A 57671-nucleotide genomic window follows, 5' to 3' on the forward strand; every position below is an offset into this window, starting at 1 on the left:
GGTTATACCAATGCTAGCGACTAAAATAAAATATTGTGTATTAGCAGCCGTATAAGAATGTATACCAAGTGATGAGGGTCCCAAAACACGTGCAATATAGGGCATTGTTAATAGTGGGAGGAACAGTGAAAAAAGTTGATAACTGGCATTATAAAAGTAACTACGCTTTAAACCATTCACGCATTTCACCTGCTTATCTCTGTAAATTTGTTTTAATACTATATCATCAAACAGCGACTAAATTACTATGAAAAATTGAGCGTAGAAGAAACATAAGTAATCGTAATGTGTTATTTTGACAGAAGTAGTTATTACATATTAAAAGGACCATCAGTCTATCGATTTGATAGATTGATGGTCCTTTTAACGTGTTCTGAAATCATATTTTAAAATTTTAGGCAAACAGCATAATGATAACGACGGCAAATGGAAAGATGAAGATACTTTCTGTTAAAACACGGGTTGAAAATTCAACATCCATATTATTTTGTTCAGCTAGCATTGGTAGGACCGTTAACATAGGTGTGACTGATTGAATTAACAATGTTTTGATAAATAAATCGGGTAGATTGACCCAACCAAGCAACTGATTGATCCATAAAACAAGAGACATCATTAATGGTGCCATGATAAACTTTCCAAATTGCGCAATAAGATCGATTTTTTCTATTTTCATAGCGGCCATTTTTGTTCGTGCTAGTTGTAACCCAAGGAAAATTAATGAAAGTGGCGTCACAATGTTAGCAATGTAGCTGAATGACTGATACAAAAAACCGTGGACGGGTAATTTTATATTAATGAAGAAACAGATAATACCAACGATAAATCCCCACATTGGTGGTGTGAATAAACTTAGGATACGTCGCCAGGTGGTTTGATAATTAGCGATTGATTCGGGATTATCCTTGTAGATCAATTTGACACCAATTCCCCATGTTGTAATCGTATTCGCCACAAAATAGGCTAAAAAGTATGGCAAGCTTTTATTACCAAACAGCGCAATGTTCAAAGGTAGACCAACAAACAAAGTGTTTGCGTTAACAAAAGCATTGGTGAATAGGCTTTTTCGATCCTTTTGTAAATGCAGTGAACGACCGATAGGGATAGCAATCAAAAAGCAAAGGCCAATTGATATCATTGATAGGATGAAACCAATCAACAACGTATTGAAATTTTGTTTAGTAATATAGTTTTGTGAAGAAATAAATACTGAAATGGGTAGTGCTACATTCACAACAATTGTTGAGACATCGTTAATGAAGTATTGACTGACGATTCTCGATTTACCAATTAAGAAGCCGATAATAATAACAGTAATAATAATCAAGACACTATTTAGTGAAATGAAAAAAGTTGATAGCATATAGATTGAGCTCCTTAATAATTAGTTTTATATCAAAGTTTTTGATAATTAATAGCCGCAAAACCATCTTACACCCATTTATCCTGTATTTCAGATAAAGTAGTTATGTGGCATAACTAATTGGTAAATAAACGATTATATAGTAAAAGTGGCTGATTTATTTAAAAATCAGTCGGCTTGTTTATTTGCGCTCGCCTTATATGTTATTCATTGTAGGTCTGATATATAATGAGGTGAATTAATGAGGATGTTGGGAGGGAATCGATGGCCATTTTAGATTTGCAAAAAGTCGGGTTTGAGGTAGACGGTAAGGAATTACTAAAAGACATTACATTACAAGTACAAGCAGGTGATTGGCTGACGATTGAAGGACCTTCAGGATCTGGTAAAAGCCTATTACTAAAATTAATTGCTAGTTTATTAACGCCAACTACAGGAAACATCTATTTTAATGGTCAGAACCAAACCACATTTAATAAAGTTGATTACCGAAAGCAAATATCGTATTGTTTTCAGCAACCTAGTTTATTTGGTCAAACGGTGAAGGATAACCTGTTATTTCCATTTGCTATCAGAAATATTGCGTTTGATGAGCAACGGGCGATAACAGCTTTAGATAATGTCGATTTGCCCAAAGAATTTTTAGAGAAAGAAATCAAAACCTTATCAGGTGGTCAAAAACAACGGGTAGCGCTCATTCGTAATTTGTTATTTCCACCAAAAATTTTGTTACTTGATGAAATAACAACGGGATTAGATGCACAAACAAAAGATATTGTGAATCACTTACTTGTTGGGTATCAGAATGAAGGAATGACGATGTTATCTGTTACGCATGATGAGCGTGAAATTTCAGAAGCAGATCATCTTATTAGAATTGTGTCAGGAAGGATGGCGGAGAGTCATGAATAGTGATTTACTAGTAAGTCCAACGGCACTAATGTTTGCGATCATTTTGGTGGTTATTGCGTTACTTATTAACTTACGTGAAAAAATTGGTCTTGAAAAGGATATGTTGATTGGCGTATTCCGAGCCGTTGTGCAATTAGTCGTTGTAGGTTATGTCTTAACTTATGTGATTAAAATTAATCAATATTGGCTAACCTTATTGATGATTTTAATCATTATATTTAATGCGGCTGCTAATGCCCGTAAACGTGCGCATAACATGCCATACGGTTTTTGGATCAGCTTATTTGCCATCAGTATTTCAACGGGTGTGACTTTGGTGTTACTTATTCTAACTGGGGTCATTAAATTCATTCCAAGTCAAATGGTGCCTATTTCAGGCATGATTGCAAGTAACGTGATGATTGCTATCGGATTAGCCTACCGAAGTATGTATGAAAATTTTAATGATCAGCGGCAGGCGGTTTTAGAGAAATTAGCATTGGGCGCAACTGCCAAACAGGCGTCGATTGAAATTGTGCGTCGCGCAATCAGAACGAGTTTATCACCAACAATTGATTCGGCAAAAACGGTTGGACTTGTTAGCCTGCCAGGGATGATGTCAGGATTGATTTTTGCTGGTGTCGACCCGACAAAAGCAATTATGTACCAAATTATGGTAACGTTTATGCTTTTAGCTTCAACAAGTATTGGTAGTGTTATTGCTTGTTACCTAATGTATCCACAATACTATAATAAAGATTTACAATTACTATAAAAGAATATTGCTCATTTAAAGGGCTGTCGTTAATCTATATAGACGACAGCCCTTTCGCTTACAATTAATAAACAATTTTATATTTAATGATATAAAAATAAAGTGCAAATATTCACAATATTTGCATGTTTGATATATAATAATATTAGGCAATGGTTATGTTATGAAGCATATGTGCAAGAGGGAGGCCATATGATGAGACATCTTGGGAAACTGATTAGTATATTTGTGATTGCAGCTATTGCGGTACTTTTTCAGTTTGGTCTGCAACAACCGCAGTGGGCCCAATTGTTGATTTCATTAACAGGGTTAGTGCTTGCCATTTCAATGTTTATCGAGATGGTTAAAACATTAATGTCTGGAAAATATGGGGTTGATTTACTGGCGATTACAGCAATTATTGCAACCCTGGCTGTTGGTGAGTATTGGTCAGCAATGATTATTTTATTGATGTTAGTTGGTGGTGATACTCTTGAAGATTACGCTGCCAAAAAGGCAAATTCAGAACTAAAGGCTCTATTGGAAAATTCCCCACAATATGCCCATCGAATCGAGAATGGTCATCCAGTTGAGATAGGTGTTGAAGATGTGAATATTGGCGATAAGTTATTAGTAAAACCCAAAGAACAAGTACCGGTTGATGGTCATATTTTACGTGGTAGTACAATGTTTGATGAATCCTCATTGACAGGAGAATCTGTGCCAGTTCAAAAAGATGTTGGTGATGAAATATTATCAGGATCGATTAACGGGGATGATGCCATTACAATGTATGCTGATAAGTCGAGTAATGATAGTCAGTACCAGCGTTTAATTGCATTAGTGCGAGAATCAGAAGCACAACCAGCCCATTTTGTTCGTCTGGCTGATCGTTATGCAGTCCCCTTCACCTTGATTGCTTATGTTATTGCGGGTATCGCATGGTACGTGGCGCAAGACCCAATCCGCTTTGCTGAAGTGTTGGTCGTTGCTTCACCATGTCCATTGATTTTAGCAGCACCAGTTGCGATGGTATCAGGAATGAGTCGTTCATCCCGTAATGGAATTGTTGTTGAGACCGGGGATGTTCTAGAAAAATTGGCGCAGGCGAAGACCTTTGCCTTTGATAAAACAGGGACGATTACGCAAGGCGTCTTGCAAGTTAACCAAGTTCTAGTGGCAGAGGGTAATGGTAAAGATGAATTACTTCGTTTAGCAGCGAGTTTGGAACAGAATTCTAGTCACATTTTAGCCAGGTCACTAGTTAATTATGTACGTGCACAGGGGTTGACACTTGAAATGCTGGATGATGTAAAGGAAGTGACTGGGAACGGGTTAATCGCTAAGTATCAAGGATATACTGTGAAAGTTGGTAAGCGAAGTTTCGTTGCCGAAGATGTGCCAACGAAAGTGCAGGGGCAAACAGCTATCTACGTTAGTCTCGATGATCATTATTTCGGGCACATTACTTTTAATGATCAAATTCGTCCAGAAGCAGCCAAAACCATGCAAGCTTTGTTAAAGCGGCAGGCACATATTTTGATGTTGACCGGTGATAAAAAAGAGACAGCACAGAAAATAGCATCTCAAGCAGGCATTAAAGATGTACATGCAGAGTTGTTACCTGATGAAAAAATTCGATTTATTCAAGATACACCAGAAAATGAAAAACCAATTGTTATGGTTGGCGATGGTGTTAATGATGCACCAGCATTAGCGATAGCAGATGTTGGGATTGCTATGGGGGCCCATGGTGCGACAGCAGCGAGCGAGACAGCCACAGTTGTTATTTTAAAGGACGATCTCTCACGGGTTGCCAAGTCAGTAGAAGTTGCTGCTGATACAATGAAAGTTGCCCGACAGGCAGTATTAATTGGTATTGTTATTTGTACAGTACTCATGTTAATTGCTAGTTTTGGTTTCTTGCCACCACTGTTTGGCGCATTACTGCAGGAAGTTGTGGATACAGTGTCTATCTTATGGGCATTGAAGGCACGTTAAGGACATTTTAAAAACAGAGAGCGTTTAAAAATCGGTAATTCTCCAATTCTAATTGGTAATTGCCGATTTTTTTATATGAATTATAGACTACTTTAAATCATGAGTGTGATAATAATAAAGACCCTAATTTTCTCATTTAATGTGAATTTTAGGTTACGATTACCAGAAAACAGTGCAGTAGTAAAGGTTTCGTGGTATTATAATTAGATTAGAAACTAAGGATAGGAGTTGTCTAAATGCTAGCGACATTGGTAAAATCTCGAGATGTGTTAACAACACTCAGTGAAAATGCAACACTTCAAGATGCATTAGATATCTTTGATCATTCCGGATTTCGGGCTATTCCTATTTTGGATGAAAGTGGACAATTGTTTCGCGGGGCTATTTATAAGCTACATATATATCACCACATTATTGAAGGCGGTACTTTGGATGTGCCGGTTACCAGTTATATGCGGAATATGACAAAATTTGTACGTGTGGAAGCAACCTTTTATGAAGCATTTTTTACGCTAAAAGATTTGCCATTTGTTTCAGTATTGGATAAAGATAACCATTTTATGGGCATTCTGACACATAGTCGTATGATGAGATTATTAGCGGATTCTTGGGCAACGAATAAGGGTCGGTATAGTTTAACGTTAGTATCAGACGGTGAGCGTGGTAGCCTGGAAAAGGCAGCCCATATCATTTCACGATATACAACGATTTCATCAGCAATGACTTTGGATCCAGATAGAAATCCACGGACAACCCGGCTTTTGTTTACATTGCCAGATACGGTTAGTGAAGGATCGTTATCAAAAATCATCAAAATTTTATCTAGAAAAGGCTACCACTTGGAGTCATTAGAGGATCTATCACAGTCATCATATATGTGATGAGTTACGATTATAGCGGTCGGCAAATTTGCCTGACCGCTTTTTGTATAGAGGGGAATATATGTTAATTGACATGCATAGTCATAGTGATGGTGACGTTACTTTTATCGAAGAACAGCAACGGGCACACATTGCCACTATTTTAAATGCAACGACGAGTGCGGAATTTCATTTTAATGAAATGTATGCGGATAGCCACCAGTTACTAAGTTATGGCATTCATCCATGGGAAACACAACGACAGCGGGTGGATGAGCAGTTATTGTCGCAAGTGGCAATTATTGGCGAGATTGGATTGGATACTGTATGGACGGATGTCCCATTGGCAGTGCAACGACCAGTTTTTTTGCAACAACTGCATATGGCGAATGACCTTCATCGCCCGGTTATTTTACATACAAAAGGTTGTGAATCCGAAATTTTAAGTGATATTAATGAATTGCCTGATTTGACAGTGTTAGTACACTGGTATTCATCCGCAAAGTTACAAGCAGCATACATTGCGCGTCTGAACAGTTATTTTTCAATTGGACCAGATGTTCTAACTGATGAAGTGGTACAAACTTTTGCGCAGAAAGTGCCACTATCGCAGTTATTTATTGAATCAGATGGGTTGGAGAGCTTTCAGTGGGCTTTAAAAAGAGATGTTCATGTTAATGAATATGCAGGAATGCTAAAACAGGTTTATCAGAAAGTGGCCGATTTGCGAGCAATGTCAGTGACACAGCTAGAAATGCAAATCGAAAAAAATTGGCACCATTTGTTTAGTTAGTTATGATGGTTGTCTAGACGTTGGGAAATAACTAGCCGTTATAAACTGAAAAGGGAGAACAATCTACCTAAATCAAATAGATAGATTGTTCTCCCTTAAACGCGTTCCAAAATTCTGAAGCCTCAATGTAACGCAATTTACGCCATTCCTGTCCTGCGCTTTGCTACGGACAAAAATGACGAAAATTACGTTACACACCGGCTTCAAAACGACTTTTGTCTTGCTCTCTTAAACGTGTTTCAAAAGACTCAAGCCATACTGTAACGCTCTCTAGTTAAAAGGTGTTGTCACAGGAGAGTATAGCTTTTCTAAGGCGCCATCACCATTTAATGAATTAAAGTATGTTTCAAAGGCTGCCCAACGATGTGGATACATGGTTTGGATTGCTTGAATATCGTAGGGGTTACCCAAACTAGAAATGACTAGCTGCGTAAATTCTGCAAATCCTTCATCATTGTTAGAAGAACCATAATCAGAGACAGCATCGGCGTCGGCTTTAACAGCATCTGTCCAGGCTTGTGTGTGTGAATAATCGTCTGAATTAGCATCATTAAACGATAAACTGTGGCCAAGTTCGTGGGCACCGGTCATCGCAATTTGACCATTTTGTGGTAAGAAATTCATACGAATAGCCATCATATCTTTGCTGGTGTTAAAGGTGTTTGCACCATTATTTGTTTGGAAAACGTTGGTAATGTATTGCCTAAATTCATATGGAATAACGGCGTAAGCTTTCGCAACTTGTTCTGCTTCATCAGCTTGTGTTGTATAAACATTAATTGTTTGTTGTGGCTGTCTTGTGAGTGAATTATTTAACGTTACAGCTGTCCGGTAACCTTTTACACTACCGTCCGTAGCATATTCAGAATAGGTTGTTTTTTTAGATTTAGATAATTTATAGGTTGTGGAATAACCAGTTGCATCGGCATTAACGCCACGATTGACTTCTGGTGAGCCATCATTACTTAATACTTTGCGCAATGCAGTCGCTTGATTGCTGGCGGATTCGCTAAAAAATTCATCAGTAGCAATCCCTTTCAATACACCACGCATGTGTGCTGAGCGAGAAGAAGTTGCAGACGTATAGTTGAATAGACCAGTCTGTTCATCCTGGCTTAATGACTTAAAACCATCAGTTGTAAATACTCTGGCAACATTGTCCATTGTTTGAGGATCTAGTTCCCAATAAGCTGTCTTATTATGATTAGCGGAAGAAATAACTGAAGTTTGACTACCATCTTGAGCTAAATAGTGACCAGTATCAGCATTTTTGATTAAGTAGACGTTTTTTTGACCATTAACTTTGCTAGCAGGAACGGATTGTAATTCCCATTGATTATCTGTAACGGTTTTATCGTCCGTTGTTTCAGAGAAACCAATTTTGCTATAACCATTACCAGTCAACAACTGGTGGTTATTGTTATTAGTCAATTGATAATGGCCTGAAGTGATGTAGTTTCCTGTCCATAAAGATTGTGAATCTGCACTAGGTTGATTGGTGATAGTAGGAGAATTTGATTCATTACTTAGGTATTGATTGGATTGATAGTTTTTTAAATAGAAGTTTGAAGCTAGTAAATGTGTGTTGGCTAATCCTGTTGGATCGAGTAAATTTACTAATTGTGAATTAGCGTTCGAGTCTGCTTGCACCGTGGCGGCGTTTAAATATGTCAGTCCTGAATTAAGCACGATACCACCAGATATCAAACTTATTGTAATCCCTGAATATATGAATATTTTTTTGCTAAATAAGTGCATGAAAAATCCGCCTTTTTATATCATTTGAACTCAATGGGTTTTATTGTAAAATATTTTATTCACAAATGCTAATCACGAAAAACGTTAAATCGTTACTTTTTTAGGGTATTGTAAGTTACAAAAACCGTGACAATGCGATTTAAAAGTTACAAAAAAATTACAAAATAATTTGTGGATTTGCCAAAATAAGTAAATGTATTCTTGAAAGGTGTAATATTAGCGGGCTAATTTATTAGAGAATATAATAATAAACAAGGAGGAGTACGAGAAAAAGGAGGGAATTAAAATGGGACGTTTAGATGACAAAGTTGCAATGATTACAGGTGCCGCACGTGGACAAGGTGCGCCTGAAGCAGAATTATTTGTGAAGGAAGGCGCAAAAGTCGTCATTACTGATATGCTTGAAAATGAAATTAAACAAGTGGCAGACACATTAAACGCACAATTTGGGGATGTTGCCTGAGGCTTTAAACAGAATGTTTAAAATTAAAAACTTAGAACGTATTAAATAAAGTGTGTTTCAAGAGGAACATAGTTAAAGGCCGTCAATCTAACAAAATGGTCAGATTGGCGGCCTTGTTATATATACAATGCGTTGTTTGTTGTGGCTTTCTATGATTAATCAAATGAAATCAAATCATGGGGTGCCATAAAACGGCTACGCATTAAAATGTCAGCTAGTTCTTCAGGTGATTCTGGATTTTCTTTGTCGATCCAGTGCCGAACAATATTTAAAATGCTGTTAATTGCAATTTCTTTAGTGTAATCGATGGGGATTGCAGCGGAAAAATGGCCAGCATTTTTTTCGAGTTGCATAGTAAAAAGATGATCAACAACGTCTTTTATCTGTGAAAAAAATTGGGGATCACCATTTGCTGAAAATAATGCATGCATGGTTTCACGTTCACCATCTACATATTCAAGTGCTTGATTAAATACACGATAAGTTGCCCCAGACCTATCATGGGTTGAATCATTACTTAATGGTTCTTTGAGATTATCTTTCAAAGCATTTGTAATGTTCATGATCAATTCGTCTTCTATTTTCGATAGTAATTCATATTTATCCGTATAATGTACGTAAAATGTACCACGACTAACCTGGGCATCGCGTGTGATGTCAGATACCGTGATATTAGTAAAGCCCTTTGATTCAATCAACTGGATAAAAGACTTTTTGATATTTTGTTGTGTTCTTGCGTTACGTTCTGCTTGTCTCATAATTTATGCTCCATTTATTAAACAACGTGTTAAAAATTGTCTATTGCACTAACTCCCTAATAGCATTAATATAATGCACATAGATAAATTATTCAACAAGTTGTTCAATAATTTTTTCAGGAGGAGAGTGTACAATGCTAAAGTCAGAGTGGCAGTGGCTAAAAGGTCATAAATTTTATATGTTAGTCATTTTTGTATTGTTTTTTGTACCATCTATATATGCAGTTACCTTTTTAGGATCATTGTGGAATCCTTATGGCGAAGTGAGTAAGTTACCAGTAGCAGTGGTTAACAAAGATCAGACAGTTACTTACCAGGGTAAGAAGCTAGAGGTTGGTCATGATTTAAAAAATGAATTAGAGAAATCTGATGCGATGAATTTTAAATTTCCATCAGAAAAGGCTGCTAAAAAAGGATTGGCAGATGGTAAATACTATACTGTCATTACTATTCCAAAGAATTTTTCAGCAAATGCAACGACATTATTAGACAAAAAACCAAAGCAAATGAAGCTAAAATATGAAACAAGTTCTGGTCATAGTTTCATTGCGGGTAAATTATCTGAATCAGGTGCAAAACAAATTGGTAATCAAATTTCTGGGAAAGTTACTAAGATATATACCAAGACGATTTTTAAAGAAATGCAACGGGCAGGCGCTGGTATGACAAAGGCAGGCGCAGCCAATAAAAAGCTGGCAGATGGTGCCAATACCTTAAAATCAGGTAGTGATCAAGTTACTACTAATCTTGAAAAATTAGCAGCTAGTTCATTAACTTTTGAAGATGGTGCCCAAACATTAACTCAGGGATTAGGACAATATACGACTGCAGTTGGTACAGCTAGTGATGGTAGTGCACAATTAGCCAATGGGTTGAATCAGATGAATCAGCAAGCACCAACACTGATTAATGGTATTAATCAATTAAGTCAGGGTACACAACAATATACTGCTGCAGTTGGTACAGCAGCAAATGGTAGCCAGACATTGTCAACAGGATTAAATCAGTTAAATCAGCAAATACCGACTTTTGCTAATGGAGTCACGAAGCTTAATGATGGCTTATCACAGTTGAATAAAGAAATGGTTGATAATGATGTGAAGGGCAACTTGACGAAAGTACAAAAAGAAGTTGCGGCATTATCTAGCGTTGTGGATGACACGAAAACAGCATTACCAGATAATCAAACCATTAACAATCAATTCAACACACTACAATCGGATTTAAAGGCTTTGGCAAAGGCTAATGCAGCTGATAAGGATGCACTTTCAAACAACGTGAATGCCGCTATGCAAGAAGCAGGGATTAACATTACTGCAGCACAAAAGGCAAAATTTGTGCAAGCATTGGCAAGCAAACAAAGTGACACCCAAACTGCCCAAGTATTAGCGACAATGACTGAACATGCAGCAGCGCTACAATCAAATGTGACGCAATTGGAACAGGTTGCACAGAAACATCAAGCAACTTTGACAGAGTTAGCACAAACGGCTAATAATACAGATTTGCATCAAGTCAACAATCAATTAATTGAAATGGAAAAGTTGCCTGACGCTGTTTCACAGTTAGCGGCTGGTTCGCAACAACTTAATGATAAAGTGCCCACTGTGCAAAAAGCAGTCGGACAGTTAGCTGGTGGTGCCCAAACATTAAGTAGTGGTTTGCAAACGCTGCAGGGAAAGTCAGCAACGTTAAATAATGGTGTTGCAACATTACAATCTGGTGCTCAAACATTAAGTGGTGGTGTTAGTCAACTTTCTAGCGGGGCGCAAACATTAAACAATGGTTTGCAGACTCTATCTGGTATGAGTGGTCAGTTAAATAGTGGGGCTAATCAACTTGTTAGTGGTGCTGGACAAATTAGCAACGGTTCTGGGCAATTAGCTAGTGCAGCCAAACAAATGGGACCAGCATTATCAGAAATGAATGCTGGTAATACTACGCTTGCCACACAATTAAGCAAAGCTGGTAAACAAGCAGATCAATTAAAGGGTACAAAGGGCACGCTCAAACAGATGGCAACACCAACGACGGTATCTCATACAGAGAAGGATCGAGTACCTAATAATGGAACCGGTATGATTCCATATATGTTCTCTGTTGGTATGTTTGTTGGGATGATGGCACTTAACCTTATGCTGGATATGGTTTCTCCACGAGGGAAAGTATCGTCACTAGGCGCTTGGTTTGGGTCAAAGATGTTAATTCTCTTTGGCATTGCTACGATGACAGCACTGACACTTTATGCGTTAAGTGACTGGGTACTTGGCATGAATCCTGTTAACTCGGGACAGACATTACTATTTATGCTATTGACCAGCTATGTTGATGCAGCATTAGTTACAGCCATTTATATGTGGTTTGGCAAGGCAGGAGCGTTTGTTTCGATGGTGCTACTAGTCTTACAACTTAGTGTCGCAGCTGGAACCTACCCAATAGAACTTTCAAATAAGTTCTATCAGTGGTTGCACCCACTTGTACCCATGACTTATACAGTAAGTGGGTTACGTGAGACAATCATGATTGGTGGTTCGATAGCAACAGAAGTGATGGTATTGGCTAGTGTGGGTATTGTGTCGATTTTGGCAATGTTCATCTACTTTGTTGTTCATTTGCATAATTTTCGTGTCCTTAAAGGTATGCAAGCAGATTAATTAGGATAAAGATTTTTAGTTTGATTTTAGAGCCGGTCAGAAAAGTTTATGGACTTTTCTGACCGGCTCTATTTTTCAATAAAAATAGTACAATTAATAAGCTTGTTATATAAATCACATTGATATAAAAAAACAGTATATTTGCATAATAATAGATTGACAGTATAATTAATTGTGTAGATTTGTATAATCTATATTTTGGTTGACAGATGAATTATGAATGGGGGAAATGATGACCAATAAATTAACAACACAAGCAGGACAGCCATGGGCTAATAATCAACACAGTTTAACAGCAGGAGAACGGGGTCCGGTCCTGATGCAGGACTACCAATTATTGGAAAAGTTAGCGCATTTTGATCGCGAACGTATCCCTGAGCGTGTCGTCCACGCAAAAGGTGCTGGTGCTAAAGGTGTATTTAAATTAACCCATGATATGAGTCAATTTACTAAAGCCAATTTGTTCAATGGGGAGAACAAAGAGACACCACTTGCTGTTCGCTTTTCATCCGTAGCGGGTGAATCTGGGTACCCAGATACCATTCGTGATGTACATGGCTTCTCAGTGAAATTTTATACAGAAGAAGGCAATTACGATATTGTTGGTAACAACACACCAGTCTTTTTTATCAATGACCCATTAAAGTTTCCGGATTTTATTCATTCACAAAAACGCGATCCGCGAACTCATAAACGTGATGTCAACATGCAGTTTGACTTCTGGGCACATTCACCAGAATCAATTCACCAAGTGACCTATTTAATGGGTGATCGTGGTAATCCAACCAGCTTTCGTACGATGAATGGATATGGGAGTCACACATACAAGTGGGTTAATGCTGAGGGTGAACAATTTTGGGTGAAATATCACTTTATTAGTAACCAAGGTGTGTCAAATATGTCTAATGAGCTTGCCGCTAAATTAGCGAGTGAAGATACTGACTATCTGCAGAATGAAATGTTTAATGCCATTGAGGATGGTGACTACCCTTCATGGACACTTTCGGTACAGATTATTCCTTATCAAGAAGGTCTTGATTATAAGTACGATATTTTTGATGTAACGAAAACAGTGTCGCACAAGGATTACCCACTTCACGAAGTTGGAGTCATGACATTGAATGCTAATCCTGATAATTACTTTGAAGACGTTGAGGAAATTGCTTTTTCTCCTGCCAACTTAGTACCAGGTATTGAGCCTTCAATGGATAAATTGTTGCAAGGACGTTTGTTCTCATACAAGGATGCAGCTCGGTATCGTTTAGGTGCTAATTTTGAGCAATTAAAGGCTAATCGCCCTCGTAATGAGGTTCATAATTATGCACGTGATGGATTTATGGCGCAAAACCAAAATGGTAGTGTTAATTACGAACCAAATAGTCAGGGTGGTCCGGTTGAGGATCCGCATACATCAATAACAGGTGATATGTTCCAAGGCATGACGGGTGCATTTGAACCTTATGATACTGATTATTATTCAGCAGCTGGTCGTTTGTATAACATTATGTCTGAAGATGAGAAACAACGTCTAATAGAGACATTTAAGAGTAACCTAGGTACAATCGATAGTCTTGAGAATAAGCAGTTGATGGTACAACAAATGGCTCGCGCTGATACGGATTATGGTAAACGTGTGGCTGAAGCCATTGGTGTTAACATTGATGATATAGATATTTAATTTATTTTAATCATAGTATGGGTTTCAGTTTTCTGGAGCACGTTTAAGGGTATTAATCTTCAAATTGGTGGATTGATGCCCTTTTTAAGGCTTAATTAGTCTATGAATGGACAACATATAGACACTCCTGATACAATTGTCTGCTAGGATAGTCTGATAGATAATTGTATTGATATAAAAAAGGAAGCGTACTTAATGGAAGTTAGTATATGGGTTTGGATTGGTTTTTTTCTATTCGTTATTGCGATGTTGGCATTAGATTTAGGTGTTTTGAACAAGAAAGAAGAAGTGCCAACATTTAAGAAATCTCTTTTGCAGACAGCAATGTGGATTGTGTTAGCTTTTATTTTTGCAGCAGGTATTTGGTATTTCGAGGGAAGTGGCCATGCCATCGACTTTGTTACTGGTTATTTGCTAGAAGAATCGCTAAGTATGGATAATTTATTTATCTTTATCTTAGTTTTTGGATTCTTTGGTATTGAGGCACGTTACCAGCATAGAGTGTTGTTCTGGGGAATATTTGGGGCAATTGTCATGCGGGTGCTCTTTATTCTTGGTGGTGCAGCATTATTGCACAAGTTTGAATGGTTAATGTACCTTTTTGGCATTTTCTTAGTTTATACCGGAATAAATATGCTGTTTGATAAAGGTAAGGATAAAGATTTAAATGATAGCAAAATGATTCAAGGTTTGCGAAAAATCCTACCAGTTAAAGATGATGTTAGCAAACCACATTTTATGGTGAAAGAAAATGGTAAATGGTTTGTGACACCCTTTCTAATTGCTTTAATTTTTATTGAATTTTCAGATATTTTATTTGCAGTTGATTCAATACCAGCTGTATTGGCAGTTACGCAAGATACGTTTATTGTTGTGACATCAAATATTTTTGCAGTTTTGGGACTAAGATCATTATTCTTTGCGCTATCAAAACTATTACCAATGTTTCGGTACATCAAATATGCTTTGGCACTCATTTTGGCCTTTATTGGTGCGAAAATGTTGATTAATGAAGCAGGCAAGATGATGGACTGGCAGTTTGAGATAACAAATATTGCTTCACTCATCGTAATTGTGAGTTTGCTTGCAATTGCAATTGTTGCATCAATTGCACGAACCCGCTGGGAAGATGCTCACGGGACACAAATGAAATAATCGATAAAAAGCGTATCTTTCCAGGTACGCTTTTTATAATTTCTCATTAATAGAATATATATGACAGGTAGCGTAAAATAATAGTAGATATCGTTGTTAAAAATCTAGTAATCATGTGCATGATAAAAGCTTGAGCTTTGGGGGCGTAAAGTGAATCGGGAACAGAAGATAAAAATTGGGGCTGCTTTGGCATTATTAGCAGGGGGAATTGGCTACTTTTCGCGGCAATTAATTGTACACGCAAATGGGAAGACTTTACAACATAAGCATGCAAAAGACTATGGGATGTCATATTTTAAATACCAGCATGCTGCTGCAAGTGATTTAGCACAATTAATTCGTAGTGGTGAGGTAACCAGTCAACAACTAATTAAGCATGCAGTTGCGCGGATCAGAGCAGACAATCCACAATTAAATGCGGTCATTAGTTTACGTGAATCCGCTGCTTTGCGAGAAGCAGATAAATTGGTAGATACTGGTCAGCCTTTCTATGGTGTGCCTATTTTAATAAAGGGATTAGGACAACAACTTAAGGGAGAATCTAATACTAGAGGTCTGAAAAATTTAAAGAAACAGAAAGCGACAGAAACGAGTGATTTCGTAAAGCAGTTACAAGCACTTGGATTCATTATTATTGGTCAGACAAATTATCCGGAATTAGGTTTGATTAACATCACTGCTTCAAAGTTAAACGGTGTGGCGCATAATCCTTGGCGGTTAAATCGTAATACCGGTGGTTCGTCAGGAGGAGCAGTTGCTAGTGTCGCTGCAGATTTTGTACCCATAGCGACAGGAAATGATGCAGGGGGATCTTTGCGTATTCCAGCATCATTTACTGGTGTGATTGGTTTAAAACCGACGCAAGGTGCTATCATAGGGGATGATACAGCTCCTTCATCGGTTAACTTTGCTAATGCACGATATATTTCTGATTTACAAACTTATTTCATGGGGATGAAGAATGTAGAATACCCTGAGCTGATAAAAGATGCACCGGTTGACTTGAAACAGATGACAATTGCCTATTCTGTAAAGTCCCCAGTGGGAACTAAAGTTAGCAAAGATGCTGTTAGAGCAGTTAAACAAGCAGTTAGGTTCTTACGGGATCAAGGTTATACTGTGGTAAAGAAAGATGCACCGGTTGATGGTGAAAAGTTGATGAAAATGTACTATACAGCATCAACCGCAACAGGCACTGACGCGAATAAAAAAATTGCAGCTGAAACTGGGAAACCAATGAAGTTTCGTGATGTTTCGCCAATGACATGGGCCCTCTATCAGGCAGACAAAAAACAGACAAAAGAGAGTGATCAATTTGTTGCTGATGAGATGGCTGAAGTTAACCGACAGATGACGGCATTCCATAAAGACTATCCAATTTATTTAACACCAACAACTGCGACAGTGGCACCTAAGAATAGTGATCCAGCTTATTTACCAAAATATGTTAAGCGACTAAAGCATATTCAAAAATTAAGCCATGAGGATCAGATTCAATTAATTTACGATGCGTGGCTACATGGTTTATCGAAAACACCATTCACACAATTAGCCAATATATCTGGCGAACCGGCGCTAAGCTTACCAACATATGTTACAAAGCGTGGCTTGCCAATAGGTGTGCAAGTGCAGGCGGCTAAGGGACATGATCAAATGTTGTTACAATTAGGGAAAGTATTTCAAGATAGTGGTCAGTTGCAATCACTTGATGACTACCAAGCTCAAAAATAAAAGACTTAGGACTATTAAATCAGGGTAATTTGGTTTAGAATTTATAATCATTAAGAAAATAAATAATGCACAAGGGTGGGGACTAATTGGTCTCGACCCATTTCGTGCGTTAGTGACGTAAAAAGTGAGGCAAAAGAAAAATGAAAATGATTGTTGGCTTGGGAAATATTGGCAAAGAATATGATCAAACACGCCACAATGTTGGGTTTATGACAGTGGATGCATTGGCAGATAAGTACCAAGCCACATTTAAACAAGATGGCGCCCATCATGCTTTTGTAGCTGATGTACGCATCAATAATGAAAAGGTCTTGTTAGTTAAACCAACCACGTATATGAATGATTCAGGGCAGGCAGTGCGTCCACTAGTTGATTATTACAAGTTAGACCTAGCGGACCTACTCGTTGTGCAGGATGATATGGATATGGACCTTGGCCGATTACGTTTACGACAGAAGGGCTCTGCTGGGGGTCATAATGGGATCAAAAGCATTGCTAATCAATTAAGTACACAAAAATTTAATCGTTTGAAATTTGGTATTGGCCATCCAGCACATGTTCATCAAGCAGTTGTCGATTATGTATTAGGACGATTTGGAAAGGACGAACAGCCTGACTTGCTGGCGGGATTAGATAAAGCAGTCGAAATTTTTGAAAACTTTGCTGCTGGTAAAGACATGCCAATGCTGATGAATCAGTTTAATTAAAGGGATAAAAATACATTATGCAACTAACTGAACTTTTACAACAGGATAAAGCTTTACAGGAGTTAGCCACTGGGTTGACTAAGGGTGGTCGTCATTTGATGACGGGAATTTCTGGCACTGCCCGTACGGTTTATTTAGCAGCGTTACAGCAACGAACTCAGCAACCAATGGTGATTGTGTCAGATAGTCAATTTCATGCCGATCAATTAGCAGAAGATTTACAAGCTTTGTTGGGTAACGAACATGTGGCGGTTTTTCCTGCTGAAGAAAGTTTAGCAGCTGAAATGGCAGTGACATCGTTAGATACTCGTTTGGCACGTGTTAGTGCTTTGCATCTATTATTAACGGATCCACAAGCTGTTGTGGTAACTGGTATTGCGGGGGCACAACGTTATTTGCCACCCGTTAAAAAGTTTCAACAAGCACAATTGACGATTGATTTTGATCATGAGTATGAGCTAAAAGACTTAGAAATTAGACTACATCAAATGGGTTATCACCGAAATACCACGGTCGAACAACCTGGTGAATTTGCAATTCGTGGTTCAATTGTTGATGTATACCCATTGGATGCAGACTATCCAGTTAGATTAGATTTTTTTGATACTGAATTAGATTCAATGCGTTCATTTGATGCTGAAAATCAGCGTAGTATTGAAAATATTGACTCATTGACTATTTTGCCAGCGACTGACTTAGTTTTGAGTGACGATGAACGTCAAAAAGCAAAAACACAACTTGAGTTGGCGATGACGAAACAACGCGATCAATTGACTGGCGCAGAGAAACGTCATTTGACTGAAGCGATAACGCCATTATTAACTACACTAACAGATGGACAAATTTTGCCAGAAATAAGGGCATATTTACATATGCTGTATCCAGATGCTGCCAGTCTTTTTGACTATCTGCCAGCAAAGGGCATTGTTGTATTCGATGATTATCCGCGTGCCGTTGAAAATGCGGCGCAAATGCGATTAGATGATACCAACTGGTGGGCTGAGAAACTTGATAAACAACAAGTTTTGACAGTAGCGGATTTTGGCTGGTCGTTGACGGATCAAGCACGTGATGTCCAACAAGCAAGCTTAATCTTCTCGCCACTACAACGGGGAATTGGGCAATTACGGCAAACTAGCTTAACCAATGTTACACTACGTCCAACACAACAATTTTTTGGTCAGATGCCCTTGTTGAAAGGTGAGGTGACGCGGTGGCAAAAACAAAATATGACCGTAATTTTTTTGACTAATTCAGATGATCGACAAATTAAATTAGTTCAAACCCTAAATGACTTTGGCATTAAAGTAAATCAAGTGCCTGTTGACGGTTTAGCAACAGGTCGTACGCAGTTAGCAACATTACCACTAAGTGCGGGATTTGAGTTACCAATGCAAAAATTAGTGGTGTTAACTGAAAAAGAGTTGTTCCAACAGGTCCGTAAACGGGCCCCAAAACGTCAAACACTGTCAAATGCGGAACGTATTAAGAGCTATAATGAGCTGAAACCAGGCGATTACGTTGTGCATGTTAATCATGGGATTGGTATCTATGAAGGCATGCAAACAATTGAAAATCGGGGTGTTAAGCAAGACTATATTACGATAGCTTATCAAAAGGGAGATAAGCTATTTATTCCAGTAACACAGCTTGATTTGGTACAAAAATATGTTGGTGCAGCTGAAAAGGCCCCCAAAATCAATAAAATGGGTGGCACTGAATGGCAACGTGCAAAGGCGAAAGTTGCCAAAAAAGTTGAGGACATTGCGGACGATCTCTTGGCTTTGTATGCGGAACGTGAAATTAAGCAAGGGTACGCCTTTGCACCAGATGATGAGGCAATGCATCGCTTTGAAGAAGCATTTCCGTATCCTGAAACACCAGACCAAATGCGTTCGGTCAAGGAAATTAAAGCAGATATGGAAAAGTCGCGCCCAATGGATCGTTTACTGGTGGGTGATGTTGGCTTTGGTAAAACTGAAGTTGCCATGCGAGCAGCGTTTAAAGCCGCTCACGAGGGTAAACAAGTGGCCATGTTGGTACCAACTACTATTTTGGCACAGCAACATTACGATTCATTCCTTAACCGTTTTGAAGGTACCGATTTAAAAATTGCTTGGATGTCTCGTTTTCAAACAAAAAAACAAATGACAGAAATCAAGACGGGTTTGAAGAATCATACAATCGATATTGTTATTGGTACACACAGTTTATTAGCCAAAGATGTGGCGTTCGGTGATTTAGGTTTATTGATTATTGATGAGGAACAACGTTTTGGGGTAAAGCATAAGGAGCGGCTAAAAAGTTTGCAGACAAATGTAGACGTCTTAACGCTGACAGCGACGCCGATTCCACGTACGCTGAATATGGCAATGGTTGGTGTGCGTGATCTATCAGTGATTGAAACACCACCAGCCAATCGTTATCCAATTCAAACGTATGTGATGGAACAAAATGGACGGGTCATTGCAAATGCCATCGAACGTGAAATGGCACGTGGTGGTCAAACTTTCTATCTTCATAATCGGGTAGCGGATATTGAAAAAGTTACGGGCATGATTCAAAGTTTAGTTCCTGAGGCACAGGTTGCATATATTCATGGCCAAATGACTGAAACACAAATGGAAGGTATTTTGGTCGACTTTATCAATGGCGAATATGATGTTTTAGTTACCACAACAATTATTGAAACCGGGGTAGATATTCCAAATGCTAATACATTGTTTGTTGAAAATGCGGACTATATGGGATTAGCGCAATTGTATCAGTTACGAGGTCGTGTGGGTCGTTCAAATAATGTCGCTTATGCATATTTTACCTATCCAGGTACGCGTTCGCTTAATGAAGAAAGTGAAAAGCGACTAACGGCTATTCGTGATTTTACAGAACTGGGTTCGGGCTTTAAAATTGCCATGAGAGATTTGTCAATTCGTGGAGCAGGAGACTTACTTGGTCAATCACAGCATGGGTTTATCAATGCTGTTGGTTATGATTTATATACTCAAATGCTACAGGAGGCAGTTGCTGCTAAACAAGGTAAGAAACAAAAACGTTTTGATTCAGAATTAGACTTACAGGTCGAAGCCTATTTGCCAGCTGACTATGTGGCAGATGGACCACAAAAAATTGACTTATACCAACGTATTCGTAAAGCAACAAAGGCTGAACAATTTGCTGAAATTACAGATGATTTGGTTGATCGATTTGGTGATATACCAGCAGCTACCAATCGTTTATTAACGGTTTCACAGTTAAAAGCAATTGCTGATCAGGTGGGGGTTGCTCAAATTAAGCGGACGGTTAATCAACCGATGATTGTAACCATTCGTTTTGATAAGCAAGCTAAGATAACTCGTGAGCAAGTCCAACAAGCAATGGCTGATACGAAAACTCGTGGTCAGATTAAAGTGAATGACCCCGTGCTATTTGCGATGGCCATTCAGCCAAAGCAAACAGATGATGAGTGGCTGCAAAGCTTAATAAAGTTTTTGTCAGCATTATTGCCAAAAAAGGATTAGGAATATGAGTAAAAGTAGTCAAAATTTAATGGCCGGTGCTGGTATTTTGACATTGGCTGGTATTATTGCCAAAATTCTCAGTGCTGTTTATCGCATTCCTTTTCAGAATTTAGTTGGTAATACAGGCTTTTATGTATATCAACAGGTTTATCCGATATATGGCATTGGGGTGGTGTTGGCCTTAAGCGGCTGGCCGTTATTTATTTCAAAAATCATTACGGAACAACCTGATAATGAACGTAAACAGTTGGTGGCGCGACGCTTATTTTGGTTACTCTTTATCATCAGCTTCTTTTTATTCATTTTTGTTTATGGTGGCGCTCCTTTGATAGCAACTGGGATGGGAAATGATTTGAAGTTGATTCCTGTGATCAGAGCGGTTGCTTGGATGTTTTGGTTCATGCCATTTTTGGCAGTAGGTCGTGGTTTTGCACAAGGCCAATTGAATATGGTGCCGACTGCTATCTCACAAGTGATTGAACAGATAGTTCGTGTTGGGATTATTATTGGTGTGGCCTGGTGGGGTATTCATGCCGGTTGGTCCGTTTACAAGATTGGTTCTTGGGCGACTGCAGCCGCTGCAGTCGCAGCACTGCTAGCAACTTTATATATTAGTCGTACCATTAAGCTCGTTTGGCAAACACCGATTACTAAGCCTGTTAAAAAAGAGCGTACAATCGGGTGGATCCGTATTTTCCAGCGCCTGTGGTCAGAGGGCAATCTTTTGGCTATGTTAACGGGTCTGTTAATTTTATTGCAGTTGGTAGATTCGTTTTCGACTAAAGGGCTACTTGAAGTCAATGGCATGAGCTCACAGGCTGCCGAGTATGCGAAAGGGGTTTACGACCGTGGGCAACCATTGGTTCAATTGGGGATGGTTCTAGCAACAGCAGTTAGTACCTCTTTACTACCAGTATTGCGTTCTCACGCTGTTCGAAAAGAAGATGGCGACTTTATACACGACTTTCAAATGATGCTACGGCTATCATTGATTTTATCGAGTGTTGCCACAGTTGGTTTAATAGCGGTCATGCCCGCAGCTAACCAAGTGCTGTTTAGCACGCGAGAAGGTAGCCAAGCGTTAATGATTTTTGTTTTAACGATTATTCCAGCAACCCTAATTTTGATTATCACGAGTGTTTTACAGAGTTTAGACTATACGCGTGGCGTTAGCTGGTTTGTATTGTTAACGATGATTGTTAAGTATATTTTGAATATGATGTTTATTCCACAATTTGGCATTGTGGGTGCATCATTGGCAACTTTATTAGCCTTAGTACCAATGTTATATTTTGTCTTACATCGTTTGCCGAAAAAATTGCGACGACAATGGCACACCCAAAATTGGTGGTACAAGTTAGTGGCAACATTGCTGGTCGTTTTACTAACCGCTGGATTATGGGGATGGGCGAGTGACAAATTGATTGGATCATCTCGAATGGCTAGTTTATTTTCGCTGATTACTTCAGCGTTAATTGGTATAATAATGTTTATAGTGATGATTTGGCGTTTACGTCTGTTGTCAAAGGAAGAGTGGTATGCGCTACCAAAAGGGTACAAAATCTACCACTTCTTAGAACGGAAGGAAAATTCATGCGATTAGATAAATATTTAAAGGTATCACGCTTGATTAAGCGACGCTCAGTAGCAAAAGATATTTCAGACCAAGGGCGTATTGATATTAATGGTAAAACTGCAAAATCATCTAGTGATGTTAAGGCTGGTGATGAATTAACGATTCGTTTTGGTAACAAGACATCAGTTATTGCAGTAGAACGCATTGTTGAGACAACAAAAAAGAATGAAGCTGAGCATATGTATAGTATTGTTTCAGAGTCATATGCACAAAATTTTGACGCTGACGTAAAATAAAATAACGCTCCGTTATTTTTTTATATGAAAATGTTAAGAAATGATAATGAGAGTTAGAAAAATTTAATTCCTGAGGTAAAGTTAGAGTAATTAAATTATAAGCAGATTTAGGTGAATGACCGGAAAGGTGATTAGTGATGCGTAGAACAACTGAACAATCAAATATACGGCCACTAAATGCTGCCGGCAAGCATCATATAGCGATTGAAGCACAACAAGCGAAATATGCGCGTTATATTCATTTGCGTCGCCGTTTTCTTCTAGGTGTTTTTATGATTATTGTAGCTGTTGTGGCTATGGTAAATTTTCATAAACAATATGTAAAATACACCACTACCTCGGCTGGGTTAACTGAAACCAGCAAGACATTATCAACTGCAAAGGCATCACATTCAGATTTAAAACAAGAAGTAAAAGATTTAGGTGATAATAGCTATTTGGAAAAATTGGTTCGTGAGAAGTATATGTATACAAAAAATGGCGAAACTGTTTTTAATATTCCAGATTAGCAATTAACAAATTAACTGATAAAAGCCAGGACGTTTTGTCCTGGCTTTTATTGTCTGAAAATAACCTTACACCCCGGATTCAAACCGCGTTGGGTTACACTCTGTCTAAACGTGCTCCAAAAAGCTGAATCCTCAATGTAACGCAATTTACACTATTCCTGTCCTGCGCGTTGCTCCGGCCACAAATAGTGCAAACTACGTTACACCCGGATTCAAACCGCGTTTTGTCACACTCTGTCTTTTTAGCATATAATAAAGTTAGTCCAAAAAAGGAGTCAGTGTATAGGAATGCAACCTAGAGTTTTACGAGCTAACTTAATTCGCCATCTTCGTGAACAACAGTTGTTTGATGCCACCGATCACGTGTTGGTCGCTGTATCAGGCGGGCAAGATTCATTACGATTATTAAGATGGCTAACTGCAGGTGATTTGCCTAAAGATCTGCAACCACAAGTTAGTGCTATCTACATTAATCATCAACTGCGTTCTGATGCGCAACAGGAAGAAGAATTAGTCAGGAAAGTGTTTGCGAATACGCCACACTTACAATCGGCAACCATACGAAAATTAGATTGGTCAGAGGTGCCAACTGTTTCAGTAGAAGAAAAGGCACGTGAAAAAAGGTATAGTGTGATGTTTTCAGTTGCTGAGCAAGTTGGCGCAAACAGTATTGTGACCGCACATCATCGCAATGATCAAGTTGAGACAATTTTATATAAATTAGCGCGCGGAAGCCGGTTAGAGCAGTTAACTGGAATGCCAGAAAAACAAACACTTACCAATGGCTTGAAGCTTGTACGACCGTTTTTAAGCCTTTCTAAGTTAGAATTAAAGGATTTGGTTAAGGAACCTGTGCAAGAATGGATTGACGATTATACAAATAATGATCAGCAATATGCACGTAATCGACTAAGAAATGCGGTTATTCCTGACCTACAGCACATAAATAAACAAGCCGTGAACCATATTATTGATTTTGCGGAACAATTAACAGCTTTACAGGCATTGGCGGGTCCGCAAATTAAGCAGTATGTGGCAGAGTTAGAAGCGGGCACATTAAATTGGAAATTACCAACGGAACAATTATTACTAGTCCTACAACAATGGTTACAAAAGCAAGAATTGTTTGACGTTAAAGATCGACAGTTGCGACAGATAATTCAACTAATGAGAAATAAGAATGTCGCTACTGGCAGTGTTCAGTTAAATGACTATAAACAGCTCAAAAGGGATCATCAATGGTTAAGATTGGTGAAAAGTTAAAACTTTTTCAGTTCTTTTAGTTATTGACTAAACATTTAGGGTTAAACATGGTATTCTTAAATCTATGTAACAGTAGGGGAATTAAGATTTAGGAGATTAACAAAACATGAACCAGCCGGACATGAATAATGATATCGAACGGGTATTGTATAGCGAGGCAGATATTGCAAAAGCTGCCAAACGAGTTGGCGAACAATTAGCTGCTGACTATCAAGGACGGACACCAATTATTCTATCAGTACTGAAGGGTGCTGTTTTGTGGACAGTTGATGTGATGCGTCATATGCAATATGCAGAAGTCGAGTTTATCGATGTTTCTAGTTATAATGGTGGTATTTCATCATCAGGTAATGTGGATTTGGTAACAGATTTACAGACTGATATTAATGGACGTGACATTATTATTATGGAAGATATTGTTGATACAGGTCGGTCACTGAAGTTCATGATTGAGTTACTAAAGAATCGTGGTGCAAAATCAGTAAAAACGGCTAGTCTATTAGATAAAAAAGATGGACGAGTTGTTGAAGCAACTGTTGATTATGTTGGTTTTGACGTACCAAAGGCCTTTGTGGTAGGGTATGGACTGGATTACAAACAGTTATATCGTAATCTACCATATGTAGGGGTTTTGAAGCGTGAAGTTTATGATCCACAACATGCTGATATTGTTGACACGGTGGATATCACACCAAATCACTAATTTAAACTGAAAAATTAATTAGTAAGATCGTACATAATATAAGATAGTAACTGCTATTGCTATCTATAGGAGGAATTGATGAAAAACCAACGAAACGGAAATTTTGTCCGAAATAGTTTGTTTTACGTAATCGTAGTCCTCGGTATTATGGGGTTGATATATTGGGTAGCCGGGCCCACACAGACCTCAAATACTAAGACTATCTCTACGTCAACATTTATGACGGAGTTACGTGACAAAAAGATTGATAAAGTCACGATTCAACCTGGCGATGGAGTTTACAACGTTAAGGGTGAGTATACAAAAGCGCAATCAAGTAAAAGTTCTAGCAATAATGATGCCTTTACAGCATTGTTAGGTGGTGGTCAATCAGGTAAGGCAACTTCCTTTGAGACCAAATTGGTTGGTAGTGATACCGTTATTGCAAACGTACAAAAAGTTGCCGAAAAGGCAGATACGGATATCACCACAAAACCTCAGCCTACTAATTTCTGGGGAACATTTCTTGTCACTATTTTACCGCTGATCTTGATGGTTGGTTTGTTCTACCTAATGATGGGTGGTATGAACCAAGGTGGTCAAGGTGGCCGTGGCAATATGATGGGGATTGGTAAGTCAAAGGCTAAGCCAGCCGACCCATCAGAAAACAAAAAACGCTTTGCTGATGTGGCAGGTGCTGAAGAAGAAAAGCAAGAGTTGGTCGAAGTTGTTGAATTCTTAAAGGATCCAAAGAAGTTCCTTAAGTTGGGTGCTCGTATACCATCTGGTGTGCTTCTAGAGGGCCCTCCTGGAACTGGTAAAACTTTACTAGCTAAGGCTGTTGCTGGTGAAGCTGGCGTACCATTCTTCTCAATTTCTGGTTCTGACTTCGTTGAGATGTTCGTTGGTGTTGGAGCAAGTCGTGTTCGTGATTTGTTCGAAAATGCCAAGAAGGCGGCACCGTCAATTATCTTTATTGATGAAATTGATGCGGTCGGACGTCAACGTGGTAATGGTATGGGCGGAGGTCACGATGAACGTGAGCAAACGCTGAACCAAATGTTGGTTGAAATGGATGGATTCGAAGGTAATGAAGGTGTTATCGTCATGGCGGCAACAAACCGTTCTGATGTGCTTGATCCAGCATTGCTTCGTCCAGGTCGTTTTGATCGTAAGATTTTGGTTGGTCGCCCTGATATTAAGGGTCGTGAGGCAATCCTGAAGGTTCATGCAAAGAATAAGCCGTTAGACTCAAGTGTTGACTTGAAGGAAATTGCTAAGCAAACGCCTGGATTCGTTGGAGCTGACTTGGAGAATTTGCTGAACGAAGCTGCTTTATTGGCTGCTCGTCAGAATAACAATACAATTACAGGTAAAGATTTGGATGAGGCTGAAGATCGTGTCATTGCTGGTCCAGCAAAGAAGGATCGTGTTGTTTCAGCTAAAGAACGTAAGACAGTTGCTTACCACGAAGCTGGACATGCTATTGTCGGTCTTGTATTAAACGAGGCACGTGTTGTGCATAAGGTAACAATTGTTCCTCGTGGTCGTGCTGGCGGTTATGCAATCATGTTACCTCGTGAAGATCAAATGTTGATGAGTAAGACGGACGCTATGGATCAGGTTGCTGGTTTAATGGGTGGTCGTGCTGCTGAAGTATTGATATTTAATCAACAGTCTTCAGGAGCCTCAAACGACTTTGAGCAAGCGACAGGTATTGCCCGTGCAATGGTTACGCAATATGGTATGTCTGATAAGCTTGGTATGGTCCAGTTAGAGAAAGATGGCGGTCAACAATATGGTCAACCATTATACTCAGATACGACGTCACGTTTAGTTGACGAAGAAGTACGTCGTATTACAACTGAGGGTTACGATACAGCCCGTGATATTATTACTAAGTATAAGGACAAGCATGAAGCCATTGCGCAAGCTTTGCTAGAGCACGAGACGTTGGATGAGAAACAAATTTTGAGTTTGTTCAACACTGGTAAGATGCCAGACCAAGCAGATTCTAAGGTTGATGAATCAACACCAATGTCATATGAGCAAGCTAAGAAAGCTGCAAATGACAAATTGACTGAAGATGTTGCGTCTGAAAAGGCGGTTGCTTCAGAGTCATTGACACCTGACGATGATTCATCAGATAACGATGATGATCGTGCTTAATGTTTGATAAATAGGTAGTATCAAAGAGCTAAGGAATACATTCCTGGGCTCTTTTTTTATGTACTCTGTGGTACACTTGATAACGGAAAAACAATCAGAAAAGGACATCAATATGGCAGATAAATTAATACGTGCGATAACGGATGATGGTAAGTTTCGTGCGATTGCAATTGAAGCAACTGATATGATGAAAACAGTTGCCACATTTCATGACGCTTCACAACTGGGAATTACGATTTTAGGACGTGCATTGCTTGGTTCATTGATGGTGTCAAATGCGATCCTTAAGGGCGATGAACGCTTAGCTATCAGTATTGATGGTCAAGGACCAGCTGGAAAAGTTGTTATCGAGGCATCAGCTCAGGGTGAGGTTCGTGGCTATGTGACTAATCCAAAAGTGACTCTACCTTTGACGCCTAAGGGGCAACCTGACGTAGCGAATGCTGTTGGTACAGATGGATTTTTATCAGTGACAAAAGATTTTGGAGCAAATGAGCCGTTTACAGGGCAAGTGGCCTTAGTGACTGGTGAAATTGGGGATGACTTAACTTATTATATGGCTAAATCAGAGCAAATCCCTTCGGCCATAGCGGTATCTGTCTTGGTTGATCCTAATGGCACTGTTGTCGCAGCCGGAGGATTTATGGTTTCGACATTACCTGACGCAACTGATGAAGATATTGCAGCATTAGAAGATAAATTAGCTAATTTCCCAGCTATCTCCACACAATTGCTTGAAGGATTTACACCGAGTGATTTACTCAATAATTTGTTTGGTGAAGAACAAGTGAAAGTGTTGTCAACGACTGAGGTAAATCTATACCCAGAAATTGCGAAGCATGACTATGCTCGAATGTTAGCAACATTACCACTAACAGAATTACAAGAAATATTAACTGAAGACCATGGTGTTGAAATTATTGATCGATTTACTGGTAAAATTATTAATTTCGACGAAAACGAATTGCAGGCAATTATTGCTAGTAAGGATGCAAATGGTTTGTAAAATTAGTTCTGAGACTTGCAAAATAGACAGAAGATTGGCAAACTTATAATTATGTATGGTGGCAGCACCAAAGAATCAATAAAGAAAAATGAGGCAGGAATAGGAATATGGCTGACCAACAAGTGTCGTTAAATGACCAAATGATCAAACGCCGTGAAAAAATGACCGAATTGCGTGATGCAGGTATCGATCCATTTGGTCACCGTTTTGATCGGACACATATGGCATCTGAACTACATGTATTATATGATGATGTTTCAGGTGAAGTTTTAGAAGCACAGGCGAATGAAGTCGCAATTGCTGGGCGCATGATGACAAAGCGTCGTTCAGGTAAAATCAGTTTTGCCGATATCAAGGATCGTTCAGGACGTATCCAAGTATTTGTACAAAAACCAGTAGTTGGTGAAGAAACTTATGAATGGTTTAAAAAATCAGATTTGGGTGACTGGTTAGGCTTCAAAGGAACTATCATGAAGACCCGTGCTGGAGAATTGTCATTAAATGTGACTGCAATTACGCACCTTTCAAAAGCTTTGCGTCCTTTGCCAGATAAGTTCCATGGTTTGACCGATGTTGAAACAAAGTATCGTCAGCGTTATTTGGATTTGATTGCGAATGATGACTCATTTGATCGTTTCCAAAAGCGTTCAAAAATTATTTCTGCTATTCGTGCATACATGGATGGTGATGGCTTTACAGAAGTGGAAACACCTATGCTTCAAAATGCTGCTGGTGGGGCTGCTGCGCGACCATTTATTACACACCACAATGCTTTGAATATCGATTTGTACATGCGTATTGCGCTTGAACTACATTTAAAGCGTTTAATTGTTGGTGGTATGGAACGTGTTTATGAAATTGGTCGTGTCTTCCGTAACGAAGGTATGGATCCAAAGCACAACCCTGAATTTACAGTTATGGAATCTTATGCTGCCTTCTGGGACCTTGGCGATGTCATGACTGAAACTGAAAATATCTTTAAGGCTGCTGCAAAGGTTGTTGCCGATGACATGATCATTGCTTATCAGGAACACACGATTGATTTAGCTAAGCCATTTGCACGTAAGCACATGGTGGACTTGATCAAGGAAAAGACTGGTGTTGATTTTTGGCAAGATTACACTGTTGAAGAGGCTCGTGCGATTGCTGATGAAAAGGGTGTTAAGTATGAACAATACTGGGGTGTTGGTCACATTATCAATGAATTCTTTGAAGACTTTGTTGAAGATACGTTAATTGAACCAACTTTTGTTTATGGACATCCAGTAGAAGTGTCGCCATTGGCTAAGAAGAGTGATGATGATAAGCGTTTTGCACAACGTTTTGAGTTGTTTATCTCAGGTGGTGAATACGCTAATGCCTTTACTGAGTTAAATGATCCGATTGATCAACGTGAGCGTTTTGAGGCACAAGCAGCAGAACGAGCAGCCGGAAATGATGAAGCCGAAGGTATCGACGAAGACTTTATTGAGTCTTTGGAGTATGGTATGCCGCCTACTGGTGGTTTAGGTATTGGAATCGATCGTTTAGTAATGCTACTAACAAATGCTGATACGATTCGTGACGTCTTGTTATTCCCAACAATGCGTTAAGATATCAACACGAAAAAAATATTGCATCTATAAAAAGCTGAAACAGATAGAAAATTCTGTTTGAACTGAACCCCATGAGTTGGAGTAAATCTAACTCATGGGGTTTTCTTATGTTCTCGAAAGAAATTCAAATTGAAGCAGTATCGATGTATCTCAAAGGTGTTCCGCCCGTTGAAATACGGAGAAAATTCGGAATCAAAGCTCATTCGACTCTTGAAATCTGGGTGAAATCAATCAAACAGGATGGTATTTATGGAATCAAAGATTCCCACAGAAACAAGACAAGTTATCCGTATTCCTTTAAAATCAAGGTAATTAATTGGCGACTGAATCACAACGCGTCGTATCCCATAACGGCTAGAAAGTTTAGGATAACAAGTCCATCTTTAATTTGGCATTGGGAACGTGCGCTAGAGTCTGGTCGGCTAAAACCTGATAAACGAAGGCGGAAACGAACTATGAATAAGCAAGAACACGACAAGATCAAGAAGCTCGAAGAAGAGAATGAACTACTTCGAATTAAGGTAGCCTACTTGGAAAAACTCGAGGCCTTAGCTCAGGAAAAGAAGAAATTACAAACCAAGACAAAGCGGTAGTAATCACTGTGCTAAGGCAAGAGTTGAAGTGCAAGTTGAAGCTGCTTCTTCAAGTAGCCGAGATGTCTAGCAGTAGTTATCATGACGCGTGCAAGCGTGCGTACAAGGAGTATCCACGTGAGTTAATTGATGCGATTATATCAATTCGTGATGACAACCCGGACTACGGTTACCGTCGTGTCACACAAGAGCTTCGTAATCGTGGCTTCAACACCAACCATAAGGTTGTGCTGAAAATTATGAAGATGAACGGGCTTCTCTGTACTGCTTTCAACCGTCTGACACGGAAGTACAATTCTTACGCCGGCACTGTCGGACATATCTCACCGAATCGTGTAAACCGTCGGTTCACAACGGATCGACCATATCAGAAGGTTCTCACCGACGTCACTGAAGTCCGTTGGGGATCAGGCACGATGGCTGAACGTGCTTATTTCACCGCCTATATTGATGTTTATAGTGGTGAGATTCTCACTTGGAATATCGATCTTCATCCAACTGTCGAGTTCGTCACAAAGCCATTAGATGAGCTTCTACAAAATAGGCCAGAATTGAATTATCGAATGACAATTCACTCTGACCAAGGTTTCCAATATCAAAATTATGAGTATGTATCACGGCTAAAGACTAACCGTGTGTTCCAGAGCATGAGTCGCAAAGCGACATGCCTAGATAACGCAATGGCTGAGAGTATCTTCCACATCTTGAAGGTAGGAACGGTACATAACAACCATTATCAAAGTTATGACGAATTAAAGTCCGGCATAACTAACTATGTCTATTACTACAACAATAAGCGGATAAAAACAAAACTGGCCGGAAGAACTCCGGTTCAATACCGAAATCTTTCCGACCAGTTAGCCGCTTAAACGTCACTCCAATTTTTGGGGTTCAGTTCAGTTTCAGCTTTTTTATTGGTGTGTGGCTTATTTGATAAGCTAATGAAAATCATCTAGGTACTAAAATTAAATGTTATAAAATTCAAATTAAAGCTTGCATTCTCTCAATCATAGTCGTATTATATAAAAGTTGGGTTTTGGAAGTGATGAAAAAATCAATTCAAAAGGCATCAAAATTTATCTAAATTATAGTGTTGACATTCAAATGAACATACTGTAATATAGTTTAAGTTGTGAAACGCAAGTTTTGTAAAAGGTTTTTTATAAAACTTAGTTGTTGACAATCACTTAGATTGTTGATATACTAACTAAGTTGTGAAACACAACGTAGATCATTGAAAACTGAATATCGTTTCGATGAAACAAATGTGTAGGGTCATCAAGTATTTTACTTGATACAAAAACATTTGCGAAGTCAATTCGCTAGTAAATTCGTTTAACTTCTGTTAAACAACAAATAACAAATGAGTTATACTCAAGCTTTTAAAATGAGAGTTTGATCCTGGCTCAGGATGAACGCTGGCGGCGTGCCTAATACATGCAAGTCGAACGCTTTGTCTTTAACTGATATGAAGAGCTTGCTCTGATTTGATTTTATCTGACAAAGAGTGGCGAACGGGTGAGTAACACGTGGGTAACCTACCTCTTAGCAGGGGATAACATTTGGAAACAAGTGCTAATACCGTATAATACCAACAACCGCATGGTTGTTGGTTGAAAGATGGTTCTGCTATCACTAAGAGATGGACCCGCGGTGCATTAGCTAGTTGGTAAGGTAACGGCTTACCAAGGCAATGATGCATAGCCGAGTTGAGAGACTGATCGGCCACAATGGGACTGAGACACGGCCCATACTCCTACGGGAGGCAGCAGTAGGGAATCTTCCACAATGGGCGCAAGCCTGATGGAGCAACGCCGCGTGTGTGATGAAGGGTTTCGGCTCGTAAAACACTGTTATAAGAGAAGAACGGCACTGAGAGTAACTGTTCAGTGTGTGACGGTATCTTACCAGAAAGGAACGGCTAAATACGTGCCAGCAGCCGCGGTAATACGTATGTTCCAAGCGTTATCCGGATTTATTGGGCGTAAAGCGAGCGCAGACGGTTATTTAAGTCTGAAGTGAAAGCCCTCAGCTCAACTGAGGAATGGCTTTGGAAACTGGATGACTTGAGTGCAGTAGAGGAAAGTGGAACTCCATGTGTAGCGGTGAAATGCGTAGATATATGGAAGAACACCAGTGGCGAAGGCGGCTTTCTGGACTGTAACTGACGTTGAGGCTCGAAAGTGTGGGTAGCAAACAGGATTAGATACCCTGGTAGTCCACACCGTAAACGATGAGTGCTAGATGTTCGAGGGTTTCCGCCCTTGAGTGTCGCAGCTAACGCATTAAGCACTCCGCCTGGGGAGTACGACCGCAAGGTTGAAACTCAAAGGAATTGACGGGGACCCGCACAAGCGGTGGAGCATGTGGTTTAATTCGAAGCAACGCGAAGAACCTTACCAGGTCTTGACATCCCTTGCTAATCCTAGAAATAGGACGTTCCCTTCGGGGACAAGGTGACAGGTGGTGCATGGTTGTCGTCAGCTCGTGTCGTGAGATGTTGGGTTAAGTCCCGCAACGAGCGCAACCCTTATTATTAGTTGCCAGCATTCAGTTGGGCACTCTAGTGAGACTGCCGGTGACAAACCGGAGGAAGGTGGGGATGACGTCAAATCATCATGCCCCTTATGACCTGGGCTACACACGTGCTACAATGGCATATACAACGAGTCGCCAACCCGCGAGGGTGCGCTAATCTCTTAAAGTATGTCTCAGTTCGGATTGTAGGCTGCAACTCGCCTACATGAAGTCGGAATCGCTAGTAATCGCGGATCAGCACGCCGCGGTGAATACGTTCCCGGGTCTTGTACACACCGCCCGTCACACCATGAGAGTTTGTAACACCCAAAGCCGGTGGGGTAACCTTTTAGGAGCCAGCCGTCTAAGGTGGGGCAGATGATTAGGGTGAAGTCGTAACAAGGTAGCCGTAGGAGAACCTGCGGCTGGATCACCTCCTTTCTAAGGAAAATCGGAAGCCTACACATTCAACGAAACGATATTTAGTTTTGAGTGATTTACACTCAATGAAGACAGAGAGTCGAATCTCTGGGACTGTAGCTCAGCTGGTTAGAGCGCACCCCTGATAAGGGTGAGGTCGGAGGTTCGAGTCCTCTCAGTCCCATGATATGGGGAATTAGCTCAGCTGGGAGAGCACCTGCTTTGCAAGCAGGGGGTCATCGGTTCGAACCCGATATTCTCCATAACAACCATCTGGTTGTTAATTAGTTCTTTGAAAACTGAATCATAATTGTAAATTTTTAAATTCATTATAATTGATCAAATCAATTAAATTGAGCCGAAAAAATACACCGCGTAATTTTTTGAGTTTTTTAAATAAGTTTAAAATCGCTTGTGACCATTGAGTCACAATACTCAAACGAAATCATCAACGAAAGTTGATCGGTTAAGTTATTAAGGGCGCATGGTGAATGCCTTGGCACTAGGAGCCGATGAAGGACGGGACTAACACCGATATGCCTCGGGGAGCTGTAAGTAAGCTGTGATCCGGGGATTTCCGAATGGGGGAACCCAACTTGTGATGCAAGTTATCGTTTAATGAATACATAGTTAGACGAAGGTAGACGTTGTGAACTGAAACATCTCATTAGCAACAGGAGAAGAAAGAAAAATCGATTCCGTCAGTAGCGGCGAGCGAACACGGAGGAGCCCAAACCAGAGTGCTTGCACTCTGGGGTTGTAGGACTACCGTTGTGGAGTTACAAATTTGTTTATTAGCAGAATCAGCTGGGAAGCTGAGCGAAACAGGGTGATAGCCCCGTATGCGAAAGTAAGCAAACTCCCGTGTAGGATCCTGAGTACGGCCGGACACGTGAAATCCGGTCGGAAACTGCGAGGACCATCTCGTAAGGCTAAATACTCCCTAGTGACCGATAGTGAACCAGTACCGTGAGGGAAAGGTGAAAAGCACCCCGGAAGGGGAGTGAAAAAGTTCCTGAAACCATGTGCCTACAACAAGTTAGAGCCCGTTAATGGGTGATAGCGTGCCTTTTGTAGAATGAACCGGCGAGTTACGATACCATGCAAGGTTAAGGTGGAAAGACCGGAGCCGTAGCGAAAGCGAGTCTGAAATGGGCGTTTTAGTATGTTGTTGTAGACCCGAAACCAGGTGACCTACCCATGTCCAGGGTGAAGGTGCGGTAAAACGCACTGGAGGCCCGAACCCGTACATGTTGAAAAATGTTGGGATGAGGTGTGGGTAGCGGTGAAATTCCAATCGAACTTGGAGATAGCTGGTTCTCTCCGAAATAGCTTTAGGGCTAGCCTCGGAAGATAGCGTGTTGGAGGTAGAGCACTGTTTTGGTGCGGGGCCCATCTCGGGTTACTAAATTAAGATAAACTCCGAATGCCAATCACGTATGTCCGGGAGTCAGACAGTGAGTGATAAGATCCATTGTCGAAAGGGGAACAGCCCAGATCGTCAGTTAAGGTCCCTAAGTGTGTGTTAAGTGGAAAAGGATGTGAAGTTGCATAGACAACTAGGATGTTGGCTCAGAAGCAGCCACCATTTAAAGAGTGCGTAATAGCTCACTAGTCGAGTGATTCTGCGCCGAAAATGTACCGGGGCTAAACACACCACCGAAACTACGGGTGCCACATTAGTGGCGCGATAGGAGAGCGTTCTAAGGGCAATGAAGTCAGACCGTGAGGACTGGTGGAGCGCTTAGAAGTGAGAATGCCGGTATGAGTAGCGAAAGACAGGTGAGAATCCTGTCCACCGTATGACTAAGGTTTCCTGGGGAAGGCTCGTCCTCCCAGGGTTAGTCGGGACCTAAGGCGAGGCCGAAATGCGTAGTCGATGGCTAACAGGTTGAGATTCCTGTACCAGGTGAACATGTTTGAACGATGGAGGGACGCAGAAGGCTAACAGAACCCAGCGGCTGGAAATGCTGGGCCAAGCAACAAGTCTTAGTGTGAGTCAAATGCTTGCACTTATACGGACAAGTTGTGATGGGGACCGAAATAAAGTAGGGAAGTCTGTGATGTCACGCTGCCGAGAAAAGCTTCTAGTTAGTGTTTACCTGCCCGTACCGCAAACCGACACAGGTAGTCGAGGAGAGCATCCTAAGGTGAGCGAGTGAACTCTCGTTAAGGAACTCGGCAAAATGACCCCGTAACTTCGGGAGAAGGGGTGCTCAGCGCAAGCTGAGCCGCAGTGAATAGGCCCAGGCGACTGTTTATCAAAAACACAGGTTTCTGCAAAATCGTAAGATGACGTATAGGGGCTGACGCCTGCCCGGTGCTGGAAGGTTAAAAGGAGTGCTTAGCTTCGGCGAAGGTACGAATTGAAGCCCCAGTAAACGGCGGCCGTAACTATAACGGTCCTAAGGTAGCGAAATTCCTTGTCGGGTAAGTTCCGACCCGCACGAAAGGCGTAACGATCTGGGCGCTGTCTCAACGAGAGACTCGGTGAAATTTAAAGACCCGTGAAGATGCGGGTTACCCGCGACAGGACGGAAAGACCCCATGGAGCTTTACTGTAGCTTGATATTGAGTGTTTGTGCAGCTTGTACAGCATAGGTAGGAGCCGTAGAAATCGGGACGCTAGTTTCGATGGAGGCAAACGTGGGATACTACCCTCGTTGTATGAACACTCTAACTCACACCACTAAGCGTGGTGGAAGACAGTGTCTGGCAGGCAGTTTGACTGGGGCGGTCGCCTCCTAAAAGGTAACGGAGGCGCCCAAAGGTTCCCTCAGAATGGTTGGAAATCATTCGCAGAGTGTAAAGGCACAAGGGAGCTTGACTGTGAGACTTACCAGTCGAGCAGGTACGAAAGTAGGGCTTAGTGATCCGGTGGTTCCGCATGGAAGGGCCATCGCTCAACGGACAAAAGCTACCCTGGGGATAACAGGCTTATCTCCCCCAAGAGTCCACATCGACGGGGAGGTTTGGCACCTCGATGTCGGCTCATCGCATCCTGGGGCTGTAGTCGGTCCCAAGGGTTGGGCTGTTCGCCCATTAAAGCGGTACGCGAGCTGGGTTCAGAACGTCGTGAGACAGTTCGGTCCCTATCCGTCGCGGGCGTAGGAAATTTGAGAGGAGCTGCCCTTAGTACGAGAGGACCGGGGTGGACGTACCACTGGTGTATCAGTTGTTCCGCCAGGAGCATCGCTGAGTAGCTATGTACGGATGAGATAAACGCTGAAAGCATCTAAGTGTGAAACTCGCCTCGAGATGAGATTTCCCATTCAGAAATGAAGTAAGACCCCTCAGAGATGATGAGGTAGATAGGCTAGAAGTGGACGTGCGGTGACGCATGGAGCGGACTAGTACTAATGGTTCGAGGACTTAACCAAGTAGCAAGTGGTGTAAGGCAAGAAAAACGCAATTATGATTCAGTTTTGAGGGAACTAAGTTCACTCAATAAAAAACGTGTCGTGATGATGGCACTGAGGTCACACCTGTTCCCATACCGAACACAGTAGTTAAGCTCAGTAGCGCCAAAAGTAGTTGGAGGATCGCCTCCTGCGAGGATAGGACATCGCGATGCATCATTCCGAATTAGCTCAGTTGGTAGAGCACACGACTGTTAATCGTGCTGTCGTCGGTTCGAGCCCGACATTCGGAGTAATTGCCGACTTAGCTCAGTTGGTAGAGCAACGGTATCGTAAACCGTAGGTCGAGGGTTCGAATCCCCCAGTCGGCATGCGTGTAACTCCTATAAGCCTTGATAACAAGGTTTATAGGAGTTTTTTTGTATACAGAATATCGATTGATAAATATATAATTAAACACAATGCTTTCATTATGAATTTTCAATGTTAAAATTAAGGTAAGTAAGGAGGTGTTAAGGTAATAATTAAGTTGAATCGATGACGTGTTAAAGATAGGTACTACTAGGTCGAGTTTGTGAGCTCTTTTAAGAGAGGTGATACTTTTGAGTCTGTTATTAAATGTATTTATTATTAGCCTATGTATCATTATTGTGTCCCTTTTTATTGTTGCAATTGTTTTGAGTATCTCAACAACTATTCAAATTCTACGTGAATCAGGCTTTCATGGAAATTTACCTTATTAAGAATAATTAATTGATTATCTTGCCGTATCAACAAATACTACCAGAACCATTCTATGTGGAAAAATTATTTCAAGTAATTTAACCCCGAATCAACCAATGTTATTTGGTTGATTCGGGGTCTTTAAGTATCTAAGCCCATATTTTTCATGTCATTAATCCATTTTGGGAGATTAAATTTTAAAATCTATTGTATACTATCATATAAGAATTATAATTTGAAAAGAAAAATGTTGAATTGGGGAGATTTCATATGACTCAAAAATATTTTGGAGTAATGACAGTCAACGTTACTGGTGTAGAATTGTTGATTGTTAATTTAAAAACACATAAATCTCTTGAAAAAGTAACAAAATAAATTAATTTAGGTGATGATGTTTATCATCAACATCCAGTAAGATTTGAGTCAGTTAGTAAAATTGTGGAAGCATTAACGGGATTTATTCAGATCTTACATGATTATGGAGTGGAAAATTATCAATTATGGGGAAGTCAGGCCTTGTCACAGGCTATTAATGCTGACTTTATGGCAGATCAATTTTTCTTACACACCGGTATTGAAGTTCGCTGGTTATCAATGAGTGATGAAGTGTACTATCGTAATCAGAATGTTTCATTAGAACTTGAAAAAGATAATCATATTGTTTATCTCGTGGGTATTACTTCAGGAAATACTTCAGTTACACGTTATGATAGTGGCAAATTTGTGACATCTACTAATTTTGCGCTCGGTCCAATAAAAATTGCGGAAGATTTACAAAGTCTTCGTCAATCTGCCCCCAATTCCATTAGTGTTTTAAATGATTATATTGATAGCAAGTTAAAAGACTTCGATATAGGGAGTCTTGTAAATGTGATAACGAAAGAAGATTCCCAAATTATTTTGCTAGGAACATCACCTATAAAAAATGTGGTGACACATTATATCAAGGAAGAACTAGAACCAGCTTTTTCAATTTCAGTTTTTAATGATTTGGTTGATGATATTGTTGATGCGTCAGATCAATACCTGACGGATCAGCTACAGGTCAATGAAGAGGCAGTGCCACTTATCCTGCCAGAGTTATTATTAATTCGGCGAATTATTCAATTAACTAGTGCAAAGCAAATAAGCTTTTCAGATTCGGGAATTGTTGATGGCATTGTGAATGACGAGGAAGTTGCGTTAGGCTTTTCAAAACATGATTTTACAAAGCAAATGATTACGATGGCAACTAATCTTGCAAATCACTATGATGTTGAACCAGTCCATCGAGATCTTGTTACAAAATTTGCACTTCATTTATTTAATCAATTAAAACCGTTGCATACTTTGGGGAAGCGTGAACGAGTTTTGTTAGAAATTGCCTCCATTCTACATGATGTAGGAAATTATATTGGGGTTCATTCTCATTATTTACATTCTGAATATATTATTAAAAATTCAGATATTATTGGCTTGTCTAGTGAAGAATTGGAAATTATCGCTGCAATTGCAAAATATCATAGTGCGACAACACCAAGTGAAGATTTAAGCCATTTTAACCAAATTTCTGCAGAAAATAGACGTTTGATTTCAAAGTTGGCGGCAATTCTTAGGTTAGCAGATGCATTGGATGATGATCGACAGCAAAAAATCCAGAAAATTTCAGTATCAATTAAAAGTCAAAGCGTGGTTATTTCAGCATATAGTAATGCCAATTTGGCCTATGAGAATTGGATTTTTAACTCGAAAAGTCATTTTTTTCAAGAGACATATGGTCTAAAAGCGGTGCTAAAGCAAAGGGGGGTTAAGTAATGGCAAAAATAGATTATGAAGATCCACATTTTTATACAAACCGTGAATTAAGCTGGCTAGATTTTAACGATCGTGTGCTTGAGGAAGCGCGAAATAAGAATAATCCATTATTAGAACGACTAAAATTTTTAGGGATTACTCAGAGTAATATGGATGGATTTGTGATGGTTCGTGTGGCATCCTTAGCAAAGTTAATTGAAGTAAAGTGGGATGGACGTGATGCATCAGGCCTATCAGCAGAACAACAATTAAAAGCTGTTAACGATAAAGCTCATGAACAATTGATAAAGCAATACACCACATTGAATCGAATTTTATTACCAGCAATCAAGCAAGTGGGAATTAATTTATTAAAGGCTGATGATCTTGTTGATGAGCAATTTGAATTCATAAAGAGCTACTTTCATGATGAATTATATCCAGTATTGACTCCTATGGCAGACGATACGTCACGCCCTTTTCCGTTTATTGGTAATGATACAATCAACTTATCACTACGATTAAGTAAAAAGGGGAGTGATAAATCGCTGTATGCAACTTTGCAAGTGCCTAGTATTTTTCCGCGTGTTGTAAAGTTACCTGCGGCAGAAAATGATTTTATCTTACTAGAAGATATTATTAAGCGATTTGTTGATCAATTATTTGTTAATTACAAGATTCATGAAGTATCTACTTTCCGTGTTATTCGTGACATGGATTTAGATGTCGCTGAAGAAGATACGTCTGATCTATTGAAAGAAGTGCAGCAGCAATTAACTCTACGTGCACATGGAAAAGTGATTCGGCTAGAAGTTGAATCTGATATTAGTAAAAAACTCCGTAAACGATTAGTGCGTGAACTAGGTACAGACGAAGATTCTGTGTACGAAGTTAATGGCCCAGTTGATTTAAATTTCCTAGGAAAACTTTCTAGTGCAGTTACTGGTAAAGACGAATTGAGGTATGCACCATTTCAGGCTTATCAAGATGTTGCGCTTAATGCAGAACATAATATTTTTGAAGCAATAAAAGAACGCGATCGTTTAATGCAACATCCATATGATAAATTTGATTCGGTGGTGGAATTTATTCGCCAAGCATCGACTGATAAAAATGTTTTAGCAATTAAAATGACTTTATATCGTGTTTCAGGTAATTCACCAATTATCAAATACTTGGGACGTGCTGCTCAAAATGGTAAACAGGTCACTGTTTTGGTTGAAGTTAAAGCAAGATTTGATGAAGAAAATAATGTTCATTGGGCTCGTCAACTGGAGCGCATGGGTTGTCACGTCATTTATGGATTGGTTGGGTTAAAAACGCATTCTAAATTGTCTCTAGTGGTACGACGTGAAGAAAGTGGCATCCGACGGTACGTTCATTTAGGTACAGGGAATTATAATGATATCACGGCCCATTTCTATACGGATATTGGCTTACTGACGGCAAATAACAATATTGGGATTGATGTCACGAATATATTCAATATGTTATCTGGATATTCACGGCCACCTTATTTTCATAAGCTACACATTTCACCAAATGGTATCCGAGAGTTTATTCTGGATAAATTAGATCAAGCAATTAATTATGCAAAGTTTGGACGACCCGTCCATGTTCAGATGAAGATGAATTCTTTGTCTGATCAGGAAATGATTGCTAAAATGTATGAAGCCTCTCATGAGGGGGTGGCAATCGATTTGATTATTCGGGGCATTTGCTGTTTGAAACCGGGGATTAAAGGCATTAGTGAAACGATCAGAGTACATTCAATTGTTGGGCGTTTTTTGGAACATAGTCGGATTTATATTTTTGATTTTGAAGGTGAAAAACAAGTATATTTGTCATCAGCTGATTTGATGACGAGAAACTTAAATCGACGGGTTGAACAGTTGTTTCCTATTGAACAACCAGATTTAGCTCACCGTGTATTGTCGATTTATCGTACACTATGGAATGATAATGTGAAAACAAGGGTTCTTGGTGCAGATGGTATTTATAGTCGAGTTGATCGTCGTGGACGGGCCTCATTAGATGCACAGGATTATTTTGCAGTTCAGGCAACACAATGGGTACAGCAACAACAATCTGATTCACATAAGCAAAATCCAAATCAGTTTCAACCAATGTTCAGTCCGGAAAATCAGCACGATCCATTAAGTGAGTAGCGGTAGTAGGTAGATATAGTAGAAGGGGATTTTAATGGAAAATTTTGTAGTTATTGATTTGGGATCTAATTCAGTCAGAATGACAATTACCCGCATTAATGAAGATGGCACGCATGAAACAGTGACTCATATGAAAGAATTTGTGCGCTTATCTGAAGATATGGGTGAAGAAAAAATTCTAAAACCAGCGGCTATTGAACGAACAATGAAGGCACTACATTCATTTAAGGATGTCTACAAAAAATTAGATGATGTCCATATTCGTGCTGTAGCTACAGCAGCAGTACGACAGGCTTCAAATCAAAAGGACTTCTTAAAACAGGTAAAATCAGAGATTGGTATTGATCTGGAAGTTATTTCAGGTACACAAGAAGCTTATTATGACTACATTGGTGTCACAGAGACATTACCAATTACCAATGCTATTCTAATTGATACTGGTGGTGCAAGTATTGAAATTGTTTTAGTTCAAAACGGTAAAGTAGCAAATCTTATCAGCATTCCAATTGGATCTGTTACTATTTCTTCTGAATATGATCTTGGTAATCATATTTCTGCTTCAGAATTATTTAAGGCAGTCATTTCAATTAATGAAATCTTCCAAAATGTTTGGTGGTTAAAGAATGGTTTGAATTTGCCAATTATTGGACTGGGTGGTAGTAATCGAACACTTGCAAAGATTAACCGACGCCGGGATCATCTATTCAATATGGAGGATGTCCATGGTTATCAGATTAAAGATACACAGGTGAATAAAACATTTGAGGATATCATCAGTCTTGATTTCGATGGTCGAAAAAATGTACCAGGTATTAGTAAAGACCGTGCTGATATTATTGTTGGTGGCTTGATACCGGTCATACTCTTAATGAATTATTTGGATTCTGAAAAAATCACTTTTTCAACTAGTGGATTAAGAGTTGGTATTTTATATGAACGTTTGCATGATATTTTACGAGAAAGTGTGGCAAATAAATAAAGCACTTTTGATACACTCTGTTTTATACTAAAGTATTGACAAAGTCAGTATTTCAAGATATGATTACTAACTGTAAGTTACGTACTTACGGCATCATATCGTGTCGTGATGATGGCACTGAGGTCACACCTGTTCCCATACCGAACACAGCAGTTAAGCTCAGTAGCGCCAAAAGTAGTTGGAGGATCGCCTCCTGCGAGGATAGGACATCGCGATGCATCATTCCGAATTAGCTCAGTTGGTAGAGCACACGACTGTTAATCGTGCTGTCGTCGGTTCGAGCCCGACATTCGGAGTCTCAAAGTCATTCCATAGTGAATGGCTTTTTTTATACAATCATGTTGAGGGGGATGACAAGATGAAAATAACAATGGAAGAACAAGTTAAACAATTGGTTAATGCTTTACATGAGGCACAACAAGAAGCTGATAAGTGGCGGACGGGTGCAGAGATTTATGAAGCACAAGCGACTGAGTTACAGGAGACGATGCAGTTGATGGCTGAAGAAAATGAGCAATTACATCAGGTAGCAAAGCAACAAGGTCAGTCTACGTTACTAACACCAACACAGCAGCCGGAAATTGCTAAACAAGAACTGGCACGTCACCAAATTATTGAAGATGCTTTGATAAATAAAATACAGCAGCTGGAGTATGATTTGGCAAATAGATAAAAAGGGAGGGCGAGACAAAAGTCGTTTTGAAGGCATTTTTAGCAAAAAAAATTGGAACATTTGCTTTTGTCCCAACCTTTTAATTATGTTCTTTAATGCTACTTTATTTATGTTAACCCACTGGTTGTAAATTACGCAGTGTCACGTTAGGATCTAAAATACCAGATGGACCTGAAAGCTTATAACGAAGATAATGATCAACGTCTAAATTAAGTGCAGAGTCTAACTGTTCTGTTGTATAATCTTTGATGTAGACAGGACCTAAATCGCTATCAATGGTCATATTGAAATCGTCTGATAAATCACTGGCTTGGCAAAGAACCAAGTTGAATGCAACATCAAAGGTGCATGTGGCAGAATTTGAAAATGGACCAACACCATCGTCCAAATCAAGTGCGATGCGGGTATCTGTCGTTACCAAGGGTGAAATACGCTGTAGAGCAGTGTCAGAAAATGTTAAGTACATGATATTGTCCTCCCTGTTTCTGCTTATTGTAACACAGGTTGTGACGATAGTTTAGGATGAGAAAGGAGATAGCGATGTTTCATTTAATTTGGGTACTTATTGTTGGTGCGGTTATTGGTGCTATTGCAGGGGCTGTGACAAAACATGGTGGTTCCATGGGTTGGATTGCTAATATTGTTGCTGGTCTAGTTGGGTCATGGCTTGGTGAATTAGTACTGGGATCATGGGGGCCAAACGTTGCAGGCATGGCGCTTATCCCATCGATTATTGGTGCGGTTGTTGTCGTTATCCTAGTTTCTTGGCTACTTAGTCGAGCAGACAGGTGATAAAAAGAGGTATATTGTGGTTAAACAAGGACATTATGCAGGAGTAAGCACTAATAAAAAAAGTCGTCAGTTGAAACAGCGTGCGCAACGTCAAGTAAATGCTGAAATCGATCTTTCAGAAGTAGCTGATTTTTTGCAAGGTCGCTATGTATTAACGCAACATGCAACGTCTGCTTTAGTTGATGAAACGATGCAACGCTTTTTAGCGGAATGGGGTCAACAAATAGCTACTAGTATTGTTGATAGTGAGCTATGGGATATGGATAAGATAACGGTTCAGACACTAGCTCAAATTGCTAGTAAAGTACCTTGGCAATTTTATGCAATTATTGTGGGTCAGTGGCCAAAATTTTCTCATTTTATTATAAAAGAAGTGCCAGCATTGCCTACTAAAAATGTGGTTCGTCTGACAGACAAGGATGTGGATATTACCAGTGTCGTTAGTCAACAACTAGCTGTAAATTGGTACCTGAGTCGTTTCGCGGGAACTAGCCAATTAGCAACAGTTACCAATGCAAATATTCAAGACTTATCAAAGTCATTCATCAGTCATGGTGCACTCGATTGGCAGAATGTTGCTGTTGTTTATTCTACAACACCATTTACAGTTGACACTGACGATACTCAATTGAAGCAGTGGCTACAATCGCTAGTCGCATTATTACCAGAACAATTATAAATATCAGCAAAAAAGCCTTAACTCAACAAAAGTTTGAACTGAACCCCATGAGTTGGAGTAAATCTAACTCATGGGGTTTTCTTATGTTCTCGAAAGAAATTCAAATTGAAGCAGTATCGATGTATCTCAAAGGTGTTCCGCCCGTTGAAATACGGAGAAAATTCGGAATCAAAGCTCATTCGACTCTTGAAATCTGGGTGAAATCAATCAAACAGGATGGTATTTATGGAATCAAAGATTCCCACAGAAACAAGACAAGTTATCCGTATTCCTTTAAAATCAAGGTAATTAATTGGCGACTGAATCACAACGCGTCGTATCCCATAACGGCTAGAAAGTTTAGGATAACAAGTCCATCTTTAATTTGGCATTGGGAACGTGCGCTAGAGTCTGGTCGGCTAAAACCTGATAAACGAAGGCGGAAACGAACTATGAATAAGCAAGAACACGACAAGATCAAGAAGCTCGAAGAAGAGAATGAACTACTTCGAATTAAGGTAGCCTACTTGGAAAAACTCGAGGCCTTAGCTCAGGAAAAGAAGAAATTACAAACCAAGACAAAGCGGTAGTAATCACTGTGCTAAGGCAAGAGTTGAAGTGCAAGTTGAAGCTGCTTCTTCAAGTAGCCGAGATGTCTAGCAGTAGTTATCATGACGCGTGCAAGCGTGCGTACAAGGAGTATCCACGTGAGTTAATTGATGCGATTATATCAATTCGTGATGACAACCCGGACTACGGTTACCGTCGTGTCACACAAGAGCTTCGTAATCGTGGCTTCAACACCAACCATAAGGTTGTGCTGAAAATTATGAAGATGAACGGGCTTCTCTGTACTGCTTTCAACCGTCTGACACGGAAGTACAATTCTTACGCCGGCACTGTCGGACATATCTCACCGAATCGTGTAAACCGTCGGTTCACAACGGATCGACCATATCAGAAGGTTCTCACCGACGTCACTGAAGTCCGTTGGGGATCAGGCACGATGGCTGAACGTGCTTATTTCACCGCCTATATTGATGTTTATAGTGGTGAGATTCTCACTTGGAATATCGATCTTCATCCAACTGTCGAGTTCGTCACAAAGCCATTAGATGAGCTTCTACAAAATAGGCCAGAATTGAATTATCGAATGACAATTCACTCTGACCAAGGTTTCCAATATCAAAATTATGAGTATGTATCACGGCTAAAGACTAACCGTGTGTTCCAGAGCATGAGTCGCAAAGCGACATGCCTAGATAACGCAATGGCTGAGAGTATCTTCCACATCTTGAAGGTAGGAACGGTACATAACAACCATTATCAAAGTTATGACGAATTAAAGTCCGGCATAACTAACTATGTCTATTACTACAACAATAAGCGGATAAAAACAAAACTGGCCGGAAGAACTCCGGTTCAATACCGAAATCTTTCCGACCAGTTAGCCGCTTAAACGTCACTCCAATTTTTGGGGTTCAGTTCAGTTAGGGCTTTTTATATATAATATAAGTGTTTTATGAACAAAAGTTACTCACGACTATCTTCAATCGTTACGCGTATTTTATCTACAACAGCTTGCGTTTTATCTCCCAATTGCACACCAACCAGTGTGAATAAACTATCCATAATGGTTAATTGGGCAATTAGGGACGACATTGATTCACTACGAATATTAACTTCCTCTGCTGCACTAGCTAAAGTCAATGAGGCAAGTTTTGCTAATTCAGACTTGGGGTGTCCTGTAATCGCAATGATTTTAACGTTGTTTGCTTTTAACTGTCTAGCAAGGTTTAATGTTCCATGATTACGACCTGAATGAGAGATAACGATTGCCACGTCCTGTTCAGTCATGTGAACAGCTTGCATTAATTGCACATCATAGTCGGGATGCTGTTCAATGTGCAAGGGCGTCCTTAAAAATTTATGGTAGCCATTTAAAGCAACAATAGATGAGCCACCAATACCAAATAAACCGACGTGTTGTGCACTGATCAACCAGTCAGTTGCTAGTGACCAATCATCTGCTTTAATAAGGTTTACGGTTGCTTCAAGGGCGTTTTCTGCCCCGCTAAATACTTTTTGAACAATTTCATTTTGGTCATCAGTTTGGTCAATTTCACCGAAAAAACTATTTTCGGGAGCTGGTACGCTAGCCAAACTTAATGAAAATTCACGAAATGAACCAAAACCAACCCGTTTAACAAATCGGGAAACGGTTGCTGTTGATAGTCCAACGGCATTAGCCAGCTCTTGGATGGTTAATGAACGAATTTCGTTGGGGTTTTTTAAGATGAATGCAGCAATTTTATTGTCTGATCCAGTTAATTGGTCACGCATTGACCGTATTCGAGCAAATCCTGATTGTGCCATAATTTCTCCTTCGTTACCTTATTATGTCACAAAATTGCGCAAACTCAAATAGCTCATGAAAAGATTTTACAACAAAAAGCTTGCATTATGAAAAACTTTTGCATTATAATAATGGAGTAAAGAAAAAACCAAAGAAAAAAAGGGGTACAGACATGAAGTTCGCAATGATCGGCCTTGGTAAGATGGGCTTGAACTTGGTAAAAAATGCTGTTGATAATGGTCATGAGGTAGTTGCTTATGATTTGAGTGCAGATTCAGTAAAGGAAGCTGACTCATATTCAGACGCTGTTACTGGTGTTACTGACTTAGATGACATGTTGGCAGCTTTGCCATCACCAAAGGTTGTTTGGGTAATGGTTCCAGCTGGTAAGCCAACTAACTCAACAATCGATACATTGATCGAAAAGCTAGATGCTGGCGACATCATCATCGATGGTGGAAACTCAAACTACAAGGATAACTTGGAGCAAAACAAGCGTACTTCTGCTGCAGGTATCAAGTTCTTTGATGCGGGTACTTCAGGTGGTATGTCAGGTGCTCGTAACGGCGGAAACTTCATGATCGGTGGAGATGATGCTGAAGCATGGAAGACTATCGAGCCTTTGTTCGAAGCCATTGCTGAAAAAGACGGTTACCTATACACTGGTGAATTAGGTTCAGGTCACTACTTGAAGATGGTTCACAATGGTATTGAGTATGGTATGATGCAAGCTATTGCTGAAGGTTTCGAAGTTTTGGAAGCCTCACAATACGATTACGACTACGAAGCTGTTGCTAAGTTGTGGAACCACGGTTCAGTTATCCGTTCATGGTTGATGGAATTGGCTGAAGAGCAATTCTCAAAGGACCCTAAGCTAGACAAGATCTCAGGTGTTATGCACTCATCTGGTGAAGGTAAGTGGACGATTGAAGAATCATTGGACTTGCAAGTACCAGCACCTGTTATTGCTTTGTCATTGATGATGCGTTACCGTTCATTACAAGAAGACACATTTACTGGTAAGGTTGTGTCAGCATTACGTAACGGATTCGGTGGACATGCTATGGACGCTGCAAAGTAATTTTTACTTTGTCCGACCTATAAAATATTTTGATTGTGAAAGTAAGAAGTTGGAACAAAAGAAATTGTTCCAACTTTTTTTGCTAAAAATGTCTTAGTTATAAGCTGGTTAATTTTATAGAACAAACAACTTTTGTCTCACTCTCTTTTTTAGGCGCACTAGCGTATAATAATAGTATTAACCTAGAGGAGTTATCATGAAATATACACTAACAGTTGATGTATCTTTGTTATCAATTAAAACGACACTTATTGATGAAAATAATGCACGGCATCAAGTTGAATTGCCGGTATCAACGACAGATACAGAACGTGCAGCCATCACACCAGATAAAATTTTTAATCAGATGATTAGCGCAATTAAAAAAACTAATGAAGTATTGTTAGATAGTCCGACTTCTAAAATTGAGGAAATTATCCTTTCAGAAATTTCCATCGATGGGTTAATACCACTTGATAAGGATTTTGCATCATTAATGCCAGTAATCTATGGGAAAGATACACAAAAATATGTGGATGCGTTAACGATGAATGGGGTCACCGGCCAACTGCAACGTAAAATGGGGTTATCCTTATTAGACACGACACCATTAGTCTTGATTTTATGGCTGAAGAACGAGCAACCAGATGTATATGAACAGGCTGTACATTATATGAGTTTGCAAAGCTACATCATTTATCGTTTATTTGGTAAAAATATTACTTCGCGAGCATACGCTGCACGAACCGGCTTATATGATTTAGTTACCGATGAATGGGATGCCCAAGCACTAGCATTATCGGGATTAACTGTAGAAAATTTGCCTGCAGTAATCGACTTTTCAGATAAATCGTTTACTGTTTCAGATGAATTTGCGACACAAACAGGAATTAGCGTTCTTCCAACATTTCACCTTAAATAAAATATGCTATAATAATTACTGTTATCGGGGATGCAGTTGGCCAAGGGGTGATGTCCTAGGGCCGCCTTTATGGAAGGTGCAATGCCTTGCTGTCCGATAATGGTTTTGTTGAGGTTGTGAAGGAGCCTCAACAAGGCGGAAGGAGTTCTAAGACGGGATTCTTAGAACAAAAGGGAATTGTTAATGGGGTGGTGCCCGTTAACATGATATGGTGAAAACGCATAAGCGGTACGTGGTGGTCCGCTTATGCACAAAGGGGCCCGCGCTCATTTAGTGAGAGAGGCCTCTTTTTTTTGCTTTTAAAAATGGTCAATCCCAGAAAAATTATGCTATAATCATTCTATCGTGTATGACATTCAGTAGAAAAGTTGGTGGACATTCAGAGAATTAGTGGATGCTGTGAACTAATCAAACCAATTAACGAATTACAGTCAGTACAATGCATGAGCGAGGGCCTCACGTTACGAGGATATAAGTGGTCACATAGGAGTGGCAATTTAGGTGGTACCGCGTTTAACAGCGCCCTAAGCAGGATTAAATTCTTGGTTAGGGCGCTTTTTGATTTAATCCATTATTTTTAACGATACATACATAAACAAATTGGAGGAATAGCAAATGGCAGCAGATATTTTAAATGAATTAGCTTGGCGTGGTGCAATTAACCAAGTTACTGACGAAGATGGGTTACGTCAATTAATCAGTCAGGAGTCAATTGGTCTTTATGTGGGGATTGATCCAACTGGTGATTCAATGCATATTGGACACTTGATTCCCTTTATGATTCTAAAGAGATTTCAATTAGTTGGTCACAAACCGGTCATTGTTGTCGGTGGTGGAACTGGTTCAATTGGTGATCCTTCAGGAAAGAAATCAGAGCGTAAATTATTGTCGCAAGAAGATGTGGCAGCTAACGTTGAAAAAATTCGCGCACAAATGGTTAAACTATTTGGTGAAAATGAATTTACAATTGTTAATAACTACGATTGGTTAGGCAAAATGTCATTGCTGGGGATGCTTCGTGATTACGGTAAACTATTTTCTGTGAATACAATGTTGGCAAAGGATGTTGTGGCTTCACGACTAGAGGCAGGTATTTCATTTACAGAATTTACTTACCAGATTTTGCAAGCGATTGACTTTTTCGAGTTATACAAGCGTGAACATGTACGCCTACAAATTGGTGGTTCAGACCAGTGGGGAAACATTACTAACGGGGTTGACTTGATTCACAAGCTTGTTGATAGTGAGGCACCTGCGTTTGGCTTAACGGTTCCATTATTGTTAAAGGCTGATGGTACCAAGTTTGGTAAGACTGAAGGTGGTTCAGTATGGTTAGATCCTGAAAAGACCACACCGTTTGAGTTTTACCAGTTCTGGCTAAATACAGCTGATGCTGACGTTGAAAAGATGTTAAAGTACTTTACCTTCTTATCACAGGATGAAATTAACGACTTAGTAGCCGAATTATCAGAAAACGCTGCTGCCCGTCATGCACAACGTCGTTTGGCTCAGGAAGTAACCACATTTGTACATGGTGAAGAAGCAATGCATACTGCAGAAATTATGACAAACGTTTTGTTTGGTAATGCTGATGTGGCATCTTTGTCAACAGATGAAGTTGCTGTCTTGGCAGGAAATGTGCCAACGTTTGAGATTGAAAATGATAAAATCGGCTTGTTAGACTTAGTGGTCGCAGCCGGCTTAGAGAAATCAAAGACAGCTGCCCGTCGCTCGGTTAAGGATGGTGCAGTTCGTGTTAATGGTGTACAAATCAAAGATGAAGATGCAGTTATTGATCCTGCTGATAAGTATGATGGTAAATATGTGATTGTTAAGCGTGGTAAGAAGAAGTGGTCTGTTGCTGTTGTGAAGTAGTTTGCTGACGCTTGTTTGTTTATAGAAAGTTAATGTGTAAAAAATTAATCTTAATTAGTTGAGGTTGTCTGTAATCCCTCTGGAATGGTGTTTTTACCACTTCAGAGGGATTTATTTTTGTGATAAATGTAAATAACATTAAAAATAAATTTGATTTTTCTAATAAAGAATATATAATACCAATTAAGGTATTTTTAATGTCGCTATTAATTCAATGGTTGTATATATTTTGGTTTTAATTATATCCTTTATGTTATGAATTTAAATGAAATTGCAAAAATCGAGAAGAGTAACTGTGATTAAGGTGTACAGAGAAGCTTGTTTGGTGAAAAAAGCTAACCTGAGGCATAGTGAAGATGAACTCGTAGTAATAAGTGCGTGCAAGCGACACTTACGGTAGGATCCGTTATTATCCGATGTTAAGACTGATTAGTCTGAACTTTTGAGGTGATCTTTGGATCATAAATAAAGGTGGTACCACGAAATTTTCGTCCTTACTCATATTGAGTAAGGATTTTTTTATTGTCGTATACGTCGTTAAAAATACCGTGATTATACGTGGCAATACATATGATGAGGAGGGGAAATTAAGATGAGAATTAATCATAATGTGAAAAATTTATTACTAGTTACTGCAATTATATTTCCAACGGTAGAGTTTATAGGTGGTGGTGTGCAGAATGTCAGTGCTGATTCAGCTAAAAAAACACTAAATTTAGTTGAAAAATCAGACCCAACAACAGTCGACGTCAATGACGTTCGTAATGCCAATGAATTTGATATCTTAAACGCTACGCAAGAAGGCCTTTTTCGTATTAATTCAAAGAATGGTAAGGATAAACTTGAATTGGCAGGGGCTAAGTCATATGAAATTTCTAAGGATGGGCTGACGTATACGTTCCATTTACGCAATTCTAAGTGGTCGGATGGTAAATCTGTAGTTGCTCAAAATTATGTTGACTCAGCTTTACGAGAGTTGAATCCAAAAAATGGGTTTGCCTATGCCACGCTTGGGTATGATATTAAAAATGCCGAGGCATACAATACGGGGAAAGAACCGGCTTCATCAGTAGGTGTTTCTGCACCCGACAAGAAAACATTTAAGATTACACTAGCTCATCCAACTGAAAATTTTTTGAAAAAGTATTCTAATGTCGCCTTTTATCCGGTTCGCTTAGATTTGATTAATAAGCAAGGAAATAAAAAATGGAAAACGGATTGGAAAGATCAAGTATCTAATGGTGCATTCAAAATTACGCAGTGGAAGACTGACGATAAGATTGTACTAACTAAAAATAAAAAGTTTTGGAATAACAAGCAGGTTAAGCTTAATAAGGTTAAGTATATTACGACTGCAAAGTCATCAACAGTTTCCTCACTACTACAGTCAGGTCAGCTGGATTCAGTTGTTGCTTCTGGTACCGATGCTCTAAATTATAAAAAAGCAGCAAAGAGTGGCAAAGTGAATGTCAAAAGTCAGCTGGGATCTGGAACCAACTTATTAGTATTTAATCAAAAAACAGGTGGTACGCAAGGCTTGTTGAAAAATGCTAAGATTCGTGAAGCAATCAGTCTGGCAATTAATCGCACAAAATATAATAAGGTGTTAAGTGATGGTCAAGAGCAACCAGCAAAAGGATATATTCCTGGAAGTGTGACTGTCGGCACGACAAATTATCGTAAGTCAGCTGGTAATATTTTGGCACAGCCTGAAAAAGAATATAACTCATCAACTAAATTGAAGAAGCTATTCCAAGCAGGGTTAAAAGAGTTAGGAAAGTCAACTGATTTGAGTAAAGTAAAATTAGTATTTTTGACGACAAACGATAGTAGTGAGGATGCTGATTTAATATCTTATTTAAAGCAAGAATTTAAAGATGAATTAGGCATTACAGTGAAAGCAAGTTCACAATCGGATACTGCTTCGTTTGTTTCTAAGCGAGATAAAGGAAATTATGACCTACTCTCAAATGGTTGGTATGGTGATTACAATGATCCGGAAACATTCTTATCACTCTGGTCATCTAATAATGGCTTCCAGCGTTTCTTTGGAGGTTATAAGAGTGATGAATACGATAAGTTGTTTGCGACATTGCAGAACACCAAAGATGCCAAGCAACGTCTTCAAATTTATGAACAATTAGAAAAGATTTTGGTATCTAAAGATTTTGGTGTCGCACCCACTACCGTACCTAAAACAAAGGTGTTTGTCTCTTCATCTGTGAAGGGATTGCAGACGCCTGTATTTGGTCCAACATATAACTATGTATATGCATATAAGAAATAATTATTATATCGGGAGAGGGGAAGTAGAATCTTGTTGAGAATGATTGCAAAGCGCGCAGTAGAATTACTAATTTCTCTTTTTCTGATTGCAACTGCAACGTTTTTTTTACTAGCTGCTATACCGGGTGATGCATTATCAGCGCAAACTGATCGTTTACCAGAAGAAGCACGTGCCCAAGTATACAAAAATTCTGGCCTAGATAAGCCGGTATTAGAACGCTATGTTATAACGGTTAACAATATGCTACATGGTGAATTTGGTGAATCAATCGTGACACCAGGTGAAACTTTATCGGGTGCTTTAAAAGAAAAGTTGCCAGCCTCTGCGCGGTTGGGGTTGCAACAAATGATCATAGGAATTCCTTTAGGACTACTTTTAGGAATCCTAGCCGCAGTATATAAAAATACCTGGATTGATCGTTCAGTAACTGTTGTTAGTCTTTTGTTAATATCGGTTCCTAGCCTGGTATTGGGATTGTTACTACAAAGTTTTTTCGGTGGCAAATTGGGGCTTTTTCCAATCATTGGATGGCCAGAAGGCTCTCAAATGTGGTTAGGCGGCTGGTCGTATACAATATTGCCAACTATCGCTGGAGGCATGAGCTATATCGCGGCATACGCCCGTCTTTTGAAGAACTCTATGTTAGATGTTCTAAGTAGTAATTATATTCAGACCGCTTATGCTAAGGGAATTTCAGGTAGGAAGGTCATTATGCATCATGTGGTTCGCAATGCATTTATTCCTTTGATTACATCATTACCGGTAACGATTGCTTTTGGTATTACTGGTTCGGTTTTTATTGAGAGTATTTTTGTGATTCCTGGTATTGGGCAGTTTTTCGTCCAGGCATTAACAAATCGGGATGTTCCCATTATTTTAGGTGAAACAGTCTTCTTAGCCACGATTTATATTGTGTCCTTATTTGTAACGGATGTTTTTTATACGTTAGTTGATCCACGTATAAAATTACTTGATGAATAGAGGGGATGAATCAATGAGCCAAGATATTAATGCAACAGTAGAAACAGAATTTCGATTTGTCACTGTTGCACAAAGAAAAGTTCTTTCCCAAGAGGAGTCTGAAAATAATGCAAAGACTAGTGTTAGTTTTAGTAGGCAGTTTGCAAAAAAATTTTTTAGTGAACGTATCAGTACGATTTGGCTAATCATTTTGTGTTTGATAGTTTTGATTGCAATTTTTGGAGGAGCAGTTTACGGGTATGATCCAAATAGAATCAATTCAGAATTACAAAATCAAGCGCCGAGTTTGTCACACTTGTTTGGGACTGATCGTTTAGGGAGGGATATTTTTGTTCGTGCTTCTGCGGGGGTAAGAGTTTCATTGATGGTGGCAATTATAAGTACTGCACTATCAATAGTTTTTGGTACTATTTATGGTGTTACCATGGCTTTTATTGGTGGAAAAACTGATGCCATCATGTTACGAATTATTGAAATTTTCAATTCAATTCCAAGCCTTTTGATCACTATGATTTTAATGGCAATTTTGGGAAATGGTGAGATCACTATGTTATTTGCCCTTGCTGTCACTTCGTGGGCAGGAGCAGCTAGACAAACTCGTGGATTAGTTAAACAGTTGAAAAATTTGGATTATGTGACGGCAGCTAAGATGCTAAATACGCCTTTATGGAAAATTACTTTAAAACATTTTGTTCCAAATATGATGAGCATTTTAATTTTAGATATCGGACGAAGTATTCCAGATAATATTTTTGCTGAAGCTAGTTTAAGTTTCTTAGGGTTAGGATTACAACCCCCAAATACTAGTCTAGGTATTTTGATTTCAGTCGGACAAGAGCAGATGTTGCAACATCCTTATCAATTATATATTCCAATTGTTATTTTGGTTTTGCTTGTATTAGCTTTTAATATTGTTGGTGATGGTATTCGTGATGCGCTTGATCCACGTTATAGTGTTTAGAAAGGAGCTTGATTTTAGTTGCTTGAAGAAAACAAAAAAGTGAAGACGATGGGGATTTTTATAAGCTCTCTTATTTTGGGGAGTTTAATTGCAGTATTTATGAGTCTAAAAATCTATCATCACATTTCATACATTTATTTAATTTGGACAATGAATAGCATCTTTTCCGTAACGTTTGGACTATTATTGCTGATTTTAGCAATATATTTGCTTACTAACACTAGTGACAAAAAACCAATTTTTAAAAGTGGTCAGCGAATTAAGCGATTGCTACATCGTAGTGGATCGACTTTCATGTTTAATCTTCTTAGACTTGTGGGGTTAAACCTTTGTCTGCTAATGGTACTAGAATTTTTAAATCGTTTATTAGCGGAGGGGTAAAATTTTGAATGAAAAAGTAGTTACTGTCAAAAATTTGCAAGTTACACTGGATGTTGCTGGGCAACCTCTTTACGCAACTCGTGGCATTGATTTTGACTTGTATCAAGGAGAAACATTAGCTATTGTTGGTGAATCAGGTTCTGGTAAATCAATCGCAATGCACACCTTAATGGGTTTGTTACCTGCGAAGAGTCAAGTCAGCGCAGATTGTTTACAGGTATTTGATCGAGATATTTTGAGTTTATCTAAAAAAGAGTTACAGCAAGTTAGAGGCAGACAAATTGGATTGATATCTCAAGATGCTCTAAGTGCTTTAAACCCGACAATGCGAGTGGGAAACCAAATTTTGGAAGCAGCAATTGCCCATCAACATATCAATAAAAGTGACGCAAAGAAGAAAGTCTATGAGCAGCTATCTGCTGTTGGGATTGCAGAGCCAAAAATTGCCTATCGTAAGTATCCACATGAATTTTCAGGAGGACAACTGCAAAGAATAGTGATTGCAATGGCATTGATTTCACGGCCTGATATATTGATTGCTGATGAACCAACAACTGCATTGGATGTCACGACACAAGCAAATATTTTAAAACTCTTAAGACAACAGCAAAAAGAGTTGAACCTATCCGTTATTTTTATTACACATAATCTGGCCGTTGCGGCAAACTTAGCCGATCGGGTAGCAGTTATGTATGCTGGAAAAATTATAGAGATTGGTAAAACTCGAGAAATTTTTTATAACCCGCAACATCCTTACACTTGGGGGTTGTTGGAAGCAGTACCTGAAAATAAAGTGGGAAACGATCAATTATTTACTTTACCTGGAAATCCACCAGATTTACGTTTTCCCCCAAAAGGGGATGCATTTGCTGCACGTAATCCGTATGCACTAGCCATTGACTTTAATCAAGAACCTACTTTTTTTAAAATTAGTTCAACTCACTTTGCTAAAACGTGGTTATTGGATGATCGTTCACCAGCATATGAGCCACCAGTAGAAATCAAAGAACGTTGGCAGCAATTCGAACAAATGACTGAGGGGAGAAAGTTTTATGACTGACGATACAGTATTTGACGTTCAGCATTTGACGGTAACATTTGGTAAAAAGAAAAACGCACGGGATGCTGTTAAAGATATTTCATTTACCCTTAAACAGGGTGAGATTTTAGGACTTGTTGGTGAATCAGGTAGTGGCAAGACAACAACGACTCGTGTTTTAACACGTTTATTATCACCAACGAGTGGAGAAGTTAAGTATAAGGGAATGGATGTGACACGTTTTAATGCAAAACAACGTGAGGAATTTCGACGGCAAGTTCAAATGGTTTTTCAAAACCCTTTTGATTCTTTAAATCCGCGACTTCGAATTGGTGAGATTATTGCTGAAGGAATTGATAATTTTAAACTTGCTAATAATAAAGCTGATCGTGAAAAACAAGTTATTGATTTGTTGCAGGCAGTTGGTTTGCCGAAAAATGCTATCGATCGATATCCGCATGAATTTTCAGGTGGTCAACGGCAGAGAATCGGTATTGCCCGGGCTTTAGCGGTTCAGCCTAGTATTCTATGTTTGGATGAACCAGTATCAGCTTTGGATGTTTCAGTTCAAGCGCAAATAATTAATTTGCTCAAATCATTACGTGTTAAACGTGATTTGACTTTCTTGTTTATTGCCCATGATTTATCGGTTGTGAATTATATTAGTGACCGAATTTTGGTGATGTTTCAAGGAAGAATAGTTGAAAGTGGTCCGACAATGGCAGTTTATCAAAATCCGTTACATCCATATACGCAGTCTTTGTTGTCTGCAGTTCCAACAACCAAACTTGATTCACCAATTACTTATGAACCATATCAAGGACAACGGTTAGGCTTACAAGGTGATTTTGTTGAAAAAGAACCGCAGCATTGGGTTTTGGAAAATGATATTTAGACTATCATAAAGAAGCAATTGTTCGAATAAAAAATTAAGTAAACACAAAGCGGGTGAGACATTATTTCTGTCTCACCCG

Annotated in this window: 44 protein-coding genes, 5 tRNA genes, 4 rRNA genes and 1 other annotated feature (1 of these 54 cut by a window edge); of the genes, 47 read left to right on the forward strand and 6 right to left on the reverse strand. The window is 39.4% G+C overall.

Annotated features, from left to right (window positions below; genetic code table 11):
• Window positions 1–180, reverse strand: partial view of an oligosaccharide flippase family protein gene (locus ACQ4QH_RS00565; protein ID WP_439818890.1) — the beginning only. Its footprint begins 1245 nt before the window's first position; the window shows 180 of its 1425 coding nt (coding positions 1–180); its start codon is at window positions 178–180; its stop codon lies off the left edge, out of view.
• Between the two features lie 214 nt (window positions 181–394).
• Window positions 395–1363, reverse strand: a complete 969-nt coding sequence (locus ACQ4QH_RS00570; protein WP_439818891.1) for an AEC family transporter — start codon at window positions 1361–1363, stop codon at window positions 395–397.
• A gap of 264 nt (window positions 1364–1627) precedes the next feature.
• Here ACQ4QH_RS00570 and ACQ4QH_RS00575 point away from each other — a divergent pair, with 264 nt between their 5' ends.
• The 5 genes from ACQ4QH_RS00575 to ACQ4QH_RS00595 all read left to right on the forward strand — a co-directional run bounded on the left by ACQ4QH_RS00575 (window position 1628) and on the right by ACQ4QH_RS00595 (window position 6662).
• Entirely contained in the window at window positions 1628–2275 is a 648-nt protein-coding gene (locus tag ACQ4QH_RS00575; protein ID WP_439818892.1) for an ABC transporter ATP-binding protein, read from the forward strand.
• Window positions 2268–3029 carry an ABC transporter permease gene (locus ACQ4QH_RS00580; protein ID WP_439818893.1) on the forward strand — a complete coding sequence of 254 codons (762 nt, stop codon included), beginning with the start codon at window positions 2268–2270 and terminating at the stop codon, window positions 3027–3029. Before ACQ4QH_RS00575 ends, ACQ4QH_RS00580 begins: the two co-directional genes overlap by 8 nt.
• A 195-nt stretch (window positions 3030–3224) precedes the next feature.
• A complete protein-coding gene (locus ACQ4QH_RS00585; protein ID WP_439819489.1) occupies window positions 3225–5009 on the forward strand; it encodes a heavy metal translocating P-type ATPase in 1785 nt (594 codons plus the stop codon).
• A 236-nt stretch (window positions 5010–5245) separates the two neighbouring features.
• The gene (gene cbpA / locus ACQ4QH_RS00590; protein ID WP_330155565.1) at window positions 5246–5890 is read left to right on the forward strand and encodes a cyclic di-AMP binding protein CbpA; all 645 of its coding nucleotides are present in this window, start codon (window positions 5246–5248) and stop codon (window positions 5888–5890) included.
• Window positions 5891–5951: 61 nt separating this feature from the next.
• Window positions 5952–6662 carry a TatD family hydrolase gene (locus ACQ4QH_RS00595; protein WP_439818894.1) on the forward strand — a complete coding sequence of 237 codons (711 nt, stop codon included), beginning with the start codon at window positions 5952–5954 and terminating at the stop codon, window positions 6660–6662.
• A gap of 270 nt (window positions 6663–6932) precedes the next feature.
• Here the strand turns inward: ACQ4QH_RS00595 and ACQ4QH_RS00600 are convergent, their stop codons facing one another.
• Window positions 6933–8420 (reverse strand): hypothetical protein, encoded by a 1488-nt coding sequence (locus ACQ4QH_RS00600; protein ID WP_439818895.1) that lies wholly within the window; start codon window positions 8418–8420, stop codon window positions 6933–6935.
• A gap of 286 nt (window positions 8421–8706) precedes the next feature.
• On the opposite strand from ACQ4QH_RS00600, the gene ACQ4QH_RS00605 reads away from it, so the two are divergent.
• Window positions 8707–8883, forward strand: coding sequence for an SDR family NAD(P)-dependent oxidoreductase (locus ACQ4QH_RS00605; protein WP_439818896.1), 177 nt, complete (start codon window positions 8707–8709; stop codon window positions 8881–8883).
• Between the two features lie 155 nt (window positions 8884–9038).
• On the opposite strand, the gene ACQ4QH_RS00610 is transcribed toward ACQ4QH_RS00605, so the two are convergent.
• Complete coding sequence (locus ACQ4QH_RS00610; protein ID WP_439818897.1) at window positions 9039–9641, reverse strand: TetR/AcrR family transcriptional regulator; 603 nt, start codon at window positions 9639–9641, stop codon at window positions 9039–9041.
• 134 nt (window positions 9642–9775) lie between these two features.
• Between ACQ4QH_RS00610 and ACQ4QH_RS00615 the strand changes: the two genes are divergently transcribed.
• The 29 genes from ACQ4QH_RS00615 to ACQ4QH_RS00755 all read left to right on the forward strand — a co-directional run bounded on the left by ACQ4QH_RS00615 (window position 9776) and on the right by ACQ4QH_RS00755 (window position 43385).
• Window positions 9776–12295, forward strand: coding sequence for a YhgE/Pip family protein (locus ACQ4QH_RS00615; protein ID WP_439818898.1), 2520 nt, complete (start codon window positions 9776–9778; stop codon window positions 12293–12295).
• Between the two features lie 232 nt (window positions 12296–12527).
• Window positions 12528–13973, forward strand: coding sequence for a catalase (locus ACQ4QH_RS00620; protein ID WP_439818899.1), 1446 nt, complete (start codon window positions 12528–12530; stop codon window positions 13971–13973).
• 195 nt (window positions 13974–14168) lie between these two features.
• Window positions 14169–15128, forward strand: a complete 960-nt coding sequence (locus ACQ4QH_RS00625; RefSeq protein WP_439818900.1) for a TerC family protein — start codon at window positions 14169–14171, stop codon at window positions 15126–15128.
• Window positions 15129–15278: 150 nt separating this feature from the next.
• On the forward strand, window positions 15279–16859 hold the full coding sequence (locus ACQ4QH_RS00630) for an amidase family protein (protein ID WP_439818901.1): 1581 nt from the start codon (window positions 15279–15281) through the stop codon (window positions 16857–16859).
• A gap of 140 nt (window positions 16860–16999) precedes the next feature.
• Window positions 17000–17566 (forward strand): aminoacyl-tRNA hydrolase, encoded by a 567-nt coding sequence (gene pth / locus ACQ4QH_RS00635; protein WP_439818902.1) that lies wholly within the window; start codon window positions 17000–17002, stop codon window positions 17564–17566.
• Between the two features lie 17 nt (window positions 17567–17583).
• The gene (gene mfd / locus ACQ4QH_RS00640; RefSeq protein WP_439818903.1) at window positions 17584–21084 is read left to right on the forward strand and encodes a transcription-repair coupling factor; all 3501 of its coding nucleotides are present in this window, start codon (window positions 17584–17586) and stop codon (window positions 21082–21084) included.
• A 4-nt stretch (window positions 21085–21088) separates the two neighbouring features.
• A complete protein-coding gene (locus ACQ4QH_RS00645) occupies window positions 21089–22687 on the forward strand; it encodes a polysaccharide biosynthesis protein (RefSeq protein ID WP_439818904.1) in 1599 nt (532 codons plus the stop codon).
• On the forward strand, window positions 22678–22956 hold the full coding sequence (locus ACQ4QH_RS00650; RefSeq protein WP_439818905.1) for an RNA-binding S4 domain-containing protein: 279 nt from the start codon (window positions 22678–22680) through the stop codon (window positions 22954–22956). Before ACQ4QH_RS00645 ends, ACQ4QH_RS00650 begins: the two co-directional genes overlap by 10 nt.
• A gap of 137 nt (window positions 22957–23093) precedes the next feature.
• The gene (locus ACQ4QH_RS00655) at window positions 23094–23465 is read left to right on the forward strand and encodes an FtsB family cell division protein (protein ID WP_330155575.1); all 372 of its coding nucleotides are present in this window, start codon (window positions 23094–23096) and stop codon (window positions 23463–23465) included.
• 288 nt (window positions 23466–23753) lie between these two features.
• Window positions 23754–24728: a tRNA lysidine(34) synthetase TilS gene (tilS, locus tag ACQ4QH_RS00660; protein ID WP_439818906.1), complete on the forward strand. Its 975-nt coding sequence runs from the start codon at window positions 23754–23756 to the stop codon at window positions 24726–24728.
• Between the two features lie 106 nt (window positions 24729–24834).
• Entirely contained in the window at window positions 24835–25431 is a 597-nt protein-coding gene (hpt, locus tag ACQ4QH_RS00665) for a hypoxanthine phosphoribosyltransferase (protein WP_002829140.1), read from the forward strand.
• Window positions 25432–25509: 78 nt separating this feature from the next.
• Window positions 25510–27579 carry an ATP-dependent zinc metalloprotease FtsH gene (ftsH, locus tag ACQ4QH_RS00670; RefSeq protein WP_439818907.1) on the forward strand — a complete coding sequence of 690 codons (2070 nt, stop codon included), beginning with the start codon at window positions 25510–25512 and terminating at the stop codon, window positions 27577–27579.
• Between the two features lie 112 nt (window positions 27580–27691).
• The gene (gene hslO, locus ACQ4QH_RS00675) at window positions 27692–28585 is read left to right on the forward strand and encodes an Hsp33 family molecular chaperone HslO (RefSeq protein ID WP_439818908.1); all 894 of its coding nucleotides are present in this window, start codon (window positions 27692–27694) and stop codon (window positions 28583–28585) included.
• Between the two features lie 107 nt (window positions 28586–28692).
• Window positions 28693–30177 (forward strand): lysine--tRNA ligase, encoded by a 1485-nt coding sequence (gene lysS, locus ACQ4QH_RS00680; RefSeq protein WP_439818909.1) that lies wholly within the window; start codon window positions 28693–28695, stop codon window positions 30175–30177.
• Between the two features lie 110 nt (window positions 30178–30287).
• A complete protein-coding gene (locus tag ACQ4QH_RS00685) occupies window positions 30288–30773 on the forward strand; it encodes a transposase (RefSeq protein WP_096740512.1) in 486 nt (161 codons plus the stop codon).
• A gap of 8 nt (window positions 30774–30781) precedes the next feature.
• A complete protein-coding gene (locus ACQ4QH_RS00690) occupies window positions 30782–31642 on the forward strand; it encodes an IS3 family transposase (RefSeq protein ID WP_002829237.1) in 861 nt (286 codons plus the stop codon).
• 514 nt (window positions 31643–32156) lie between these two features.
• Window positions 32157–33731, forward strand: a 16S ribosomal RNA gene (locus ACQ4QH_RS00695).
• A gap of 89 nt (window positions 33732–33820) precedes the next feature.
• Window positions 33821–33894, forward strand: a tRNA-Ile gene (locus ACQ4QH_RS00700).
• Window positions 33895–33900: 6 nt separating this feature from the next.
• Window positions 33901–33973 (forward strand) — tRNA-Ala (locus ACQ4QH_RS00705).
• A gap of 201 nt (window positions 33974–34174) precedes the next feature.
• A 23S ribosomal RNA gene (locus ACQ4QH_RS00710) occupies window positions 34175–37090 on the forward strand.
• A 77-nt stretch (window positions 37091–37167) separates the two neighbouring features.
• A 5S ribosomal RNA gene (gene rrf / locus ACQ4QH_RS00715) occupies window positions 37168–37284 on the forward strand.
• The 16S, 23S and 5S rRNA genes sit together here with 4 tRNA genes alongside, the layout of an rRNA operon.
• Window positions 37285–37289: 5 nt before the next feature.
• Window positions 37290–37362, forward strand: a tRNA-Asn gene (locus ACQ4QH_RS00720).
• Window positions 37363–37367: 5 nt separating this feature from the next.
• Window positions 37368–37440 (forward strand) — tRNA-Thr (locus tag ACQ4QH_RS00725).
• 790 nt (window positions 37441–38230) lie between these two features.
• On the forward strand, window positions 38231–39586 hold the full coding sequence (locus ACQ4QH_RS00730) for a Ppx/GppA phosphatase family protein (RefSeq protein WP_439818910.1): 1356 nt from the start codon (window positions 38231–38233) through the stop codon (window positions 39584–39586).
• Entirely contained in the window at window positions 39586–41733 is a 2148-nt protein-coding gene (locus ACQ4QH_RS00735; protein WP_439818911.1) for an RNA degradosome polyphosphate kinase, read from the forward strand. Before ACQ4QH_RS00730 ends, ACQ4QH_RS00735 begins: the two co-directional genes overlap by 1 nt.
• Window positions 41734–41767: 34 nt before the next feature.
• A complete protein-coding gene (locus ACQ4QH_RS00740) occupies window positions 41768–42712 on the forward strand; it encodes a Ppx/GppA family phosphatase (RefSeq protein WP_439818912.1) in 945 nt (314 codons plus the stop codon).
• 101 nt (window positions 42713–42813) lie between these two features.
• A 5S ribosomal RNA gene (rrf, locus tag ACQ4QH_RS00745) occupies window positions 42814–42930 on the forward strand.
• A gap of 5 nt (window positions 42931–42935) precedes the next feature.
• A tRNA-Asn gene (locus ACQ4QH_RS00750) sits at window positions 42936–43008 on the forward strand.
• 62 nt (window positions 43009–43070) lie between these two features.
• Complete coding sequence (locus tag ACQ4QH_RS00755) at window positions 43071–43385, forward strand: hypothetical protein (protein WP_439818913.1); 315 nt, start codon at window positions 43071–43073, stop codon at window positions 43383–43385.
• Window positions 43386–43497: 112 nt separating this feature from the next.
• On the opposite strand, the gene ACQ4QH_RS00760 is transcribed toward ACQ4QH_RS00755, so the two are convergent.
• Window positions 43498–43851 (reverse strand): iron-sulfur cluster biosynthesis family protein, encoded by a 354-nt coding sequence (locus tag ACQ4QH_RS00760; protein WP_002828866.1) that lies wholly within the window; start codon window positions 43849–43851, stop codon window positions 43498–43500.
• A 74-nt stretch (window positions 43852–43925) separates the two neighbouring features.
• On the opposite strand from ACQ4QH_RS00760, the gene ACQ4QH_RS00765 reads away from it, so the two are divergent.
• From ACQ4QH_RS00765 to ACQ4QH_RS00780, 4 genes are all read left to right on the forward strand, one after another.
• Window positions 43926–44177 carry a GlsB/YeaQ/YmgE family stress response membrane protein gene (locus ACQ4QH_RS00765; protein ID WP_040761049.1) on the forward strand — a complete coding sequence of 84 codons (252 nt, stop codon included), beginning with the start codon at window positions 43926–43928 and terminating at the stop codon, window positions 44175–44177.
• 16 nt (window positions 44178–44193) lie between these two features.
• Window positions 44194–44856, forward strand: coding sequence for a hypothetical protein (locus ACQ4QH_RS00770; protein WP_439818914.1), 663 nt, complete (start codon window positions 44194–44196; stop codon window positions 44854–44856).
• An 83-nt stretch (window positions 44857–44939) separates the two neighbouring features.
• A complete protein-coding gene (locus ACQ4QH_RS00775; protein WP_096740512.1) occupies window positions 44940–45425 on the forward strand; it encodes a transposase in 486 nt (161 codons plus the stop codon).
• Window positions 45426–45433: 8 nt separating this feature from the next.
• Entirely contained in the window at window positions 45434–46294 is an 861-nt protein-coding gene (locus ACQ4QH_RS00780) for an IS3 family transposase (RefSeq protein WP_002829237.1), read from the forward strand.
• Window positions 46295–46368: 74 nt separating this feature from the next.
• Here ACQ4QH_RS00780 and ACQ4QH_RS00785 read toward each other — a convergent pair whose 3' ends face one another.
• Window positions 46369–47211: a MurR/RpiR family transcriptional regulator gene (locus tag ACQ4QH_RS00785; protein ID WP_439818915.1), complete on the reverse strand. Its 843-nt coding sequence runs from the start codon at window positions 47209–47211 to the stop codon at window positions 46369–46371.
• A gap of 152 nt (window positions 47212–47363) precedes the next feature.
• Between ACQ4QH_RS00785 and gnd the strand changes: the two genes are divergently transcribed.
• The 8 genes from gnd to ACQ4QH_RS00825 all read left to right on the forward strand — a co-directional run bounded on the left by gnd (window position 47364) and on the right by ACQ4QH_RS00825 (window position 57592).
• On the forward strand, window positions 47364–48272 hold the full coding sequence (gene gnd / locus ACQ4QH_RS00790) for a phosphogluconate dehydrogenase (NAD(+)-dependent, decarboxylating) (protein WP_140837312.1): 909 nt from the start codon (window positions 47364–47366) through the stop codon (window positions 48270–48272).
• Between the two features lie 196 nt (window positions 48273–48468).
• Window positions 48469–49173, forward strand: coding sequence for an FGGY family carbohydrate kinase (locus ACQ4QH_RS00795; RefSeq protein ID WP_439818916.1), 705 nt, complete (start codon window positions 48469–48471; stop codon window positions 49171–49173).
• A 615-nt stretch (window positions 49174–49788) separates the two neighbouring features.
• A complete protein-coding gene (gene tyrS, locus ACQ4QH_RS00800) occupies window positions 49789–51048 on the forward strand; it encodes a tyrosine--tRNA ligase (protein WP_439818917.1) in 1260 nt (419 codons plus the stop codon).
• Between the two features lie 267 nt (window positions 51049–51315).
• Window positions 51316–51547 (forward strand) — a binding site (T-box leader).
• A gap of 93 nt (window positions 51548–51640) precedes the next feature.
• Window positions 51641–53335 carry a peptide ABC transporter substrate-binding protein gene (locus ACQ4QH_RS00805; RefSeq protein ID WP_439818918.1) on the forward strand — a complete coding sequence of 565 codons (1695 nt, stop codon included), beginning with the start codon at window positions 51641–51643 and terminating at the stop codon, window positions 53333–53335.
• 39 nt (window positions 53336–53374) lie between these two features.
• A complete protein-coding gene (locus tag ACQ4QH_RS00810; RefSeq protein WP_439819490.1) occupies window positions 53375–54316 on the forward strand; it encodes an ABC transporter permease in 942 nt (313 codons plus the stop codon).
• 13 nt (window positions 54317–54329) lie between these two features.
• Window positions 54330–55277, forward strand: coding sequence for an ABC transporter permease (locus tag ACQ4QH_RS00815; protein ID WP_439818919.1), 948 nt, complete (start codon window positions 54330–54332; stop codon window positions 55275–55277).
• 385 nt (window positions 55278–55662) lie between these two features.
• A complete protein-coding gene (locus ACQ4QH_RS00820) occupies window positions 55663–56718 on the forward strand; it encodes an ABC transporter ATP-binding protein (RefSeq protein WP_439818920.1) in 1056 nt (351 codons plus the stop codon).
• Entirely contained in the window at window positions 56711–57592 is an 882-nt protein-coding gene (locus tag ACQ4QH_RS00825) for an ATP-binding cassette domain-containing protein (RefSeq protein ID WP_439818921.1), read from the forward strand. The genes ACQ4QH_RS00820 and ACQ4QH_RS00825 overlap by 8 nt, the downstream gene beginning before the upstream one ends.
• Window positions 57593–57671: the final 79 nt, after the last annotated feature.

Origin of the sequence: Weissella paramesenteroides (assembly GCF_051903945.1) — a bacterium.
Classification (GTDB): Bacteria; Bacillota; Bacilli; order Lactobacillales; family Lactobacillaceae; genus Weissella; species Weissella paramesenteroides_A.

What these genes read in the sequence shown, in the direction of transcription:
- ACQ4QH_RS00595 (WP_439818894.1), top strand. Translation starts at nt 5,952, where the DNA reads ATGTTAATTGACATGCATAGTCATAGTGATGGTGACGTTACTTTTATC.
- ACQ4QH_RS00795 (WP_439818916.1), top strand. Translation starts at nt 48,469, where the DNA reads ATGAAATATACACTAACAGTTGATGTATCTTTGTTATCAATTAAAACG.
- gnd (WP_140837312.1), top strand. Translation starts at nt 47,364, where the DNA reads ATGAAGTTCGCAATGATCGGCCTTGGTAAGATGGGCTTGAACTTGGTA.
- ACQ4QH_RS00805 (WP_439818918.1), top strand. Translation starts at nt 51,641, where the DNA reads ATGAGAATTAATCATAATGTGAAAAATTTATTACTAGTTACTGCAATT.
- ACQ4QH_RS00760 (WP_002828866.1), bottom strand. Translation starts at nt 43,851, where the DNA reads ATGTACTTAACATTTTCTGACACTGCTCTACAGCGTATTTCACCCTTG.
- ftsH (WP_439818907.1), top strand. Translation starts at nt 25,510, where the DNA reads ATGAAAAACCAACGAAACGGAAATTTTGTCCGAAATAGTTTGTTTTAC.
- ACQ4QH_RS00605 (WP_439818896.1), top strand. Translation starts at nt 8,707, where the DNA reads ATGGGACGTTTAGATGACAAAGTTGCAATGATTACAGGTGCCGCACGT.
- ACQ4QH_RS00755 (WP_439818913.1), top strand. Translation starts at nt 43,071, where the DNA reads ATGAAAATAACAATGGAAGAACAAGTTAAACAATTGGTTAATGCTTTA.
- ACQ4QH_RS00740 (WP_439818912.1), top strand. Translation starts at nt 41,768, where the DNA reads ATGGAAAATTTTGTAGTTATTGATTTGGGATCTAATTCAGTCAGAATG.
- ACQ4QH_RS00685 (WP_096740512.1), top strand. Translation starts at nt 30,288, where the DNA reads ATGTTCTCGAAAGAAATTCAAATTGAAGCAGTATCGATGTATCTCAAA.
- lysS (WP_439818909.1), top strand. Translation starts at nt 28,693, where the DNA reads ATGGCTGACCAACAAGTGTCGTTAAATGACCAAATGATCAAACGCCGT.
- ACQ4QH_RS00570 (WP_439818891.1), bottom strand. Translation starts at nt 1,363, where the DNA reads ATGCTATCAACTTTTTTCATTTCACTAAATAGTGTCTTGATTATTATT.
- hslO (WP_439818908.1), top strand. Translation starts at nt 27,692, where the DNA reads ATGGCAGATAAATTAATACGTGCGATAACGGATGATGGTAAGTTTCGT.
- ACQ4QH_RS00735 (WP_439818911.1), top strand. Translation starts at nt 39,586, where the DNA reads ATGGCAAAAATAGATTATGAAGATCCACATTTTTATACAAACCGTGAA.
- ACQ4QH_RS00645 (WP_439818904.1), top strand. Translation starts at nt 21,089, where the DNA reads ATGAGTAAAAGTAGTCAAAATTTAATGGCCGGTGCTGGTATTTTGACA.
- ACQ4QH_RS00765 (WP_040761049.1), top strand. Translation starts at nt 43,926, where the DNA reads ATGTTTCATTTAATTTGGGTACTTATTGTTGGTGCGGTTATTGGTGCT.
- mfd (WP_439818903.1), top strand. Translation starts at nt 17,584, where the DNA reads ATGCAACTAACTGAACTTTTACAACAGGATAAAGCTTTACAGGAGTTA.
- ACQ4QH_RS00625 (WP_439818900.1), top strand. Translation starts at nt 14,169, where the DNA reads ATGGAAGTTAGTATATGGGTTTGGATTGGTTTTTTTCTATTCGTTATT.
- ACQ4QH_RS00650 (WP_439818905.1), top strand. Translation starts at nt 22,678, where the DNA reads ATGCGATTAGATAAATATTTAAAGGTATCACGCTTGATTAAGCGACGC.
- ACQ4QH_RS00785 (WP_439818915.1), bottom strand. Translation starts at nt 47,211, where the DNA reads ATGGCACAATCAGGATTTGCTCGAATACGGTCAATGCGTGACCAATTA.
- cbpA (WP_330155565.1), top strand. Translation starts at nt 5,246, where the DNA reads ATGCTAGCGACATTGGTAAAATCTCGAGATGTGTTAACAACACTCAGT.
- ACQ4QH_RS00825 (WP_439818921.1), top strand. Translation starts at nt 56,711, where the DNA reads ATGACTGACGATACAGTATTTGACGTTCAGCATTTGACGGTAACATTT.
- tyrS (WP_439818917.1), top strand. Translation starts at nt 49,789, where the DNA reads ATGGCAGCAGATATTTTAAATGAATTAGCTTGGCGTGGTGCAATTAAC.
- tilS (WP_439818906.1), top strand. Translation starts at nt 23,754, where the DNA reads ATGCAACCTAGAGTTTTACGAGCTAACTTAATTCGCCATCTTCGTGAA.
- ACQ4QH_RS00580 (WP_439818893.1), top strand. Translation starts at nt 2,268, where the DNA reads ATGAATAGTGATTTACTAGTAAGTCCAACGGCACTAATGTTTGCGATC.
- ACQ4QH_RS00615 (WP_439818898.1), top strand. Translation starts at nt 9,776, where the DNA reads ATGCTAAAGTCAGAGTGGCAGTGGCTAAAAGGTCATAAATTTTATATG.
- ACQ4QH_RS00585 (WP_439819489.1), top strand. Translation starts at nt 3,225, where the DNA reads ATGAGACATCTTGGGAAACTGATTAGTATATTTGTGATTGCAGCTATT.
- pth (WP_439818902.1), top strand. Translation starts at nt 17,000, where the DNA reads ATGAAAATGATTGTTGGCTTGGGAAATATTGGCAAAGAATATGATCAA.
- ACQ4QH_RS00610 (WP_439818897.1), bottom strand. Translation starts at nt 9,641, where the DNA reads ATGAGACAAGCAGAACGTAACGCAAGAACACAACAAAATATCAAAAAG.
- hpt (WP_002829140.1), top strand. Translation starts at nt 24,835, where the DNA reads ATGAACCAGCCGGACATGAATAATGATATCGAACGGGTATTGTATAGC.
- ACQ4QH_RS00575 (WP_439818892.1), top strand. Translation starts at nt 1,628, where the DNA reads ATGGCCATTTTAGATTTGCAAAAAGTCGGGTTTGAGGTAGACGGTAAG.
- ACQ4QH_RS00775 (WP_096740512.1), top strand. Translation starts at nt 44,940, where the DNA reads ATGTTCTCGAAAGAAATTCAAATTGAAGCAGTATCGATGTATCTCAAA.
- ACQ4QH_RS00600 (WP_439818895.1), bottom strand. Translation starts at nt 8,420, where the DNA reads ATGCACTTATTTAGCAAAAAAATATTCATATATTCAGGGATTACAATA.
- ACQ4QH_RS00810 (WP_439819490.1), top strand. Translation starts at nt 53,375, where the DNA reads ATGATTGCAAAGCGCGCAGTAGAATTACTAATTTCTCTTTTTCTGATT.
- ACQ4QH_RS00655 (WP_330155575.1), top strand. Translation starts at nt 23,094, where the DNA reads ATGCGTAGAACAACTGAACAATCAAATATACGGCCACTAAATGCTGCC.
- ACQ4QH_RS00620 (WP_439818899.1), top strand. Translation starts at nt 12,528, where the DNA reads ATGACCAATAAATTAACAACACAAGCAGGACAGCCATGGGCTAATAAT.
- ACQ4QH_RS00815 (WP_439818919.1), top strand. Translation starts at nt 54,330, where the DNA reads ATGAGCCAAGATATTAATGCAACAGTAGAAACAGAATTTCGATTTGTC.